The 56,414-nt window shown below is 63.4% G+C and carries 55 protein-coding genes, 1 tRNA gene and 1 pseudogene (1 of these 57 running past the window's edge); 38 read left to right on the top strand and 19 right to left on the bottom strand.

Annotated features, from left to right (window positions below):
• The 5 genes from hisA to N7422_RS23830 all read right to left on the bottom strand — a co-directional run.
• Window positions 1-600, bottom strand: partial view of a 1-(5-phosphoribosyl)-5-[(5-phosphoribosylamino)methylideneamino]imidazole-4-carboxamide isomerase gene (hisA, locus tag N7422_RS23850; protein ID WP_062572543.1) — the 5' portion only. It extends 138 nt beyond the left edge of the window; 600 of the gene's 738 nt are visible here — the first part of the coding sequence; it begins with the start codon at window positions 598-600; the stop codon falls past the left edge of the window.
• Between the two features lie 27 nt (window positions 601-627).
• Entirely contained in the window at window positions 628-888 is a 261-nt protein-coding gene (locus tag N7422_RS23845) for a DUF2164 domain-containing protein (RefSeq protein WP_279808820.1), read from the bottom strand.
• A complete protein-coding gene (gene hisH / locus N7422_RS23840) occupies window positions 889-1,527 on the bottom strand; it encodes an imidazole glycerol phosphate synthase subunit HisH (RefSeq protein WP_279808819.1) in 639 nt (212 codons plus the stop codon).
• Window positions 1,528-2,121 (bottom strand): imidazoleglycerol-phosphate dehydratase HisB, encoded by a 594-nt coding sequence (gene hisB, locus N7422_RS23835; RefSeq protein WP_279808817.1) that lies wholly within the window; start codon window positions 2,119-2,121, stop codon window positions 1,528-1,530.
• 269 nt (window positions 2,122-2,390) lie between these two features.
• Window positions 2,391-4,049 carry an OFA family MFS transporter gene (locus N7422_RS23830; protein WP_279808816.1) on the bottom strand — a complete coding sequence of 553 codons (1,659 nt, stop codon included), beginning with the start codon at window positions 4,047-4,049 and terminating at the stop codon, window positions 2,391-2,393.
• Window positions 4,050-4,472: 423 nt separating this feature from the next.
• Between N7422_RS23830 and N7422_RS23825 the strand changes: the two genes are divergently transcribed.
• The 7 genes from N7422_RS23825 (at window position 4,473) to radC (ending at window position 11,588) form a co-directional block, all read left to right on the top strand.
• A complete protein-coding gene (locus N7422_RS23825) occupies window positions 4,473-6,722 on the top strand; it encodes an AsmA family protein (RefSeq protein ID WP_279808815.1) in 2,250 nt (749 codons plus the stop codon).
• Window positions 6,719-7,786: an A/G-specific adenine glycosylase gene (gene mutY / locus N7422_RS23820; protein WP_279808814.1), complete on the top strand. Its 1,068-nt coding sequence runs from the start codon at window positions 6,719-6,721 to the stop codon at window positions 7,784-7,786. The genes N7422_RS23825 and mutY overlap by 4 nt, the downstream gene beginning before the upstream one ends.
• Window positions 7,783-8,055 (top strand): oxidative damage protection protein, encoded by a 273-nt coding sequence (locus N7422_RS23815; protein ID WP_279808812.1) that lies wholly within the window; start codon window positions 7,783-7,785, stop codon window positions 8,053-8,055. The genes mutY and N7422_RS23815 overlap by 4 nt, the downstream gene beginning before the upstream one ends.
• A gap of 90 nt (window positions 8,056-8,145) precedes the next feature.
• A tRNA-Phe gene (locus N7422_RS23810) sits at window positions 8,146-8,221 on the top strand.
• A gap of 245 nt (window positions 8,222-8,466) precedes the next feature.
• On the top strand, window positions 8,467-9,666 hold the full coding sequence (locus N7422_RS23805) for a site-specific integrase (RefSeq protein WP_001062689.1): 1,200 nt from the start codon (window positions 8,467-8,469) through the stop codon (window positions 9,664-9,666).
• Window positions 9,663-10,727, top strand: a complete 1,065-nt coding sequence (locus N7422_RS23800; RefSeq protein ID WP_003092331.1) for a PDDEXK nuclease domain-containing protein — start codon at window positions 9,663-9,665, stop codon at window positions 10,725-10,727. The genes N7422_RS23805 and N7422_RS23800 overlap by 4 nt, the downstream gene beginning before the upstream one ends.
• Before the next feature lie 351 nt (window positions 10,728-11,078).
• Window positions 11,079-11,588 (top strand): DNA repair protein RadC, encoded by a 510-nt coding sequence (radC, locus tag N7422_RS23795; RefSeq protein ID WP_003092330.1) that lies wholly within the window; start codon window positions 11,079-11,081, stop codon window positions 11,586-11,588.
• Between the two features lie 66 nt (window positions 11,589-11,654).
• Here radC and N7422_RS23790 read toward each other — a convergent pair whose 3' ends face one another.
• Window positions 11,655-13,958, bottom strand: coding sequence for an AAA family ATPase (locus tag N7422_RS23790; RefSeq protein ID WP_006379607.1), 2,304 nt, complete (start codon window positions 13,956-13,958; stop codon window positions 11,655-11,657).
• A gap of 545 nt (window positions 13,959-14,503) precedes the next feature.
• On the opposite strand from N7422_RS23790, the gene N7422_RS23785 reads away from it, so the two are divergent.
• The 4 genes from N7422_RS23785 (at window position 14,504) to N7422_RS23770 (ending at window position 18,842) form a co-directional block, all read left to right on the top strand.
• Window positions 14,504-15,331, top strand: a complete 828-nt coding sequence (locus tag N7422_RS23785) for a DUF932 domain-containing protein (RefSeq protein ID WP_003092327.1) — start codon at window positions 14,504-14,506, stop codon at window positions 15,329-15,331.
• 80 nt (window positions 15,332-15,411) lie between these two features.
• A complete protein-coding gene (locus N7422_RS23780; RefSeq protein WP_000994919.1) occupies window positions 15,412-17,481 on the top strand; it encodes a ParB/RepB/Spo0J family partition protein in 2,070 nt (689 codons plus the stop codon).
• A gap of 61 nt (window positions 17,482-17,542) precedes the next feature.
• The gene (locus N7422_RS23775; protein WP_022580212.1) at window positions 17,543-17,752 is read left to right on the top strand and encodes a hypothetical protein; all 210 of its coding nucleotides are present in this window, start codon (window positions 17,543-17,545) and stop codon (window positions 17,750-17,752) included.
• A gap of 775 nt (window positions 17,753-18,527) precedes the next feature.
• Window positions 18,528-18,842, top strand: a complete 315-nt coding sequence (locus N7422_RS23770; protein ID WP_001273857.1) for a DUF736 domain-containing protein — start codon at window positions 18,528-18,530, stop codon at window positions 18,840-18,842.
• Window positions 18,843-19,154: 312 nt separating this feature from the next.
• On the opposite strand, the gene N7422_RS23765 is transcribed toward N7422_RS23770, so the two are convergent.
• The gene (locus tag N7422_RS23765) at window positions 19,155-19,448 is read right to left on the bottom strand and encodes a helix-turn-helix transcriptional regulator (RefSeq protein ID WP_006379425.1); all 294 of its coding nucleotides are present in this window, start codon (window positions 19,446-19,448) and stop codon (window positions 19,155-19,157) included.
• A 287-nt stretch (window positions 19,449-19,735) separates the two neighbouring features.
• Here N7422_RS23765 and N7422_RS23760 point away from each other — a divergent pair, with 287 nt between their 5' ends.
• From N7422_RS23760 to N7422_RS23720, 9 genes are all read left to right on the top strand, one after another.
• Entirely contained in the window at window positions 19,736-20,083 is a 348-nt protein-coding gene (locus N7422_RS23760) for a DUF2958 domain-containing protein (RefSeq protein ID WP_016487838.1), read from the top strand.
• Window positions 20,084-20,425: 342 nt separating this feature from the next.
• Entirely contained in the window at window positions 20,426-21,196 is a 771-nt protein-coding gene (locus N7422_RS23755) for a DUF2285 domain-containing protein (RefSeq protein ID WP_003092318.1), read from the top strand.
• Between the two features lie 111 nt (window positions 21,197-21,307).
• A complete protein-coding gene (locus N7422_RS23750; protein WP_001247107.1) occupies window positions 21,308-21,592 on the top strand; it encodes a helix-turn-helix domain-containing protein in 285 nt (94 codons plus the stop codon).
• A 26-nt stretch (window positions 21,593-21,618) separates the two neighbouring features.
• Window positions 21,619-22,464, top strand: coding sequence for a replication initiator protein A (locus tag N7422_RS23745; RefSeq protein WP_022652188.1), 846 nt, complete (start codon window positions 21,619-21,621; stop codon window positions 22,462-22,464).
• Window positions 22,465-22,705: 241 nt separating this feature from the next.
• Window positions 22,706-23,344, top strand: a complete 639-nt coding sequence (parA, locus tag N7422_RS23740) for a ParA family partition ATPase (protein ID WP_003092312.1) — start codon at window positions 22,706-22,708, stop codon at window positions 23,342-23,344.
• A complete protein-coding gene (locus tag N7422_RS23735) occupies window positions 23,341-23,604 on the top strand; it encodes a hypothetical protein (protein ID WP_000147048.1) in 264 nt (87 codons plus the stop codon). The genes parA and N7422_RS23735 overlap by 4 nt, the downstream gene beginning before the upstream one ends.
• Entirely contained in the window at window positions 23,601-24,158 is a 558-nt protein-coding gene (locus N7422_RS23730; protein ID WP_023093372.1) for a DUF2840 domain-containing protein, read from the top strand. The genes N7422_RS23735 and N7422_RS23730 overlap by 4 nt, the downstream gene beginning before the upstream one ends.
• Window positions 24,155-24,742, top strand: coding sequence for a S26 family signal peptidase (locus N7422_RS23725; protein WP_003092304.1), 588 nt, complete (start codon window positions 24,155-24,157; stop codon window positions 24,740-24,742). Before N7422_RS23730 ends, N7422_RS23725 begins: the two co-directional genes overlap by 4 nt.
• A gap of 448 nt (window positions 24,743-25,190) precedes the next feature.
• Entirely contained in the window at window positions 25,191-27,194 is a 2,004-nt protein-coding gene (locus N7422_RS23720; RefSeq protein WP_000132148.1) for a relaxase/mobilization nuclease and DUF3363 domain-containing protein, read from the top strand.
• A gap of 66 nt (window positions 27,195-27,260) precedes the next feature.
• On the opposite strand, the gene N7422_RS23715 is transcribed toward N7422_RS23720, so the two are convergent.
• The 9 genes from N7422_RS23715 to N7422_RS23675 all read right to left on the bottom strand — a co-directional run bounded on the left by N7422_RS23715 (window position 27,261) and on the right by N7422_RS23675 (window position 36,943).
• The gene (locus tag N7422_RS23715) at window positions 27,261-27,860 is read right to left on the bottom strand and encodes an ABC-type transport auxiliary lipoprotein family protein (protein WP_003124411.1); all 600 of its coding nucleotides are present in this window, start codon (window positions 27,858-27,860) and stop codon (window positions 27,261-27,263) included.
• A 92-nt stretch (window positions 27,861-27,952) separates the two neighbouring features.
• The gene (locus N7422_RS23710; RefSeq protein ID WP_000433686.1) at window positions 27,953-28,882 is read right to left on the bottom strand and encodes an MlaD family protein; all 930 of its coding nucleotides are present in this window, start codon (window positions 28,880-28,882) and stop codon (window positions 27,953-27,955) included.
• Window positions 28,883-28,973: 91 nt separating this feature from the next.
• Window positions 28,974-29,795 (bottom strand): ATP-binding cassette domain-containing protein, encoded by an 822-nt coding sequence (locus N7422_RS23705; RefSeq protein ID WP_023093371.1) that lies wholly within the window; start codon window positions 29,793-29,795, stop codon window positions 28,974-28,976.
• On the bottom strand, window positions 29,792-30,949 hold the full coding sequence (locus N7422_RS23700; RefSeq protein ID WP_000063629.1) for an ABC transporter permease: 1,158 nt from the start codon (window positions 30,947-30,949) through the stop codon (window positions 29,792-29,794). Before N7422_RS23700 ends, N7422_RS23705 begins: the two co-directional genes overlap by 4 nt.
• Complete coding sequence (locus N7422_RS23695) at window positions 30,946-31,566, bottom strand: DUF3313 family protein (protein WP_000837791.1); 621 nt, start codon at window positions 31,564-31,566, stop codon at window positions 30,946-30,948. The genes N7422_RS23700 and N7422_RS23695 overlap by 4 nt, the downstream gene beginning before the upstream one ends.
• A gap of 15 nt (window positions 31,567-31,581) precedes the next feature.
• Window positions 31,582-31,929 carry an SMR family transporter gene (locus tag N7422_RS23690; RefSeq protein WP_038421338.1) on the bottom strand — a complete coding sequence of 116 codons (348 nt, stop codon included), beginning with the start codon at window positions 31,927-31,929 and terminating at the stop codon, window positions 31,582-31,584.
• An 80-nt stretch (window positions 31,930-32,009) separates the two neighbouring features.
• The gene (locus N7422_RS23685; protein WP_003092293.1) at window positions 32,010-35,114 is read right to left on the bottom strand and encodes an efflux RND transporter permease subunit; all 3,105 of its coding nucleotides are present in this window, start codon (window positions 35,112-35,114) and stop codon (window positions 32,010-32,012) included.
• A 24-nt stretch (window positions 35,115-35,138) separates the two neighbouring features.
• On the bottom strand, window positions 35,139-36,281 hold the full coding sequence (locus N7422_RS23680) for an efflux RND transporter periplasmic adaptor subunit (RefSeq protein WP_223294861.1): 1,143 nt from the start codon (window positions 36,279-36,281) through the stop codon (window positions 35,139-35,141).
• A 20-nt stretch (window positions 36,282-36,301) separates the two neighbouring features.
• Complete coding sequence (locus N7422_RS23675) at window positions 36,302-36,943, bottom strand: TetR/AcrR family transcriptional regulator (protein WP_023093369.1); 642 nt, start codon at window positions 36,941-36,943, stop codon at window positions 36,302-36,304.
• Between the two features lie 100 nt (window positions 36,944-37,043).
• On the opposite strand from N7422_RS23675, the gene N7422_RS23670 reads away from it, so the two are divergent.
• The 4 genes from N7422_RS23670 (at window position 37,044) to N7422_RS23655 (ending at window position 40,118) form a co-directional block, all read left to right on the top strand.
• Window positions 37,044-38,447: a TolC family protein gene (locus N7422_RS23670; protein ID WP_000078291.1), complete on the top strand. Its 1,404-nt coding sequence runs from the start codon at window positions 37,044-37,046 to the stop codon at window positions 38,445-38,447.
• Between the two features lie 93 nt (window positions 38,448-38,540).
• A complete protein-coding gene (locus tag N7422_RS23665; RefSeq protein ID WP_000405670.1) occupies window positions 38,541-39,446 on the top strand; it encodes a LysR family transcriptional regulator in 906 nt (301 codons plus the stop codon).
• Window positions 39,447-39,478: 32 nt separating this feature from the next.
• Window positions 39,479-39,742 carry an EexN family lipoprotein gene (locus tag N7422_RS23660; protein WP_000717310.1) on the top strand — a complete coding sequence of 88 codons (264 nt, stop codon included), beginning with the start codon at window positions 39,479-39,481 and terminating at the stop codon, window positions 39,740-39,742.
• Between the two features lie 58 nt (window positions 39,743-39,800).
• On the top strand, window positions 39,801-40,118 hold the full coding sequence (locus tag N7422_RS23655; protein WP_000539741.1) for a multidrug efflux SMR transporter: 318 nt from the start codon (window positions 39,801-39,803) through the stop codon (window positions 40,116-40,118).
• Between the two features lie 228 nt (window positions 40,119-40,346).
• Here the strand turns inward: N7422_RS23655 and N7422_RS23650 are convergent.
• The 3 genes and pseudogenes from N7422_RS23650 to N7422_RS23640 form a co-directional block, all read right to left on the bottom strand.
• A pseudogene (locus N7422_RS23650) lies at window positions 40,347-40,532 on the bottom strand (integrase core domain-containing protein); the annotation flags it as partial.
• 95 nt (window positions 40,533-40,627) lie between these two features.
• A complete protein-coding gene (locus N7422_RS23645) occupies window positions 40,628-41,158 on the bottom strand; it encodes a hypothetical protein (protein WP_000043569.1) in 531 nt (176 codons plus the stop codon).
• Between the two features lie 281 nt (window positions 41,159-41,439).
• Window positions 41,440-42,345: a LysR family transcriptional regulator gene (locus N7422_RS23640; RefSeq protein ID WP_023093368.1), complete on the bottom strand. Its 906-nt coding sequence runs from the start codon at window positions 42,343-42,345 to the stop codon at window positions 41,440-41,442.
• 305 nt (window positions 42,346-42,650) lie between these two features.
• On the opposite strand from N7422_RS23640, the gene N7422_RS23635 reads away from it, so the two are divergent.
• The 14 genes from N7422_RS23635 to ppk2 all read left to right on the top strand — a co-directional run bounded on the left by N7422_RS23635 (window position 42,651) and on the right by ppk2 (window position 56,401).
• A complete protein-coding gene (locus N7422_RS23635; RefSeq protein WP_001163195.1) occupies window positions 42,651-44,648 on the top strand; it encodes an IncP-type conjugal transfer protein TraG in 1,998 nt (665 codons plus the stop codon).
• A complete protein-coding gene (locus tag N7422_RS23630) occupies window positions 44,645-45,121 on the top strand; it encodes a CopG family transcriptional regulator (RefSeq protein ID WP_279808809.1) in 477 nt (158 codons plus the stop codon). The genes N7422_RS23635 and N7422_RS23630 overlap by 4 nt, the downstream gene beginning before the upstream one ends.
• Window positions 45,118-46,188, top strand: a complete 1,071-nt coding sequence (gene trbB / locus N7422_RS23625; protein WP_023093367.1) for a P-type conjugative transfer ATPase TrbB — start codon at window positions 45,118-45,120, stop codon at window positions 46,186-46,188. Before N7422_RS23630 ends, trbB begins: the two co-directional genes overlap by 4 nt.
• Window positions 46,185-46,571, top strand: a complete 387-nt coding sequence (locus N7422_RS23620; RefSeq protein ID WP_000150010.1) for a TrbC/VirB2 family protein — start codon at window positions 46,185-46,187, stop codon at window positions 46,569-46,571. Before trbB ends, N7422_RS23620 begins: the two co-directional genes overlap by 4 nt.
• Window positions 46,568-46,837: a VirB3 family type IV secretion system protein gene (locus tag N7422_RS23615; protein WP_003092280.1), complete on the top strand. Its 270-nt coding sequence runs from the start codon at window positions 46,568-46,570 to the stop codon at window positions 46,835-46,837. Before N7422_RS23620 ends, N7422_RS23615 begins: the two co-directional genes overlap by 4 nt.
• A 12-nt stretch (window positions 46,838-46,849) precedes the next feature.
• Window positions 46,850-49,300, top strand: coding sequence for a conjugal transfer protein TrbE (gene trbE / locus N7422_RS23610; protein WP_000933135.1), 2,451 nt, complete (start codon window positions 46,850-46,852; stop codon window positions 49,298-49,300).
• Window positions 49,297-50,040, top strand: a complete 744-nt coding sequence (gene trbJ / locus N7422_RS23605; protein WP_003092277.1) for a P-type conjugative transfer protein TrbJ — start codon at window positions 49,297-49,299, stop codon at window positions 50,038-50,040. Before trbE ends, trbJ begins: the two co-directional genes overlap by 4 nt.
• A 12-nt stretch (window positions 50,041-50,052) precedes the next feature.
• A complete protein-coding gene (locus N7422_RS23600; protein WP_014603538.1) occupies window positions 50,053-50,379 on the top strand; it encodes a hypothetical protein in 327 nt (108 codons plus the stop codon).
• Window positions 50,376-51,743, top strand: coding sequence for a P-type conjugative transfer protein TrbL (gene trbL / locus N7422_RS23595; RefSeq protein ID WP_001000746.1), 1,368 nt, complete (start codon window positions 50,376-50,378; stop codon window positions 51,741-51,743). The genes N7422_RS23600 and trbL overlap by 4 nt, the downstream gene beginning before the upstream one ends.
• An 18-nt stretch (window positions 51,744-51,761) precedes the next feature.
• Window positions 51,762-52,466 (top strand): conjugal transfer protein TrbF, encoded by a 705-nt coding sequence (trbF, locus tag N7422_RS23590; protein ID WP_001211312.1) that lies wholly within the window; start codon window positions 51,762-51,764, stop codon window positions 52,464-52,466.
• A complete protein-coding gene (gene trbG, locus N7422_RS23585) occupies window positions 52,463-53,455 on the top strand; it encodes a P-type conjugative transfer protein TrbG (RefSeq protein ID WP_000776560.1) in 993 nt (330 codons plus the stop codon). The genes trbF and trbG overlap by 4 nt, the downstream gene beginning before the upstream one ends.
• A gap of 2 nt (window positions 53,456-53,457) precedes the next feature.
• Window positions 53,458-54,738: a TrbI/VirB10 family protein gene (locus N7422_RS23580; RefSeq protein WP_003092274.1), complete on the top strand. Its 1,281-nt coding sequence runs from the start codon at window positions 53,458-53,460 to the stop codon at window positions 54,736-54,738.
• On the top strand, window positions 54,735-54,980 hold the full coding sequence (locus N7422_RS23575) for a DUF2274 domain-containing protein (protein ID WP_000108283.1): 246 nt from the start codon (window positions 54,735-54,737) through the stop codon (window positions 54,978-54,980). The genes N7422_RS23580 and N7422_RS23575 overlap by 4 nt, the downstream gene beginning before the upstream one ends.
• A gap of 413 nt (window positions 54,981-55,393) precedes the next feature.
• A complete protein-coding gene (ppk2, locus tag N7422_RS23570) occupies window positions 55,394-56,401 on the top strand; it encodes a polyphosphate kinase 2 (protein ID WP_279808807.1) in 1,008 nt (335 codons plus the stop codon).
• Window positions 56,402-56,414 lie beyond the last annotated feature (13 nt).

Raw genomic sequence — 56,414 nt, 5'->3', positions numbered from 1 at the left:
GATGCCGCCCGAGGCGATCACCGGGATCGAGGTGGCTTCTGCCAGCGCCTTGGTGAACGGCACGTTGCAGCCCTGCATCATGCCGTCCTTGGCGATGTCGGTGTAGACGATCGCCGAGACGCCATCGGCCTCGAAGCGCTTGGCCAGGTCGATGACCTGCACCGAACTGACTTCAGCCCAGCCGTCGGTGGCGACGAAGCCGTCTTTCGCATCAAGACCGACGATGACCTTGCCCGGGAAGGCCTTGCACGCTTCGGCGACGAACTCGGGCTGCTTGACCGCCTTGGTGCCGATGATCACGTGGCTGACGCCGGCCTTGACGTAGTGCTCGATGGTTTCCAGCGAGCGGATGCCGCCGCCGATCTGGATCGGCAGGTTCGGGTAGCGCCTGGCGATGGCGGTAACCACTTCACCGTTGACCGGCTGGCCTTCGAAGGCGCCGTTGAGGTCGACCAGGTGCAGACGGCGGCAGCCACCCTCGACCCACTTGGCGGCCATGCTCACCGGGTCGTCGGAGAATACCGTGGAGTCTTCCATGCGGCCTTGGCGCAGGCGTACGCAGGCACCGTCCTTGAGATCGATAGCGGGGATAATCAGCATCTTGGCAACCTGTCTTGTTCGTTGGTTTCAGGGCTTCTCGAGCGCCCACAGGTCGCTTTCGATGCTCTCGAACCGCTCCTTGAGGTGCAGCTGAACATCGGCAATCGCCCTGTTGTAGTAAAGGGGTGCAATTTCCTTGCTGAACAGCTCGAGTACCTCGGCCACCTCGAACGACCCCAGCTCCAGCTCGAAGCGGTCTTCGAGGAAGCGCTTGAGCGTGTCGAGCGCTGCGCGCTCCTGCTCCGGGGTCAGGGTGAGGACGGGGGCCTTGGTCCGCGATCTGCTCATTTACCAGCGCCCGTCCCAGGCGACGAAGTTCTGCAGCAGCTGCAGGCCATGGGTGTGGCTCTTCTCCGGGTGGAACTGCACGGCGAAGCGCGAGCCGTCGGCCAGCGCGGCGGCGAAGTCGACGCCATAGTGGCCGCGACCGACCACCTGGCCCGGCTTGCCGGCATTGATGTAGTAGCTGTGCACGAAGTAGAAGCGCGCACGGTCGGGGATGTCGTGCCACAGCGGGTGGTCGAGGGTCTGGCTGACTTCGTTCCAGCCCATGTGCGGCACCTTCAGGTGCTCGCCATCTTCCTTCAGGTCCTTGCCGAAGAAGCGCACCTGGCCGGGGAACAGGCCGATGCAGTCGACGCCGTCGTTCTCTTCACTGTGGTCGAGCAGGGCTTGCATGCCGACACAGATGCCGAGGAACGGGCGATCCTGGCTGACCTCGCGCACCAGGCTGTCGAAGCCCAGGCGACGGATCTCAGCCATGCAGTCGCGGATCGCACCGACGCCGGGGAACACCACGCGGTCGGCTTCACGGATGACGGCGGCATCGCTGGTCACCAGCACCTTGCCGGCGCCCACGTGTTCGAGGGCCTTGGCCACCGAGTGCAGGTTGCCCATGCCATAGTCGATTACGGCTACCGTCTGCATTTACAGGCATCCCTTGGTCGAAGGCATCTGCCCGGCCATGCGCTCGTCCTGCTCGATGGCCATGCGCAGCGCGCGGCCGAAGGCCTTGAACACGGTCTCGATCTGGTGGTGGGTGTTGTGGCCGCGCAGGTTGTCGATGTGCAGGGTCACCAGGGCGTGGTTGACGAAGCCCTGGAAGAACTCCTGGAACAGGTCGACATCGAAACCGCCGACCGTGGCGCGGGTGTAGGGCACGTGCATCTGCAGGCCCGGACGGCCGGAGAAGTCGATGACCACGCGCGACAGCGCTTCATCCAGCGGCACATAGGCATGGCCGTAGCGGAAGATGCCCTTCTTGTCACCGATGGCCTGGGCGAAGGCCTGACCGAGGGTGATGCCGACGTCCTCGACGGTATGGTGATCGTCGATATGCAGGTCGCCCTTGCACTCGATGTCCAGATCGATCAGCCCATGCCGGGCGATCTGGTCGAGCATGTGTTCAAGGAAAGGCACACCGATTTCGAATCGGGCCTTGCCGCTGCCATCGAGGTTGATCGAGCACTTGACCTGGGTTTCCAGGGTGTTGCGCTCGACGGAAGCCTTACGTTCGACCATCACCAGCTCCGCAAAATCATTGGGCGAAAAGGGCTCCATTATAGGCCCAGATCGCGCCGGCTTGAAACGCGGATGACATATGGCAGGGCTAGTAATTACGGGGGCGGGACAGGTCTACAGGTCTATACAAGCACCTTTAGGGGCTGCTTCGCAGCCCATCGCGACACAAGGCCGCTCCCACAGGAACCTCGTAACCCTGAAGTACGCAACGCCTGTGGGAGCGGCCTTGTGTCGCGAAAGGGGCGCAAAGCGCCCCCAATGCCTCTACCTCAATGGAACAGCACCGCCGTCTTCTGCAAGGTGATCCACACCCCCCAGGCCAGCGGAATCACCACCACGGCCCAGGCCAGCAATACCAATGGCAGACTGCCCGGCGCCGCATGCCACTCCAGCGAGCGCGCCGAATCCGCGCCCTTGTCATGGCTCAGCGCCCGCTCGGCCGCCAGTTCGGCATCGGTCATGAAGTACTTGTCCGCCACCGGCCGCACCAGCATGTTGCAGATAAACCCCAGCACCAGCAGGCCCGCCAGGATGTACAGGGTCATGTCATAGGCCGCCGCCCGCTCCACGCCCGCCGCCAGCTGCGCCTCGCGCAGGTAGGTGATCAGCACAGGGCCGAGCACGCCTGCCGCCGCCCAGGCGGTCAGCAGGCGACCGTGGATCGCGCCGACCATCTGTGTGCCGAACAGGTCGGCCAGGTACGCCGGCACGGTGGCGAAGCCGCCGCCGTACATCGACAGGATGATGCAGAACGCGGCCACGAACAGCGCCACGTTGCCGATGTGCCCCATGTTGGGCACCAGGCTGTAGAGCCCCACGCCCAGGGCGAAGAAGGCGAAGTAGGTGTTCTTGCGCCCGATGTAGTCGGAGAACGACGCCCAGAAGAAACGCCCGCCGATGTTGAACAGGCTGAGCAGCCCGGTGAAGCCGGCGGCGATGGCGGCGATCTGCGCCAGCTGCGCGGCGTTCAGCTCGCCGAAGGTCAGTTCGTTGCCCAGCAGCTTGCCGGCGAACACTTCCTGCAGCAGCGGCGAGGCCATGCCGAGGATGCCGATACCGGCCGACACGTTCAGGCACAGCACCAGCCACACCAGGGCGAACTGCGGGGTCTTCCAGGCCACGCTGACGTGTACATGACGGTCGGTGACCATGGCATTTGCCTTCTTCGCCGGCGGCGTCCAGCCTTCAGGCTTCCAGCCGGTCGGCGGCACGCGGTAGGCCAGTGCACCGGCGGTCATGAACACGAAGTAGATCGCGGCCATGGCGACGAAGCTCTGCCATACGCCCACCTCGGTCGGGCTGGAGAAATGCCCCATCAGCGCGGTGGCCAGCGGCGCGCCCACCATGGCCCCGCCACCGAAGCCCATGATCGCCATGCCGGTGGCCATGCCGCGCTTGTCCGGGAACCACTTGATCAGCGTCGACACCGGCGAAATGTAGCCCAGGCCCAGGCCGATCCCGCCGATTACCCCCGAACCCAGCCACATCAGCCACAGCTGGTGGGTCTTCACGCCGATCGCCGAGATCAGCAGGCCGCCGCACCAGCACAGCGCCGACACCAGGCCGGCCTTGCGCGGGCCGGCGTGCTCCAGCCAGCCGCCGAGCACCGCGGCCGAACAGCCGAGGAACACGAAGAACAGGGTGTAGATCCAGCTGAGCATGGAGATCGGCCAGTCACACTCGGCGCTGAACAGGCGGGCGACGAAGCCCATGTCCGCGGCGCAGGCGACCGGCGCGCTGACGCCCAGGGCTTGGGACAGCGGCAGCCAGAACACCGAGAAGCCATAGGCCATGCCGATGCACAGGTGGATGGCCAGGGCCGCCGGGGGCACCAGCCAGCGGTTGAAGCCCGGACGGGCGATGATGCGCTCCTTCGACAGGAAGCCTGGCGCGCTCGCCACCGCCCCCGCCGTGATACTGCTGTTCATGGATTGATCCTTCTTGTAGGTGGGCGATGCTCGCGGAGGGCTCTGTATGGCTGCACGCAAGGCAGCCCGGCCGCTTCGGGCGACACCCCGCGACAATGGGTCGCGGAGGCTCCACGGGCGGCGCAAGATTACCAGCAGCCGATGACATGAAAGCAATCTGATATCGTGTTTTTTTCGTCAACTGAAACGATCAATCCGGTATCGGTGGCGCCTGCATCGCCGGCAAGCCGGCTCCCACAAGGACAGCGCAAGTCTTGAGGCCAGCGCGGTCGATGTGGGAGCCGGCTTGCCGGCGATGAGGCCCGGACAGGCAATAAATGAACTGTCGTCATTGCCACTGTCGAAATGTCGGATACGCAGAGCCAGGTGCCGCGGCGTTATACTCGCCGCTGAATTTCACAATCGGACTACAAGGACTCGCCCATGAAAGCGTTCGGCAAAATCCTGGGGCTGGGGCTTCTCGGGTTGTTGCTGATCATCGTGGCGCTGGGCTTCGCCCTGACCCACCTCTTCGATCCCAACGACTACAAAGACGAAATCCGCCAGCTGGCCCGCGACAAGGCCCACGTCGAGCTGACCCTCAACGGCGACATCGGCTGGAGCCTGTTCCCCTGGCTGGGCCTGGAGCTGCACGAGGCGAGCATCGCCACCCTGAACAACCCCAAGGTGCCCTTCGCCGACCTGCAGATGCTCGGCCTGTCGGTGCGCGTGCTGCCGCTGCTGCGCCGCGAGGTGCAGATGAGCGACGTGCGGGTCGAGGGCCTGAACCTCACGCTGACCCGTGACGCCAACGGCCACGGCAACTGGGAAGACATCGGCAAGCCACTGCCGGATCCGGCCGTCGCCACCGCGCCCGCCGCCACACCGGCGCAAACGCCCGCTGGCGAGCCGGCCAAGCCGCAAGGCAACGAGCGTTCGGTCAAGCTGGACATCGACAGCCTGACCGTGAACAACGCCCGCGTGCTGTACACCGACGAGCAAGTCGGCAAGACCTACAGCGCCGAAAGCATCCAGCTGAGCACCGGCCCCGTGCACGAAGGCGCGAACATCCCGCTCAAGGCCAGCGCGTTCCTCAGCGCCAGCCAGCCGAACATGAAGGCGCGCACCGAGCTCACCGGCGAGCTGCGCTTGGACCGCAAGCTCAAGCGCTACAACCTCGAAGACATGCGCCTGTCCGGCGAGACTTCGGGCGAGCCACTGGCCGGCAAGACCATGACCTTCGCCGCTCAGGGCCAGGTGCTGGTCGACCTGGCCGCCAACGTCGCCTCCTGGAGCGGCCTGAAAGTCTCCGCCAACCAGTTGCGCGCCCTGGGCGAACTGAACGTGCGTGACCTGGACAAGGCTGCGCAGGTCAGTGGCGCCCTGTCCATCGCCCAGTTCGACCTGCGTACCTTCCTCGACGGTGTCGGCCATCCGCTGCCAACCACCGCCGACCCGGCCGCGTTCAAGAAGCTGGAGCTGGTCACCCGACTGCAGGGCACACAGAACAGCCTGGCGCTGGAAGACCTGGCCGTGAAACTGGACGACAGCACCTTCAGTGGCCGCGTGGCCGTCGAAGACTTCGCCAAGCAAGCCCTGCGCGTGCGCCTCAAAGGCGACACGTTCGACGCCGATCGCTACTTCCCGGCCAAGAGCGAGCAAGCCAAGGGCGCCACGGCGGCGCGCCAGGCCGAGGTCAAGCAGCAAGAGGCCGCCGCCGTCGCCGGCGCGGGCTCCACGCCGCTGCCCAACGCGCCGACCCAGGTGGCCTGGAGCAACGACAAGCTGCTGCCGGTGGATCGCCTGCGCGCCCTCGACCTGCAGGCCGACCTGTCGTTCGGCGCCCTGACGCTGGACAAGCTGCCCATCAGCGACGCCCAGCTCACCGCGACCGGCCAGGGTGGCCTGATCACCCTGCAGACTCTGCGCGGCGGCCTGTACAACGGCACCTTCGAAGCCAAGGGCACCGTCGACGTGCGTCCCGCCGTGCCGCAGATCGGCGTGAACACCAAGATCAATCGCGTGCCGGTGGAGCATTTCATCAAGCGCGAAAGCCCGGATCAGGCGCCGCCCGTGAAGGGCCTGCTGACCCTGAACAGCGACCTCACCGCCACCGGCAACAGCCAGAAGGCCCTGGTCGATACGCTCAACGGCAACGCCAGCTTCACCATCAGCGACGGTGTGCTGGTCAACGCCAACCTCGAGCAGCAGCTGTGCCAGGCCATCGCCACCCTCAACCGCAAGCAGCTCAGCGGCGAGCCACGAGGCAAGGACACACCCTTCCAGGAACTGCGCGGCAGCCTGGTGTTGCGTAACGGCGTGGCCAGCAACCCCGACCTCAAGGCGCGTATCCCCGGCCTGACCGTCAACGGCCATGGCGACCTCGACCTGCGCGTGCTGGGCATGGACTACAACGTCGGCGTGATCGTCGAAGGCGACCAGCGCGCCATGCCCGACCCGGCCTGCCAGGTCAACGAGCGCTATGTCGGCGTCGAAGTGCCGCTGCGCTGCCGTGGCCCGCTGGAACTGGGCGCCAAGGCCTGCCGCCTGGACCAGGACGGCCTGGGCAAGGTCGCGGCCAAGCTGGCCGGCAACCGCTTGAAGGACAAGATCGATGAAAAGCTCGAAGAAAAACTCGGAGACAAGGTGAGCCCGGAACTCAAGGATGCGCTCAAGGGGCTGTTCAAGCGATGACCCCTCAGCAGTTCTCCTGCGCCGTGCTGGAGTGGTACGACCAGCACGGCCGGCATGACCTGCCCTGGCAACAGGGCATCACCCCGTATCGGGTGTGGGTCTCCGAAATCATGCTGCAGCAGACCCAGGTGAGCACCGTGCTCAACTATTTCGACCGCTTCATGCAGGCGCTGCCGACCGTGCAGGCCCTGGCCGAGGCGCCGGAAGACGAAGTGCTGCACCTGTGGACGGGCCTGGGCTACTACACCCGCGCCCGCAACCTGCAGAAAGCCGCGAAGATCGTCGTCGAGCAGCATGGCGGCGAGTTTCCGCGCAGCGTCGAGCAGCTCACCGAACTGCCCGGCATCGGCCGCTCCACCGCCGGTGCCATCGCCAGCATCAGCATGGGCATCCGCGCGCCGATCCTCGACGGCAACGTCAAACGCGTGCTGGCCCGCTTCAGCGCCCAGGCCGGCTACCCCGGCGAGCCGAAAGTGGCCAACCAGCTCTGGGCCACCGCCGAACGCTTCATGCCGATGACCCGGGTCAACCACTACACCCAGGCAATGATGGACATGGGCGCCACGCTGTGTACCCGCAGCAAGCCCAGCTGCCTGATCTGCCCGCTGCAGCGCGGCTGCGAAGCGCACCTGCACGGCGAAGAGACCCGTTACCCCGAGCCCAAGCCGCGCAAGGCGCTGCCTCAGCGCAAGACCCTGATGCCGTTGCTGACCAACCACGAAGGCGCGATCCTGCTCTATCGGCGCCCCTCCACCGGCCTGTGGGGCGGGCTGTGGAGCCTGCCGGAGCTGGACAGCCTCGAGCAGCTCGAAGACCTCGCCTACCAGCATGGCCTGCGCCTGACCGGCCGCCAGGCCCTGGAGGGGCTGACCCACACCTTCAGCCATTTCCAGCTGGCCATCGAGCCCTGGCTGGTGCGTGTCGAACCCGTCGGCTCGCACGTGGCCGAGCCCGACTGGCTCTGGTATAACCTCGCCACCCCGCCGCGCCTGGGCCTCGCCGCCCCGGTCAAGAAGCTGCTGCAACGCGCGGCCGACGAACTGATTGCAGGAGAATCCCGATGACCCGCACCGTGAAGTGCCGCAAGTACAACGAAGAACTCCCCGGCCTCGACCGCCCGCCCTACCCCGGCGCCAAGGGCCAGGACATCTTCGAGCACATCTCGCAGAAGGCCTGGAAGGAGTGGCAGGACCACCAGACCATGCTGATCAACGAGAAGCGCCTGAACATGATGAATGCCGAGGACCGCAAGTTCATCCAGGCCGAGATGGACAAGTTCTTCGCCGGCCAAGACTACGCCCAGGCCGAAGGCTACGTTCCACCCTCGCAGTGAGCCGAAAAACGTAAGCGACGGAATTAATTTAGAAAATTTTCAAAAAAGTCGTTGACGGAAGGTCTGAAAACCTTTTTAATTCGCCCCGTCGCCCAGATAGCTCAGTCGGTAGAGCAGAGGATTGAAAATCCTCGTGTCGGCGGTTCGACTCCGTCTCTGGGCACCACCTTCAGCTTCTGGTGGTTGCAAAGTTACCCGAAGCGACACAAGAAACCCGCCTAGTGCGGGTTTTTTGTTTCACGATGACTCCAGCCCGGTAGTTCGCTGGACTGCGACGTAGCCCGATACAGCAGGTTTATCAATAGCTTACGCGCTTCCATCATATGCCGGTGCTTTCTGAAACTTGACCCGGTTCTCCCTCGCGCCGCTCCTATCTGGCTCCTGGAATCCGGGTCGTTCCAAGGAGTCATCATGGCAAAGATCAAGCTCACCAAGACCGCCGTAGAGTCGGCGCAACCCCAGGCGAAGGACATCGAACTACGGGATACCGTCGTGCCCGGCTTCCTTTGCAAGATTACCTCGACGGGACGCCGGGTGTTCATGCTCCAGTACCGCACGAACTCTGGCCAGCCCCGCAAGCCCTCGCTGGGACTCTACGGGGAGCTAACCGTCGAACAGGCGCGGGTCAAAGCGCAGGACTGGCTGGCCGAGGTTCGCCGGGGTGGTGATCCCGGCGGTGCCAAGGCCGAGGCGCGCAAGGCGCCCACGATGGCCGAGTTGTGCAAAAAGTTCATGGAGGACTACTCCAAGAAGCGCAACAAGGTCAGCACGCAGGACGGCTACCAGGGCGTCATCGACCGCAACATCATCCCGCTGCTGGGCCGCAAGAAGGTGCATGACGTGAAGCGGCCCGACATTGCGGGGCTCATGGAAAAGCTGGCCTACAAGCCGACCGAGGCCAACAAGACCTTCGGCGTGCTGCGCAAGATGTTCAACTTGGCCGAAGTCTGGGGCTTCCGCCCGGACGGCACGAATCCGTGCCGCCACGTCCCGATGTACCCGCCGGGCAAGGAAACCCGGCTCATCGTGGACGAGGAAATGGTGCGGATCTTCCGCCAGTTGGAGAAACTGGAGGCGGAGGGGCTGGAGAACTACGTCATCCCGTTGGCGATCCGGCTGCAATTCGAGTTTGCGGCGCGGCGCTCCGAAATCTGCCCGCTCGAATGGAGCTGGCTGGACTTCGAGAACCGGCGCGTGGTGTGGCCCGACAGCAAGGTTGGCGGCATTTCCAAGCCCATGAGCGAGGAAGCCTATCGGCTGCTTTCGACGGCGCCGCGTCTGGAAGGCTGCCCTTACGTCCTGCCGTCGCCGAACGACCCGGCCAAGCACCTGACCTTTGGCGAGCACTATGGCGGCTGGTGCCGGACGCTCAAGGCCGCCAGCGTGCCGCACGTAGGCACGCACGGCATCCGTCATCGCTCGACCACCGACATTGCCAATTCCGGTGTGCCGACCAAAGTGGGAATGAAGCTGACGGGCCACAAGACCGTGGCGATGTTCATGCACTACGTCCACACCGAGGACAAGCCGGTGCGCGAGGCGGCCGAGCTGGTGGCCAGCCGCCGCCAAGCCATCACGGGCGCGCGGCAGCTTGCGGAGGCGGTGGCATGAACGGGCGCCGGCCATCAGCAGCATCGCTCGCAGCGCCCGCGGCGCTGCTGGGCGACATTCGGGCACTGATCGAGGCGGCGCGCTTGCGCGCCGCCTCGACGGTGAATAGCGAGCTTACGATGCTCTACTGGCGCATCGGCCAACGCATCCACACGCAGGTCTTGGACAGGCGCCGGGGCGCCTACGGCAAGGAAGTTCTGCCCACCTTGGCTGCGCAGTTGGTGGAGGAGTACGGCAGCAGCTTTGCAGAGCAGAACTTGCGCCGCATGGTGCAGTTCGCCGCCACCTTCCCCGACGAGCGAATTCTCGTATCACTGATACGAGAATTGAGCTGGACGCACTTCATCGCCCTGATGCCGCTGAAAGACCCGCTCCAGCGGGACTACTACGCACAGATGGCCAGCACCCAACGCTGGAGCGTGCGGACGCTGCGCGAGCGTATCGACTCGATGCTGTACGAGCGCACGGCGCTTTCCCAAAAGCCGGAAGAAACCATAGCGCAGGAGTTGGCGACCCTGCGCGATGCGCAGCGCATGTCGCCGGCCCTGGTCATGCGCGACCCGTACATCCTCGACTTCCTGGGCCTGCGGGACACTTGGCAGGAAGGCGACTTGGAAGCGGCGATCATCCGTGAAATGGAGTCCTTCCTGCTGGAGCTGGGCGCGGGCTTCTCATTCGTCGCCCGGCAGAAGCGCATTCCGATCGACGACGAGGATTTCCACCTTGACCTTCTGTTCTACAACCGCAAGCTGCGGCGGCTGGTTGCGGTGGAGTTGAAGGTAGGTGACTTCAAGGCGGCCTACAAAGGGCAGATGGAGCTTTACCTTCGGTGGCTAGACAAGCACGAACGGGAGCCGGAGGAAGCCTCGCCGCTCGGGATCATCCTTTGCACCGGCAAGAAGCGCGAGCAGATCGAATTGCTGGAGCTGGACAAGTCCGGCATCCACGTTGCCGAGTATCTGACCGCCTTGCCGCCGAGGGGCGTGCTGGTGGAGCGGCTGCAACAGGCAACGCAACGGGCGCAGTTGCAAATCGAGCAGCGCAAGACGGACAACGAGTAGTCCTGTCCCAAGCAGTCGGGCGTCCCGGCGTGCCGCCGTCGCGCTGTCGTGCTGCGCATCGAGCTTCGCTGCGCGAGTCTCGCCCCTGTCGGGCTTCCATCACTGACGCCTCCGTCCCGGCTCGTTGATCCGGGCCTGCGCGCTCCGCTTGCCAAAAATCGACTCTGTGCAGTGGGCGGGTGTGGGCGGTCTTGCTGTTCCCTTCACCGTATCACGGCGTTCTCGCCGTCAAGGGCGGCGCGCGCCATGCGCGCTTGCGTCCTGGCGGCCGTCTGCGACCCCTGACTGCTTGCGCTGCGCCGTGCTGCCGCCGGTTCCGGGCAATTCCGCCCGAGCAACCGGAGCACGATCATGTCGCAACTGTCCTTTCCCTCGTTCGATTCCTGTCTGCTGGTGCGCGACGCGCACGGGCGCTATCTACCGGCATCGGCCGACGACATTCTGGAAGCTGCGCGCCAGGTCATTGACCGGAAAATGCGGCGCGGAGCAGAGTTCACTTCGCCGGCGGCGGTCAAGGAATACTTGCGTACAAAGTTGGCCAGCTTCGAGCATGAGGTGTTCGTAGTGCTGTTCATGGATACGCGCCATCGTCTGATCGAATACAGGGAGATGTTCCACGGCACTATTGACGGTGCGTCGGTGTATCCGCGCGAAGTGGTCAAGGAGGCGCTGCGGCTCAATGCGGCGGCGGTCGTCGTTTCGCACAACCATCCGAGCGGAAACCCCGAGCCGAGCGCGGCTGACCGGGCGCTGACCCAGCGGCTCAAGGAAGCGTTGGGTCTGGTGGACGTGCGCGTGCTCGATCACATCATCGTTGCGGGCAACGAAACGGCATCGTTCGCCGAGCATGGGCTGATCTAGCCCAAGGGGCTTCGGCCCCTTTTTGCTGCGCCTGGTGGCATAGCTATGGCCCTCGCGGCCTGATGCTCAGGCCGTCGCAACCTGAATCATCTCGTCGTAATGTTTCTTGTCCACCTCTTCCAGCCACTGGAAGATGTTCCCGATGACGCTGTGGCTTTCGCCTGCCAAGTTTTCTGCGGATTCCTCTGTTATCTCAATAACGTCGCTATGTGAATACTTATTGATAAAGCGGTAGATTTTTTCTTTAAGCTCTGGTGTCGTGATGGTGCAATCTTTTAGGCCAGCCTCCATCAATTGACTAATGTCGCTTCGACGCCTTGGATATTTGAAGGTGAAAAACGATTCAACAAGCTTTCGGGCGAGGTTGGCGGTCAAGAACGCCTCATCTCGATTGAGTGTTGTGTGCGCCCTATATTCGTAGAGCTTCTTGAAGATATAGTGGTACTCGGAACCGTAGTTCTTGAGTGAGTCGTCGGCATCCACAAGTAGGGAGTGACGAGGGGAGCCAGGTGGCGCATCCAGGCGATAAAAGAAGCAATTCTCGGCGTTGCCTTTTTTGACTCGATTCCTATTGGTGCCAGTGAACCAGTCTCTCACTAGCTTAAAGTAAGTGAAGTTGTGAGTCAGCACAAAAAGTTGCTTGGCTTCAGTGCATTGCGTTCTCAAAAACGAGTAGGCGTGAAACAAGTGATTAGAATCAAAGCTTGAGACCGGATCGTCAACGACGACGATCGTATCCTTGATGTTATTTCCATTTTCTTTGAGCTTCGTGATGAAATAGACAAATGCAATCGCAGTTTTCTCACCTTCGCTCAAATTCCCATCGTGCTCACCAACCCCGTTTCTGATGATCTCATAGCCTTTCTTCTTCTGATTGAAGTTCAGGCAAAGCTCAGAGCGGCCAATGAAGCGATGCAGGATGTCATTGAACTCCTTTGCCCCGACCGTTTCATTCGAGAGCGCCGCTTCTATGGCTCCGACCTCTAGACTAATTTTTTCAATTTCCTTATGGTCGTTCTTTGCTTCTGACTCAAGGTCATTGCACTTCTTCTCACTTCCAGCATAGTCAAACTCTTGCACCTCAGCCGCAGCAAAGTGAAGCTCCAGTGCCACCTTGCTTTTTGAGGTCTCAGATTTGAAATTTGAAGTCTTATTGTTGTGCTTTCCAACGAGAGCAACAATCGATTTCAGGATGTCATTGAAATTGGTGACATCGTCTTCAACCACATCCGAGATCTGAATGTCTGTCTTCCCAGGGTCTGTGATCTTGGCCTTCAGGGCTTCCCGCCAGGCGTCGATTTGCTGGTCGATCTTTTCAGCAGCAGTTGCGTAGTCCTTTTGAAGCTTCTCTGCCTCGGCCGATAGTTCTTTATAAAACTCGGTCGATGCGGGAAACTGATTAGCTGGAGCGCCTTGAGATTCAATCCATGTCGCCGCGTTCTGAAGTCGGCTCTGAAACTCCGTGAACTCCTTGCTGAAGTGGGCAGCAAGCGCCTCGGCACGAAGCTGGGCGAACGGAGAGCCGCAGAACTCGCAGGATTGCGAGTCGTGGTTTTTATGGATTTCCAAGCCTGCTTGAACCCATTCGCGGATTTCCGGGTTATCGGTCAGCCGCTGGATTGCTTGATTGACCGCCGTAGTCCCAATCAAATCTCTGATGCGGCCCGCCGCTTTCTTAAAGTAGTCCGGCTCAATGGCCGTTGAGGCGAAAGCAATGCTTGGAAGCTGATCTGGCTTGGCGGCATTCGTAAGGTCGATAACCCTCTCATCTGGAAGAACCGACTCCGCCTTGATAATTGTCTCGCCGTTATTCTGTATGAAGTTGAAGAGCTTGCGGCGGTCGTAATTCAAGTAATAACTGTCGCTCGTATCAATCGCCTGAAGTCCAAGCTTCATTTTCTTGGCAGCATTGGTCAGGAACTTCTCTAATGCCTCACGCTGCTTCTTGATATCGCTTTGCTTGTCGTCGTGAGCCTTCTTTTTCGACTGAAGCTCGCTCTTCAGCTTCTCCAGCTTCTGCAAGTCATCAATCTTCTCTTTCGCAATAAGAAGGATGCTCTTTACGGATTTGTCCCAATCAATGTTCTCATGCACGAAGCGTTGATTGAAAACATGAATATTCAATTGGGATGAGTGGAGTGTGGATTCCGTGATCGTTGAGCCATCCTCCAGAACTACTGAAAATTGGCCCGTGCTGAAGCGGGGAACCATCGAGCGAAGCTCAAAGCAAGAGAATAGATTCGATAACGTTGACTTGCCTGTTCCATTCCAACCATAGACCAGGTTGTACCGGCCGAACTTTTGGATCTTCGTTCCATTGAAGTCGCTGAAGATTCCGAACTGTTTGAGGCGGTTGATGCAGACAATCATCTCTATATCTCCGTGTTCTTGCTTTCCCATCATTTGCTTGCGAAACAAATGGTAAACGAAGAGTCCTCTTGCGTCTCCGCTTCGCGGATCGCGCTGCTCCAGGTTCGCTAGTCGCTCATCCCTGGCGGGACTGGCTTCGCCAGCCTTCCGCATCGCTGACGCCTACGGCCCGGCTTCCAGCTTCGGGCCTGCGCGCTTCGCTTGCGTGCGGTCAGCACAAAGGGATGGCCGTTGCCTTGTCCAGCCGTCTCCCCTGACTTCATCACCTTACCCGCGACCGTAGCCCGCGACCGTGTGCCGTCAAGGCGCGCAGGGCCGTGTCCTCGGCTGCGCCTGCGGGCCGCACCAACCCTGCGCTTGGCTCCTTGACGGCCCCCGTCCGCGCGCTCCTTTGGGCGCGGGCGATGAACTCAGGAAAGACGGTGGCAACAGGGCCAACCGGGTTCCTCGTGCCGACCGCACCAAACAGCCGAAAGGCTGGGCTCCGAATCTAGAAATCCGGTGTGCGGTGTGAACAGCAAACCTCTTTTGTCAGGAGAAAGACCATGCAACTCGCATCCCGTTTCGCTTTCCGCTCCCCCTCGCTGCGCAGCGATTACCCGCTGTCCGACGACCAGATTCACCGCGTGGCCCCGTCCATCTTCGCGGATGCCCCGCACGAGAGCCGTTCGCAGCGGTACGCCTATATCCCCACCGCCGCCGTGCTGACCGAGCTTCGCAAAGAAGGCTTCCAGCCTTTCATGGTGACGCAAACCCGCGTGCGCGACGAAGGCAAGCGCGAGCACACCAAACACATGATTCGCTTGCGCCATGCCAGCCAGATCAACGGCGCGGAGGCCAACGAAATCGTGCTGCTGAACTCGCACGACGGCACCAGCAGCTATCAGATGCTGGCCGGAATGTTCCGGTTCGTGTGCAGCAATGGCCTTGTCTGCGGCAACACCGTGGCCGATGTGCGAGTGCCCCATAAAGGCGACGTGGCCGGTCTGGTCATTGAGGGGGCTTACGAAGTCTTGAGCGGTTTCGATCGGGTGAAGGAATCGCGCGATGCCATGCGCGGCATCACCTTGGACGATGGCGAATCCGAAGTGTTCGCCCGCGCCGCGCTCGCCCTCAAGTACGACGACCCCGACAAGCCCGCGCCCATCACGGAATCGCAAATCCTGATGCCGCGCCGCTTCGACGACCGCCGCCCCGACCTGTGGAGCGTGTTCAACCGCACCCAAGAAAACCTGACCCAAGGCGGGCTGCGTGGCCGCAGCGCCAACGGGCGCCGACAGCAAACCCGCCCGGTGCAGGGCATCGACCAAAACATCCGACTAAATCGCGCCCTCTGGCTGCTGGCCGATGGCATGCGCCAGTTGAAAGCCTGAATCCCCACGCGGCAGGGGCAGGCAGCAGCCCTTGTCGCTTTCTTCGCTGCTGCATCCCTGAACCGATAGGAGTTATCACCATGAACGCCGTTACCCAAACCGAAGCCCGCGCCATCAACACCGCCGCCGCTATCCCGCTGGAAGCCGCTGATCCGACCAAGAACCTGATTCTGGTTCCGCTGTCGCGGCTGGTGTCGCGTCCCACTGGCCGCAACGTGCGCAAGACCCCGCGCATGTCCATTCCCGAACTCGCCGCCAGCATCCAGCGTGTCGGCCTGCTGCAAAACCTCATCGTGATTGCCGCCGCCGATGGCGAGCATTACGAGGTCGTGGCCGGTGACCGTCGCCTCGCAGCGTTGAAGCTGCTGGCGAAAAAGCACCGCATTAGCAAGGAATGGGAGGTGCCTTGCCTGCTGGTGGCCGATGGCACCGCCCGCACGGCCAGCCTCACCGAGAACGTGCAGCGCGAAGCCATGCACCCCGCCGACCAGTTCGAGGCGTTCGCCGCGCTCGTGGCCGAAGGCCGCAGCATCGAGGACATTGCAGCGGATTTCAGCGTCACGCCGCTGGTGGTGCAGCGCCGTCTGAAACTCGCCAACGTGTCGCCGCGCCTGCTGGCCGACTACCGGGCCGAGGCCGTGAGCCTTGACCAGTTGATGGCCCTCGCCATCACCGACGACCATGCTGCGCAGGAAGCCGCGTTCTACGATGCGCCCACATGGCAGCGCGGCCCGCACAACCTGCGCGACCGCCTGACCGAACGCGAAATCGACGCCTACCGGCATCCGCTGGTGCGCTTTGTCGGGCTGGACGGCTACGAGCAGGAAGGCGGTGGCATCCGCCGCGACCTGTTCGCGGAGGGCGACAAAGGCGTGTATCTGACCGATGCCGCACTGCTGGAACGGCTGGCGCAGGACAAGCTGGCAGGTATCGCCGCCAAGGTGCAGGCCGAGGGCTGGGCGTGGGTGGATGCCACGCCGGGCATGACCCATGCCGATCTGCAAGCCTTCCAGCGTGCGCCAAGGGAACGCCGCAGTCCGAACAAGCGCGACGCGCAGCGCATCGAGAAGCTGCAAACCAAGCTGCACGAACTGGCCGAGGCGGTGGATGCCGCGCTGGACGACGAGGACGAGGAAAAGGCCGATGCCTTGCAGGAAGAAGGCGAACGCCTGGGCGAGCAGTTGCAGGCGCTGGAAGATGGCTTGCTGGACTATGCGGCCAACGTGAAGGCCGCAGCCGGTGCCATTGTCACCATCGACCGCGACGGGCAGGCCGCGATTCATCGCGGGCTGCTGCGCGAAGCGGAGGCCAAGGCACTGCGCACGCTGGAGCGGCTGCGGCAGGGTTTCGGCAGCGAAGGCGAAGCCGCGAACGAGGACGCAGGCGAGGACGACGAGCAGCCCAAGACCGCCGCCATGTCTGACCGACTGGCGCAGCGGTTGAGCGCGCACCGTACCGCTGCGCTGCAAATCGAAGTTGCACGGCATCCGCAAGCAGCGCTGGCCGCCGTGGTGCATGGCATGGTGCAGACCGTCTTGCAGGAAAGGCACTACGGGCACGACCTGCCGCTGGGTGTGCGCCTCACGGTGCAAGACCGGCTGGAAGGCATGGCCCCGGACTGGCCGGAATCACCCGCCGCCGTGGCGCTGCGCGAACTGCAACAGGTGGCAGGCGAAACCTTGCCGGAGGACAGCGCCGAACTGTTCGCCGCGCTGCTGGCGAAATCACAGGATGAACTGGTGCGGCTGTTGGCCGTGTGCTTAGCTTCCACGGTGGACGTGGTGACGCCTCGCGCCACGCCGCACCAGCCCGGCGCGGAACTGGCGCAGGCCGTGGGGCTGGATATGGCCGCGTGGTGGCAGCCCACCAATGAGGGTTACTTCCGGCATGTGCCGAAGGCCGCGATTCTGGAAGCCGTTGGCGGGTTCGCGCCCTCGCACGTCACCCGACTGGCGAAGTTGAAGAAGGGCGACATTGCCAGCGAAGCCGAACGGCTGGCCGCTGGCACCGGCTGGATGCCCGCCATCTTCCGCTCCGAAGGCCCGCAGCAGACCGGGCAGGACGCGCCGGCGGATGGCGAAGCCGAAGCACAGGAAGAAGTGGCCGCCGTGGCGGATGACCAGCCGCAGGCCGAGGCTTTGGCCGCGTGACTTCGCACCGTAGATAGCGCCCCGGTTCCGGCCGGGGCGCTTCATGTTGAGGATGCCTGCCATGACCCACCAACCCGCAAACCGCCCCCGCATAGCTGCGACCTATGCCTCCGGCACGGTGCGCGCCCGCCGCTGGCACGGCGACGGCGACGTGCGCGGCTACCGTCCGCCGCGTGGCTGGACGGCCCGCGCCGACCTGACCGATCTGCATCCCCTCACGGGCCGCGCCTTGCCGCGCGCCGTGTGGTGGATCATCGAAACCAAGGAATAACGAGCCGCACCGGCCCCAAGCCGTGCCGCCTTGGGGCCGGTGGTCGAAAACTCCGGGCGCGGCGGTGGCCGCGCCCGGTTTCACTGCTCAAAGCCAAAACGCCCCATCGCCGCCTTCGGACAGGCGGCGATGGGGCCACGCACAAGGGCGCTCGTGCGCGAAATCCACGAAGCCAGCAAGTGTGGCGGCGCATCGCGCCGCCAACGATTCGACCGAGCCCCGCCGCAATGGGCGGGGCTGGTGTGGCTACGCCCCGGCTTGCTGCGGCAGGTTGCACGAAAGCGTGCCGTCCCCGACGCTGGCGGTTCGTTGTCTGTACGTCACGAAAGACGGTTCACCGACACGCCGCCCAGCCTCGCTTCTATGGAGCTTCCACACCACGCCTCAGTATGTGGCCGTGAGCTGCGGCAGGGGCGCTCTGGCCTTGTCGTCGGGGCATTGACCTGGCCCGCGTCAGGGCGCAAGCCGGTGCAGCCGTCACGCGGGGATGCCGAGTTGGCCACGTCTCCATTCGGGAGCGGGCGGCCTGTGCGTCCTTGTCTTGTTGTGAATCCTGGCGGTGGCGCGGCTGCGCCTTGTGCTTGATGGCCGCAACCTTGCAGCGAAAACAATTTCCCCTGCGCTGCGCGCATTCCTCGCGGGACAAATTCTTTTCGCTTCCAGGTTCTCCACGTTGTTGCGACCGCTGTGCGGTGCGACCAGCCCATCCCCCGCCGGCCGGATCACAACAAGGACGCACTGGCGCGACCTTGTTCAACCCGAAAGGAGAAACATCATGGCTAACATCGGCACCTTCACCGCAGAGAAAGACGGCTTCACCGGCACGCTTCGCACCCTGACGCTCAACGTCAAGGTCAAGCTGGTTCCCAACGACAAGGGCGACACCGAGAACGCCCCCGACTTCCACCTGCAAGCGGCTGGCCACGAAGTCGGCGCAGCGTGGAAGAAGACCAGCGAGGCCGGGCGGGAATACCTGTCCGTATCCATCGACGACCCTTCGTTCCCGGCGACGGTCTATGCCCGCCTGATCGAGAACGAGGACGGCACGCACGACCTGATCTGGTCGCGCAACAAGCCGAAGGCGGCCTGACAGCCGCTTACCGCGTCCCGCCCACTGCGGCGGGGCGCGATGCTGCTGATCGCAGCACCGCACGCGCAGGATTTCTGCTGCTGCCGCGTGCTGGATACGCCCGTCACGGCGGGCCTGCATGCGTGCCTTGTGGCTCGCAATCCGTGTCAACGAGCGGTGTGTGGCGTGTCGGCGCTGTAAGCGCCGCCGGGCTTTCGGGCTTCGCCCCGTGCCGGCAAGCCGTCACGGCCATCCGGCTTCAATCCCTCACGCCTTCGCGCCTGCGGCGCTGCGCGCTCCGCTTGCTGCAATTCAGTACCACACGCCAACGCGCTAAGGCGTGTCGGGCTCTTCCAATATCGCCCTGAGTTCCTGGCGCACCTGTGCCAGCAATTCATCAGCTTCGCGGGTGCTGTCACCGGCATAAGCCAATGTGAGCAGCGTGAGCGGATGCACTTCCATGACCTCGCACAGATCGGCCAGCTTCTGGATGGTTGGGCTTTTCAGGTCGCGCTCCAGCGTGCTCATGTAGGTGCGACTGGACACGTTGGAGAACGCTTCCTGGCTCAAACCACGCGCCTTCCTTACCGTCCGAATCGCCGCTGCCAATGAGTTCTTCGCTGCCACCTATGGTTTCCCCAAAAAACCAAGATGACAGCCCATTGCGCCCTATAGGACTACAATCTATAGTGTTCATTTGGTGGTGATGTTTTCCTTTTCCGTGCTTTTACGGAGATCCGCATCTGCGGATTTCCTCAGACCCAGGGAACCGCATCCGTGTCTTTCCTGACTTCCACCAATACGCCTTCGTGCCTCTCCGCTTTTGCGGCTTCGTGCGCTTGCGCATACGTGCATCCGTCCGCAGGCACAGATGCGCCTCGGCGATTGCGTGTGTTCGTGGAAGGGGCGCGGCCTTGACCACGCTTGTCACCGAGGAAGACCGGGTGCACCTACTGGCCCACGGCCTCACCCGCGCCGCAGGCCAGGAATGTGACCCGCTGCCCGTGGTGCGCCTGTTCACACCGGACGCACATGCGACCTGGCTATTGGCCGCGCTCGATCCGACCGATGGCGATACGGCCTACGGCCTGATCGACCTCGGGATCGGGATGCCTGCCCTGGCGACGGTGAAGCTGTCCGATCTGGCGTCCATCGTCGGGCCGCTCAAGCAGCCCGTGATACGAGATCGGTATTTCCAGCCGACGCGGCCGCTGTCGGAATACGTTCGACTGGCTCAGGAAAACGGTTCGATCACCGATTGACGCATTCCAGCGCGACCAGGCAAAAAGTATCGCATTGTGACTATTTCGGTCTTAGCCAAGACCTGGCAAGTCTTGATCCGCATGCTTGCACCAGGGTGGTGCGCTCCTGACCAAAACAGTCATGATGCCAGGCGCGAGATTCGGCACGGTGTTCAATGCTGCACCCCATTTCCGGGCGGTGCAGTCGTCGCATTTAGACGATTTCGGCAATGCACTGGAGCGAATCTGTCTTGACACCAGCAGTTAAAGCGTAACCCGAGTTTGATGACCACTTGATGGCGATTCGATAGCTCCCGCACAGCGGAATTGTGGCGACGTTCCCAGAAACAGGGAGGTTTCGCCATGACTGACCGCAGCAGCCAACACTGGTATCCCACGGCCGCGTATCTCTACACGCTGCACCTCGATGGCCCAGCGCTGGCTTGGGAGTATTTGCGCAGGAATCCAAGCTACCGGCGCGACTGGCTACGCCGGCGTCGCAAGCCTGATGCGGCGCAGGCCTGGGGCCTGCGCCTGCTGGAAGATCCCGGCCTGGATGCGCGCGACGCACATCCTGCTTGGTTCCCCGATCACGATGCCGTGGTGCAGCTATACCCCGACGCCGACCCACCACCCGATGCGCATACCTTCGAGTTCTGGCGCATTCCTGGGCGCAAGCAACTGACCCACGACGGCAAGCGCCTGGTGCTCGTATCGCATTGGCCAGGCTGCTGCGTTCGGCTGGCACTCGCACCCGACCTGGAAGATGGTTCGGCCTATCTCTACGCCACACGCGCCTGCGCCACGCCCTGTGCGCGCTACCGCACGCTCGCTGCGAAGCTGGATGCGCTATCTGCCGCAACCGTGGCCACGCCTGTGGCAACAGCCCGCTCCCGCCCCACGCCCGCCGCGCTGCTGGAACTGCATACCTTGCAAGCGCTCGACGCGACCCTCGCGGGAGCCTCCTTGCGCGAGGTGGGCGAAGGTCTGTTCGGCGCGGATGCCGTCGCGGCCGACTGGCACAAAGACAGTGCATTGCGTGCCCGCGTACGGCGGCTGGTACGCCGCGGCGATGAGCTGATGCACGGCGGCTACCGCCGACTAGCGCAGCTTCCAATGTTCCCGTCGCATTAGGGGGGACGTTTCTCGACCCGTGCGAATCGTCCCTTAGCAAGAAGCCTTGCTTTCTTGAGAGTGCCTCTATCCGGCCGCGTGGTGTGGCCGGGCTTGATGGAGGTACATCCCATGCGACCTGCTCCCTCGCGGCCTGCCGCCGCTGCCGTCACTGCGACCTCGCAGCCTCAACGCTACCTGACAAACGACGAAGCCGCCGACTACCTGCGGCTGTCGCCGCGCACGCTGGAGAAGCAGCGGGTGATCGGCGGCGGCCCCAAGTTCCGCAAGTTCGGCCGCCGCGTCATGTACGCGGTGTCCGACCTCGATGCCTGGGCCGACCAGCGCAGCTACGAGGCCACGTCCGATCCCGAATACGCCGAGCGCCACGCGGGCGACTACCGTGATGGCCGCTGATCGTCGGCGCGTGGGTGGCCTTCGCCATGTCCAGCCCGCCAGGGCAAGCCTTGCCGCAGCGCGAACAGCTCGATCTGTTCCGCGCGCTGCCGGGCGACATGGCGCCACGCGATTCCCAGGACTTGATGGCCTTTCCGTTCTTCTCGCTTGCCAAGTCGCGGCGCACGGCGCCGATCGACTTCCGCAGCGGGAACGTCACCATTCGCGTGGAAGGCACGCAGGAGCACGGCATCGCAACGATATGGGATGCCGACGTGCTGATATGGGCCGCCTCGCAGATCGTGGAGGCGCGCGACGCGGGCCTGCGCCCGTCGCGCTGGATACGCGCCACGCCTTACGAGATTTTGCGCTTCATCGGGCGCGGCACGTCCCTCAACGACTACCAGCGCCTGAAGGCCGCCCTCGACCGGCTGCAATCGACCACGGTGGCCACGTCCATCCGCGAAACCACGGGAAGGCGCTTGCATCGCTTCTCGTGGATCAACGAGTGGAAGGAACTCGCCGACGCCAGCGGCACCCCGCTGGGCATCGAGCTGATCTTGCCGGACTGGTTCTATGCCGGCGTGCTCGACGCCGCCCTGGTGCTGACCATCGACCCGGCCTATTTCCGCTTGAAGGGCGGTATCGAACGCTGGCTGTACCGCCTGGTGCGCAAGCATGGCGGGCGGCAGGAGCACGGCTGGCAATTCGACTTCCGACACCTGTACCGCAAATCCGGCAGCGCGGCCCGCTTCTCGGACTTCGCCTACGACGTGCGCGCCCTGGTGGCGCGGCAGTCGTTGCCCGGCTACGTCCTCGGCATCGAGCGGATGCCGGACGACAACACCGAGCTGCTGACCTTCCGGCCCGTGCCGCACGCGGCACGGGGATAACTGCGGGAGAACCTGTGGACGGCCTCGTGCTATCAGGAGTACCGGGTATCGTGCTATCAGGAGTACGACCCTCGTGCTATCAGGAGTACGAAAACGCCGGAAAGCCAACAACGGCGCGGGTTTGCGTTCCCTCTAACTTACCTAACAAGAAATACATAACTTTTAGTAGAAGCGCGCCGTTTCGGTGGACAACCACGAAACGGCACGGCCAGGCCGGCTTTCCAGCTCGGAGGGCCGCGCCATGATCTTCGCGTTTCTCAACCAGAAAGGCGGCGTCGGCAAGACCACGCTCGCCACGCACATCGCCGGCGAACTGGCGATGCGCGGCCTGCATGTCATCCTGCTGGATGCCGACCCGCAGGGGTCATCGCTCGACTGGACGCAGCGGCGTAGCCAGCAGGGCCTGCCCCGTCTGTTCAGCGCCGTGGGCCTTGCCCGCGAAACGCTGCATCAGGAAGCGCCAGAACTCGCCAGGCGGGCCGATCACATCATCATCGACGGCCCGCCGCGCATCGCCGCCCTCGCGCGTTCCGCGCTGCTGGCGGCCGAGCGCGTGCTGATCCCCGTGCAGCCCAGCCCCTACGACGTATGGGCTTCTGCCGAGATGGTCGCACTGATCCGCGAAGCACAGGTGTTCCGGCCAGCGCTGCGCGCGGCCTTCGTCATCAACCGGCGCGTCAGCACCACCATCATCGGCAGGGAGGCACGGCAATCGCTGGCCGAACAGCCGCTGCCCGCGCTGCGCTCGGAGATCCACCAGCGCATCGTCTTTGCCGACAGCGTAGCCGCTGGCCGGCTCGCCCGCGAAACCGCGCCCGACAGCGCCGCTGCCCGCGAGATCGCCGCGCTCACCGACGAACTGCTGCGGTGGCCGACATGACTGGGAAGCCACCACCACGCAGCAAGCGCGTCGGCATCGGTGCGCGTCCCCCAGCGAATCCGCACGCCGAAGCGTGGATTCGCCAGGGCGACGCAGATGCCGTGCAGAAAGGCGACCTCTACACCGCTCGACTGACGCTCGACATCACGCCCGCCATGCGGGCGCGCATCAAGGTGTCGGCCTTCACGCGAGGCGTGACCGTAGCCGAACTGCTGCGCGACCTGCTGGAGCGGGAGTTTCCCCCGGAGGGCACGCCGTGAACGCATCCGCTTCGACCGCCCACACCCCCAAAGCAAGTGCGCCCACGGCTGCGCCGCCGCCGGCGCCTTCGACACTCGCCGGCCAGGCCGGCAACGTGCCGCTGACGCGCGTGGCGCTGGCCTACATCGAACCGCGCTTCAAGCTCTACCTGCGCTTCGGCGAACCGGCGCGCACGCTCCAGCTCGACCGCTGGCGGCGCTGCGCCGTGTTCCTGCCGAACGCGGTTCTGTGCCGCATCCGTTGGCAGGCCAACGACTACGGCACGATCCGCTGGCAGCTCATGGTGATGCAGACCGCCACGCCGCTGGACGCCGTGCAGCGCATCCCCGGCGTGCAGCCGGGCGCGCGTCTGCTGCTGCACGCCGAAGGCGATGCCAACGTGCGCGCCGTGCTGGAACGCATCGACGGCATCGAGGCGCTGGGCATCGCAGCCGCAGACACATCGCCCGCGTACTGGCGCACGCTCGCGAACCGGCTCGCAGCGCGCTCGGCGCTACCCACATACACCGCAGAACGGCACGCCGCCTGGCTGGCCGGGAGGGCATTGCCATGACCACGATTTCCACGACCGGCCCCGTGCCGCATCCTCGCTCGCGCCTGCGCGCTCGCCTCGTGCTGGCAGGCTTCGCCACCGTCGGCCTCGCTGCGCTGGCCTGGGCGGCGTTCGTGCAGCCCCTGCCGCGAATGGCCTACAACCCGTCCGACAGCGTGGCGGTCGGTTGGTATCGCATCGAACCGTTCGACCCGCGCACCGCCTCGCGGCCACGTCCGCTGTCCGTGGACAGCATCGTGCTGATGCCGCTGCCCGACAGGGCCGCCATGCTGGCTGCGCAGCGCGGCTACCTGCCGACCCGCGTTCCGCTGCTCAAACGTGTGGGCGCAGTCGCGCCACAACACGTTTGCATCGTCGCCGGCCAGGTTCGCATCGACGGCGTGCCGGTGGCCGCCGCCCTGCCTGCCGACCGGCTGGGCCGGCCGCTGCCATCCTTGCAGCTTTGCCGCCGTCTCCAACCGGGCGAACTGTTCCTGTTGAGCGCGACCAACCCGGCGTCGTTCGACAGCCGCTATTTCGGGCCGGTCAGCGCGTTCGCCGTGATCGGCGTTGCGCATCCGATCTGGCTGGAGACACGTCCATGATGGCCGCCGATTCGCTGCACTTTGCCGCGCCTCTCATCGTGCCATCGGGCATGTCGTTCTACTGTTCGTCGCCGTGTCGTCGCGCGTGCAGTGCGGGTGCATTCGCACCGCACTTCGCGCTGCCTTCGGCGCAGCCGCCCAACGTGCAGGCGTCTTGCCTCGAACGCGCCTGGCCTGCGGCCATTGGCGTGTTCGCCGGCGGGCTGGCTGCTCGTGCAGCAGCGCCGCCGGGCCGCCGATGCCCGGAGCGGGAGCGAGGGGCAAAGGCGGAAGGCAAGACAAAAGGGTTCGGCACTCTGCCGCCCGCAAAGCCAGTCTGCACGTGGGGGTGGCGCGGCACGGCGCGGCTTCGCCGCCGTGCCGCGTGGGGCGCGAGGCACGCGCCGATGCAGGCATGTCCGCGTGCTTCGCACGCTCGGACACGCCGGAGCTTGCAGGGAGCACAGCCATGACCGACCGCGGCGACCATGATTTCTGGGTGCGCCCTGGCGCGCCGAAGAACCGAGGCAAAGGCCAGGGCCAGAGCTTCGTTTCCAAGGTGCTCAAGCAGGCTGGCAAGGCCAGCGGCGGCAAGTCGGCGGTGCGCCGTCCTACCGCTGGCGGGAGCGGCCAGCACGCCGGCCAGCGGCCCGGCTCACGGCTTGGACGCGGCCATACGGCGGCGCGCTTCGCAGGCGCAAAGCTGACCCCTATGTCACGGCGCGTGACCATCAAGACGCTGCTGGTCAACCAGCGCAACGCCAGTCCGCAGTCGCTCGCCAAGCACCTGCGCTACATCGAGCGCGACGGTGCCGGCCGGAACGGCGAGCCGGGCCGTGCCTACGGGCCGCAGACCGACGAAGCCGACCTCGATGCCTTCAAGGAACGCTGCCAGGACGACCGACATCATTTCCGCTTCATCGTCTCACCTGAAGACAGTGCGGAGCTGGACGACCTGCGCACCTACACCCGGCACCTGATGAACCGGATGGAGGCCGACCTGGGGACGCGGCTGGATTGGGTGGCGGTCGATCACTGGAACACCGACAACCCGCACACGCACCTGATCGTGCGCGGACGCGACGATACCGGCAAAGACCTCATCATCGCGGGCGACTACATCGCCCACGGCTTCCGCCATCGCGCCGCCGAGCTGGCGACGGAATGGCTGGGGCCGCGCACCGAACTGGAGATCCAGCAGACCTTGCAGCGCGAGGTGGAGCAAGAGCGGTGGACGAGCCTCGACCGCACGTTGCAGCGCGAGGCCGGCGAGGATGGCCGGGTGCAGATCGAACGCTTCAACGAACCCCGGCTGCAACGCCAGCGCCTGCTGCTGATCGGCCGCCTGCAACACTTGCAGCGCCTGGGCCTGGCCGACGAGGTGCAGCCCGGCACCTGGGCCGTCCATGCGGACGCGGAGAAGACCTTGCGTGCCCTGGGCGAGCGTGGCGACATCATCCGAACGATGCAGCGGGCCATGAGCGGCAAGCCTCGCGAGCTGGCGGTGTTCGAGCCGGGCGACGACGGCCGCACTATCGTCGGTCGCGTGGCTGCTAAGGGTCTGGCCGACGAGCTGCACGACCGCGGCTATCTGGTCATCGACGGGTTGGACGGCAAAGCCCACTACGTCGCGTTGGACGCCCGCGACGAGCTGGCGAACTATCCCATCGGCGCGGTGGTGGAGGTACGCGGTTCCGCCGAGGTGCGGGCGGCCGACAAGAACATCGCCACGCTGGCGAGCAATGGCCTGTACCGCACCGATCACCACCTGGCGATCGAGCAAGGCCGAGCCAAGCCCGGCCGCGACCCGCAAGAGGCTGTGGCGGCCCATATCCGCCGGCTGGAAGCCCTACGGCGGGCCGGCATCGTGGAGCGCGTGGCCGAGGGGTTATGGAAGGTGCCGGACGACTTGGCCGAGCGTGGCCGCCAGTACGACGCGCAGCGGCTGGGCGGCGTGGCGGTCGAACTGAAATCGCATCTGCCGATTGAACGGCAGGCCCGCGTCATCGGCGCGACCTGGCTGGATCAGCAGTTGATCGGCGGCGGCAAGGGACTGGGCGACCTGGGCTTTGGCGGCGATGCTAGGCAAGCCTTGCAGCAGCGCGCCGACTTCCTCGAAGAACAGGGGCTGGCCCAGCGGCGCGGGCAGCGGCTGATTCTCTCCCGGAATCTGCTGGAAACGCTGCGCAATCGGGAGCTGGCGCAGGCCGCCCAGCACATTGCCGCCGATAGCGGATTGGAGCATCGGCACGTCACAGACGGGCAGCGCGTAGCCGGCATCTACCGGCGCTCGGTCATGCTCGCCAGCGGTCGCTATGCGCTGCTCGATGACGGCATGGGATTCAGTCTGGTGCCTTGGCGGCCGATAATCGAGCCACGACTGGGGCAGCAGATCGCCGCGACTGTACGCGGCGGCGGTGTGTCATGGGAGGTTGGACGGCAAAGAGGTCCTGGGATTGGATCGGGGCCGTAGGCTGTCGTACCGAGTTAAGGTGTCGAGCAGCGTTTTGGCCCTAGCTTCTGTGCTCCGTTAAGACGACTAGTCTGTGCTTATCGACGACGCTGTGGGTGCATGGTTGCTTGCCAATTCCGGTGCAACTCGCAAACGCGCTGCCCCGACCTGAACTGCCCATTCAACGATCTGCCCGGCCAATATATCCGTGGCGACACCGAACGCGCTCACCACATCGGCCTCTCGCTTGCTGCCTGTGGCTTGGATTGCTTCGAAGCGTCTACTGGCAATAGCAGTCCGTTTGGCCGGATCGACCAGTTGCACATCGAGCCGAACCGCGGCGATCGCTTCAGTGCCGCGGTATTCGAGCTGGAACGCCCGCAGCGTACTGCGCAACTCCATATCGGCGCTCATTGGGGTGCTATCGGTAATCACGGAAGTCGACCGCCCATCGCGCATGAAGGCTTCGACGATTCGGTCACGCAGCAGCACCGGTGCGGGGTCGGCCCAACGCACTCCTTGCCAAGCCGACAAGCGACCATCGGGCTGCGCAATGAACAGCCGCTCCGAATCCAGGACGCGACTACTCTCAGGGGCGTAGACGCGCAGCGCCCCGGGTCCCGGAACGGCGCGCGGCGTACTCTCCGCCTGGGCGATGTGATAGTCGGGCAATTTGTAGGTGACCATTGGAGCTGCTTTGGGAAGCACACTGCACGCGGACAAGCCGAGTACTAGCGTCATAGTCACGGCAGCGACGGGAATCATCCTGGCGGAAGTGTTCACGGCTTGGTTTCCTCAATGTTCTCTCCACCGAGCAGGTATTGCGCCGGATTGCGATCCAGTCGGCGCAGCACGGTGTTTAGATTGGCCAGCGCCTGCTGGAGTTCGTGCATGGCAGGACCTGTGGCGGCCAAGCCCTGGTTCAGCGATTCCTGATTGTTTTGCAGTAGCGTCTCAACCCTGAAAGCGGCGCGTTCGAGGGATGCCGTTGCATCACGCGTGTTCACCATGATTTGCTTACCATCGTTATTTAGTAGCAGGTTGGCATCGCGAAGAGTGCTATTTGCTTGGCGCACGGCAGCTGTCGATTCTCTGCTTGCTTCGGTCAGATTGCTGATTAACGTCGCGATCTCGGCCCTCTGGTCAGCGACCGCGCCCGTGGTCTGTTCAAGATTCACCAGACTGCGGTGCACAAGAGCCAAATTCTCCTTCGACAGTAACTCCTGCGTGCGCAGCAAGATGCCGTTGAGTGTCGTCATGCTGTTCCCCTCACCGGAGACCAGGGATGCCATCGCCGAACGTGGTGCGAGGATCAACGGTTCCTCGTCCTCTCTCCGATCCAGCAATGGCACGTTTGGCCCACCGTCGCTCAACTCGATCACCGCGTTGCCGGTAATTCCCGTGATGACCAATTCAGCGCGGGTATCCTGCCGGACCGGGATGGTGGCATTGATGCGTACGCGCGCTATCGCCCGCCTTGGGTCTCGCGGTGAAAGAGAAAGTGCAACGACTTCGCCAATCGTGATTCCGCTGTACTGAACCTGGCTGCCGGGCGTAAGCCCGGTCACTGGCTCATCGAACATAATCCGGTAATACTGGTAATCGTGGTCGGAACGTGTGTCGCTGAGCCAAAGCGCGAAGCCAATACCAATCGCACCGAGCAGCACGACGAACAGACCAATGAATACATGATGGGCACGTGGTTCCATGATCAGACCACCTCGTTCTCAGAGTTTAAATATTGCGTGCGCCCAGCCCAATGCGTGCGCGACGGAAGAATGATGCAGATGCGGAGGGGTTTCATGGCTGCGTCTCTTGGCTGGAAGCACCAGTGGCCTGTGCGGCCGCACGGCCACGGGGGCCGTGAAAGTATTCCTGTATCCACGGGTGCTTGAAGCGCTCGACTGCCTCGATGCCGTCGTTGATGAGTACCTTCTGGTTCGCCAGGACCGCGACACGGTCGCATATGGTGTACAGCGTATCGAGGTCGTGGGTTACCAGAAACACCGTGAGGCCCAGTGCATTGCGCAGGGTCAGAATCAATTGGTCGAAAGATGCAGCCCCGATTGGATCCAGTCCTGCGGTGGGTTCGTCAAGAAACAGGATGTTCGCATCAAGCGCCAAGGCTCTCGCCAGTGCTGCTCGTTTCACCATGCCTCCGGACAACGAGGCCGGATACTTGTCTCCCGCTCCGGCAGGCAACCCCACCAAGCCCAGCTTGCTTCTTGCCAAACGCTCGGCAAGAGGCCGCGCCAGACCGACATGCTCGATCAAAGGAAGAGCGACGTTCTCCAAGACGGTCAGCGATGAATACAACGCGCCCTTCTGGAACAGAATGCCGAACCTTCGCTCCATACGCGCGCGCGCAAGCCATTGGGCTCGCAGTAGGTCGCGCCCCCCGATACGGACCACGCCCGAATGCGGCTTCTGCAGCCCGACGACGCTACGCAAGAGCACGGATTTCCCGGTGCCTGACCCTCCCACCACGCCAAGGATTTCCCCGCGCCGCACGTCCAGGTCTAGGTCCTGATGGACCTGCTGGGTTCCAAACCTGTTGTCCAGGCCGCGCACTTCAATAGCGTGTCGCACACCGTTGTCGGTGTCTTGCTTCACCGCGCTCACCAGCCCATCTCCATGAAGAACAGTGCAGCGATGGCGTCTATCAGGATCACCATGAAGATTGATTGCACGACACTAGACGTCGTGTGGTCGCCTACCGACTCAGCGCTACCGGCGACCTTGAACCCTTCATGGCAGCCGATAGCGGCGATCATCACCGCGAAGAGCGGGGACTTGCTCATTCCGACAAGAAAATGGCGCACCTCGATTTTTTCCTGCACGATGGCAAGGAACTGTGCGGGAGGAATTTCCAAGCTCAGTGCGCATACGGTGGCGCCGCCCGCAATGCCAGCCAAGATGCCTACTAAGGTGAGCAGTGGCAAGGACACAAGAAGCGCCAGCACGCGTGGCAGCACCAGTAACTCGATGGGGTCGAGCGCGTTGGAGCGAAGCGCATCGATCTCTTCATTTGCCTTCATCGAACCGATTTGGGCGGTGTACGCGCTTGCGGTACGGCCTGCAATCAATATGGCCGGGAGCAGCACTCCGAACTCGCGCATGAACGAGAAGGCGACCAGATGCACCGAGAAGATGCTCGCACCGAAGTTGGCCAGCACCGTTGCTCCCAGGAACGCCACCACCATTCCTACCATGAAGCTCAGTAGCGCCACGATGGGAATGGCGTCCACCGCTGATCGCTGGATTTGAGCGATCACCGAGGTCGCGCGCCAGCGACGCGGGTGACGAACGGTACGGCTCCATGTTTCGATGATCTGGCCCACGAACCCGGCCAGACCAAGACACGCACGACAGCCCTGTTCCAAGGTCAGGCCTATGCGTCCCAGACCGCGGAGCAGAGGATTCCCGCTCACCGCTGCTTTCTCCGTCTTCTGCTGATCGGTAGCAGCGGCGGCCAGCGCTCTCATTAGGGCGAGGCGATCCGAGGACAGATTTGGAGCTGCCTCCGGCCGGTCGAGTATCGAGTCTGGCCCGAGAATTTCCACCAGCAGAGCCGCGCCGGCGGTGTCCAGTCTCTGGACTTGCGTCCAGTCGAGTAAGGGAGTGGCGTACCCCTCGGCATGACTGATGCGGGCGGCGGACACGGATTTTGCCAGACTGGCGTAGTGCTCTATCGTCCAGTCGCCACCCGCCAGCCATTTGTGATCACCGCCGACCATGGCATCCTGCCGGAGCCAAGCCTGTGAAGCGTTGCTCATGGCTGCGTGTCCCGCCAAGCGCTGTCGATGCGCTCGATGCAGTTCGTGATCGCCGCTTTGGCATGACCCAGCAATGTGTACGAACCGGCGAACTCTTTAATGACGTTGCCGCGCTCGAAGCAACTGGCGGCAGCAACCCGGCGTCCCGTCCTTAAATCGACTGCTTCGAACTCTAGGCTGGCACCACCCGTCGTCACGGGTCCAACCAGCAGGGTCGTCATTGCATTGACTGCCCGATTCGGTGTCTGCAGTTCGGTGACCGCTACACGCACCCGAACCTGTCCCGCGCCACCTGGGGGGGCGGGACTTTTGCCTTCCTGGCGTTTCAGTTCGCTCGTCACATGGTCTAGCACTTCGCGCTGCTGCGCGTCATCGAGCCCATCGATGCGACCCGAGGCGGTCTTGATCTGCGCTTCTTCCACCACGACAGCGGCATAACGCTTGGGCTCGAATCCCGCTGCGCGGTACATCAGTACGTTCTCGTATCGTGTCGGCGATAACTTCTCGTAGTCGCCGAGAAATCCGGAGCGCGTCATGCTGTTGGTCGCGCATCCAGAGAGCGCGCCTGCTACGCAAAAAAAGATGCCGCCGCGGATCAATGCAGTTTTGCTCTTCATAATGGGTCTCCTTGATCAAACGAAACTAAGACAGGCAATGCCTGCTGCGATGAGGGCGGTGCCAGACCAGCGCGTTACCGATGCGACATCGCCTAGTAGGAGGGCGCCGACGCCCAAGTTTCCAAGTAGCCCGATTCCTGCCCAGGCTGCAGAGGCCGCGCTGATCGGAATCCGCTTGAGCGCGAACCACAAAAGTGCGCCGCTGGCCGCCATGCACGTCACTGCCACACAGAGGCCGACCCAGCGCATCGGACCGCCCGCCGTGATGGCCCGCAGGCCCAGTGGATAGCCCGCTCCTAGAACCCCTGCGGCAATGACAATCGACCAGGATTTCCAGATCAGCGGATGGGTGCTGAATCGCATAAGCCTAGCGAGACATACGCATGAAGCGTGGGTGCATACGAATTCTGAGAATGCGCAGCACGCGGCGGCTCGCAAGAGACTCATGAGCGATCTCCATGCGCGGTGGCGACACTCAGGTTCCACGGCCCAATTCGCTTGATTCCAAACAGGACTTCGTAAAGCAGCGGAATCAAGCCCAACGTCACCAGCGTTCCGAGTGCCAGCCCACCGATCATCGCGATCGCCATCCCTTTCCATAATGGTCCGGAGAAGAGCATGAGTGGCACCAGTCCCGAAATGCAGGTGACCTTGGTCATCACGATTGGACGAAGCCGTTGTATCGCGGCCCCAACCAAGGCTTCATGGCGTGGCAGGCCTTCCGCTAGCCCCTGGTCGATGCGTTCCAGCAAGAGCACGGCGTTGTTGACAATGATCCCGAACAGGGCCAGTACGCCGAAGGTCGCCATGAAGCTGAAAGGTGTGCCGGTCAGCTTCAGAGCCAATACCACGCCGATAAGCGTGAAAGGGATCGTCGCGAGGATCACACCGAGCTTGCGGAAAGAATTGAACTGCCATACGAACAGCATCAGCATCGCCAGAAATGCGAGGGGCATGTAGGTCGACAGCGCGGCGTTCGATTCGGCGGCTTCCTCGATCTCGCCGCCAAGTTCAACCGAGTAGCCCGCGGGCAGGTCCAGGGCAGCGACGCTAGGCGCCAGGCGGTTGATGATCTCCTGGGCGGTGTAAGAGGTGTTCTGTCCTTGCACGGTGATCGTGCGGATGAGATTGCGCCGTTGGATGACCGAGGGCTCGCTCGCGAGCGATACGTCTGCGACCTGAGCCAGCGTCACCGCTGGACCGCCGTTGGTGGGATAGATGAGCGTCGCGCCTACGTCTGCCGTGCTGCGACGCTCGCTTACGATACTGCGCAGGACGATCGGGACGGAGGTGTCACCGTCGCGAATAACCGAGATCGATCTGCCGCTGTAGCGGACATCCAGCCCGCCAGCGATGTCTTCAGTCGTCACGCCCGCCCGACGCGCGCGGTCCTGGTCGACCCGTACGTCGATGCGGCCAACGCGCGTATCCCAATCGTTCTTGACGTTGATGGTGCCGGGCAGCTTGCGCAGCGCTGCTTCGATTTTGGACGCGGCCCCCAACAATACCTCCTCATCCGGACCGCTGACGCGATAAATGGCAGTCCCTGACTCGGTCGCACCGAGCGAGAAACGCTTGGGCTCGGCGCGCACGTCGCCATGTGCTTGCGCAAAGTAGCTGCGGGTGCGGGCGAGGACGGCGTCGATGTCGCTCTTCGGCTTCAATGTGACAACGAAGTACGCGATGTTCGATGCCGGCAGTGGTGGATTCAGGCTAAGGATGAAGCGCGGGCCACCATCGGCGACGTAGCCGATGTGATCGGAGACTTCTGGATTGATGTTCGTGTCGCCCAGCCAACCACTGATCTGCTTCACGCGGGCGAGCGTTTCGCGCGAGTCGGTACCGGGGGCGAGCTGCACCGGAATCTGGAACTGAAGCCGGTCGGACTTGGGCATGAAATCGTACGGCAGGGTGGTGAAGCCATACAGCGCAATGGCAAGCGCCGCGATCATCGACGCTACATAGACCGCCTTATGGTGGAGCACCCACTCCAGTACGCGCCGGTAGCCACGGTAGAAGCGGGTGTCATAGGCGTCGCCCTGCTCCTGCTTGTGATGGGGTTTGGCGAAGTGGTAGCACAATAGGGGCGTGACAGTCAGGCACAGCAGCCACGAAGCGAACAACGTCAGTGCCAGCACGACCACGAGATTGTGCAGATACTCGCTCGTGGCGTTCTGGCCAAAAAAGAACGGCGAGAACACGATCACGATCACGAGCGAGGACGTGAGCAGCGGAATGGCGAGCGTGCGGCCCGCCTCGAGGCAGGCATGCTTACGATCTTCGCCACCGGCCAGGCGGCGTTCGATGTCTTCGGCAATCACAATGCCGTTGTCCACCAACAAGCCGAGCGCAATGATGATGGCGCCCATCGAGACGTTCTGAAGCTCGATGTTCATCGCGCGCATGACGATGAGTGCACTGAGGATCGTCAACGGCACGATCATGCCCACGATGATCCCGGTGCGCCAACCGAGAAATAGCACGACGACACCGAGGACGACGATGATCGTCTCCATCATGACGTGGTTCATTTTGCCCATCTCGTGCTTGACGACATCGGCCTGGAAAGTGACGTATGACAGATCGAAACCCGCCGGCAGCAGCTTCTCCTGGTCTGCAACCCGTGCTTTGAGCGCTTTTCCGAACTGCTCCACGTTCTGACCGGAGGCCATCGAAACCGCCATGACGACAGCGGGCTGGCCTTTGTAGATGGCAGCAGATTCCGGCGGATCGGCTGGCCGCACACTCACCTGCGCCAGTTCACCCAATGCGATCGTCGGCACGGGCGCCGTACTACTTTGCGGTCGTGGCAGCGCGATCGGCATTGCTCGCAGGGAGGGAGCGTCACGCACTTCGCCACTGACCGCCAAGGTTGCATTGATGCCGCCGACAACAATTTGTCCACCCGAAGCGACGACGTTCTGTTTGACGAGTTGGTCGATCACCCCCTGTGGTGTCAGCTCCAATCGCGCGAGCCTAGGCCGATCGAATTCGAGATAGACGCGCTCTTCCTGCAGGCCGTAGAAAGTGATGCGCTCAATACCAGGCACGGTGTACAGGCGGTCGCGCATCTGCTTGAGCGCGACGCGCATCTCGCTCATGGAGTAACCTGGTGCAGTGACCGCAATCGAGGCAACCGCGACGCGGCCGAAGTCTTCGTCGACGAAAGGCCCCATCGTGCTCTGTGGTAAGGCATCCTTCGAATCGGCGACCTTGGCCCGGACGCGCTGCCAGATCGGTGCCAAGTCGGTGTAGCGGTCCCAGATCGTGACCTGGATCATGGCGCTGCCTGCGCGCACGGTGCTCGTCACGCGCTTGACCTCTGCCAGTTCGCGCAAGCGCTCCTCGATCGGCCGGGCAATGAGTTGCTCAACGCGTTCGGCGGGCAGCCCCGGGTTCAACGCCGTGACCATCGCATCGCGGACCGTGACAGTCGGCTCCTCCTGAGAAGGAAAATTCAGGAAGGTCGCGATGCCGGCGACGAAAATGATGAGCGCTACAAAGTAGGTAAGTCGACTGGCGCGCAGCGCCATCTCGGTGATCTTCATGATGAAGTAACCTGGTGGATCGCGTTAGCGCTTGGTCAATTGAGTGGTGGCTTCCAGTGGTGTCACTGGCTGTCCATCGGTGAGCCATCCTCCTCCGGCGGCAACCACCGTCTCGCCGGGCTTGAGTCCAGCGAGGACGCGCGCGCTGTCTCCTTCCTGTACCGGCGTGAAGCGCACCGCGCGACGGTGCACCTTCTTATCTTCAGGGGTGTAGACGAAGACGGAAGCCTCGCCCGGCTTCGTGCCGAGCACCAGCGAGGCATAAGGTATGGATACAGTCTCGGGCCGAGAGGTCTTGGAGGTTGCCGCAGGTGCGTCGAGCACGACCTGTACGGGAATACCTGGCCGAAGTGCGCGCGCTTGCGCGTTATCTTCAGGCACTAGCACCACGGGTAGGAGCGAGCCATTTTCGGCGCGCAGACCGACACGACGTACCACCGCTCGGATTGGTTGTTCGGCTCCGCTCCAGCTCAGTTCTGCGCGTTGGCCGACATCTATGTGAGGTGCCTGTGTAGTAGACGCGTTCGCGATGATCTCAGTGCCACTGCGCACGCCGTCGACCTGAAATACCGGCGCACCAGCAGCAATGTCGGTGAACGCCAAAGCCAGCTTTTCCGCCACGACACCATCGAAAGGAGCGACGATCATCGTGCCACGTTGTGCTCGTTCGGCCAGGCCAAGCGCCGCCTTGGCAGTGCGCGCTTGACCCTCTGCGACCGCTAGCTGCGCCTTCGCGCTCTCGAACGCAGCAGGGGAGATGACTTCGCTTTCGAGCAACCGGCGCTGTTGATCTGTCTGTACACGTCGATCCATCAGGCCGGCTTCGGCGGCCGCCAGGGATGCTTGCGCTTGTGTCACGCGAAGCCGGTCAGGTTGCGCATCAAGTTCTGCCAGGACTTGGCCGCGGGAGAACCGTTCACCCACGTCGACGTTCAACTTGGCGATCCGTCCTCCTGTTTCAAATCCTAGGATGCTGCGCTCGGTTGCTCGCGCCGAGCCAGTCAATTCGATGCGAGAGCTATGCGGGAGATCCGACTGCGCGGCGGCGAGCTTCACTGCGCGCGGAGGCTCGGATACGGTGGATTGCGAGTTTCCGCACCCTGAGAGCAGAGTCGAAATGGATAGTGTGCAAGCAACCGCCAAGGAGCGCGGTGCGCACGCGGTCATGACACCGCTACGGACGCGACTCATGTGCGTCCTTTTGCCGGGACAAGTTCGAGATGGCCCGAGGCGAGATCCTGGAGCGCCCGAAAGAAATGCCGCCGCTCTGCGGGTGCGAGTATTGGCAAACCCAGAAGATCGGCGAACAGGGCGCCATCCAATGCCAGCATGATGAGTGCCGCGGTCTCGGTGCCACGCGGGGATCGACGCACGCGTTCGTACTGCACGCGGTACCACTCGCGCAGTGGGTCGAGAAGTGTTGGATCTTCCGCAGCTGCCGCGAGCAGCGCTGCGCCCATCTTCTGCATCTCGTCGTCGGGCATCGCTTCCACCTGGCTCGACAGCCAGGGGTCCGGATCTCCGGCAAACCTGCGCTCGTGATTGGCTTGTACCGCGTCGAACGCCCGGATCATCTCGTCGATCAGTGTCACGAACAAATCGCGTTTGGTCTTGAAGTGATAGAGAAACGCCCCTTTGCTCAACCCGGCCCGCACAACGACGGCGTCCAGTGTCAAGCGACTGGCACCTTCCTCCAGCACCAGTTCGCGGGCGGCCTGCAGGATGCGGTCGCGAGTTCGCTGGGCTCCTTGCTGGAGGCCGGGCTGCGCATCGGCGCTGCTATGGGCAGTGGACGGGGGGGGCAACTTTGTTTTCGCGCGGGGCGGCATGGTCGTGCTCCAAAAAAGCTTGAGTCATATACAGTCCAGACGGTATAGTAGAAGCCATACAACAGTCCGTCAAGACTTTTTCGGAACGCAAGGAGCTGCCATGTCTCAAATTCTTGAACGCTATCGCCTCATTGCCATGATTTCTCCGCTACTGCTTCTTGCGGCCTGCAGCCATGCCCCGCACTCTGCCGATCCACCTCGCCTGGATGTACCGGCCCATTTCTCAAATGAAGAGGGAGGTGAAGGCATCTTGGACAAATCGTCCCGCCGTACTCTTCCCGTCGATTGGTGGACGGCCTACGGCGATCCGCACCTCAATGCCTTGGTCCGGGCGGCGCTGGAGCGCAATACCGAACTGACGATTGCGCGAGCGCGCGTGGACGAGGCATCGGCCGCCACGCGGCGAGCACGGGCCTCCCTGCTCCCCTCGTTGTCCGCGGGCACGCAGGCAACTCGAGGACGCGACTATTCAGAGAACGTTGCAATCGGCAATGATGGCCGCGCCACGTTGTCCGCATCGTGGGAGGCAGACCTGTCGGGACGGCTTTCGCAGGCAGCAGAAGGTGCGCGCCTGGATGCGGTGGCAGCCGAACAAGCGTGGGTTGCCACGCGGTGGCAGGTCGCGTTTGAAACAGTGTCGGCGGCTGTGCAGCAGCGCCAAGCCAGTGAGCTCGAAGCGCTAGCCGCGGCGCGGCTGGCATCCGCAGAACGACTCGTCTTGCTGATGCAACGGAAGTTCGAGGCCGGACAAGCTACCGGCTTCGACATCGAGCGTACCCGCGCCGGCGTCGTCGCACTGCGCGTGGAGCAAGAGCAACTGCGGCGTGCGCGCGGCGAGGCGACGCATGCACTCGATGTACTAGTGGGACAAACGCCCGGAGCGCCTGCAGCTTCCCCAACTCTTGCGTCGCTCGCCGTCCCGGACTGGACACCGACACGCATACCTGCGGACCTGCTGAGTGAGCGGCCCGACGTGCGCGCCGCCGAAGCGAAGTTCGCCGCCGAAACCGCGCGCTGGAACGCAGCCGAAGGCGAACGCTTCCCCAGGCTGGTGTTGGACCTGAGCGGCGGACGGCAGCGCGTAGAGAGTGTGGGAACCCGCATCACTGGAAACATTTTTTCACTTGGGGCCGGGGTGTCGTTGCCGATCTTCGATGGTGGCGCGATCCGTGCCGGCATCGAGACCGGAGAGGCGCGCAGCCGAGCTGCCCGTGCGGAGTTCGAGCGCACTTTGTTGAGTGCTTTGCAGGACGTAGAGAACGCATATCTCGGTTGGCATACGCAGCACGCAGCACTGGAGCATCAGGCCGAGGGTGTCGCAGTCGCGGAGCGTCAGCTCGATCGCAGCCGACGTCTGTTCGAGGCGGGACAAGTGGACGCCACGGTGGTGGCCGAGGCTGAGGCCGGGGTGCTGTCAGCGCAGGCTTCGCTGATCCGCACGCGGGCCGAGACAGCCATGCAATGGGGCGTCCTGGCAAAAGCATTATCCGGCTCTCCTGTTTGATCGCAGAAACATGCTGGAGCAGCTTGCGAAGGCTAGCTAAATAGCGTGACGCAAGGCGAAGGTGGTGAGGCCTGAGTGATGAGGAATGCGAACATGGAAATTCGACACCTGCGCTACTTTCTGGCGGTGGCAGAGGAGCTGCACTTTGCCCGAGCCGCAGAGCGCCTCCACATAGAGACATCGCCGCTGTCGCGCGCCATCAAGGAACTTGAGGAAGAGTTGGGCGTAGCGCTATTTGCGAGAACCACTCGGAGCACCCGCTTGACTCGTGCGGGCAGGCTCTTCTTTGAGAGCGTGCCGCGTGTCTTCGCAGCTTTGCAGCAGGCGCGCGACAGTGTGAACGCCGCAGCCAATGGCTTTCATTGCCAGCTCCGTATTGCATTGTCTGATGGAATCACGCCATCGCGCCTGCCTGCGTTGTTGGCGCTCTGCCGGCAGGAAGAGCCGGAAGTGGAAGTTCGCTTCTTCGAGGTGCCTTTGGCACAGCAAATCAAGGGATTGTGTGGCGAACTGTACGATCTCGGCTTCGCTCAATCGGATGAAGTCGGCGAAGGCATCATCGCCGTGCCGGTGTGGAGTGACCCTCTGATGGTAGCTGTGCCCGCACGGCACCCCTTGCTATCCCACAAACAGATTCCCCTAGAAGAGCTGTTGCGGTATCCGCTGGTGCTCTGCGACGCGGTGGCGTGTGAGGGCCATGCTCGGCAAGTTGAACGGGTGCTACGTCGCGTGGACATAGAGCCACTGATTGCCGAACGCGTGACTTCCAGCGATCTAATGATGGTCCTGGTTTCGGCGGGACTTGCACTAGGCCTCACAGGAGGCGCGCATATCACAGCCAGCAGGGAACAGGGGGTGGTCGCACGGCCGCTGACTGGACGTTCGCCAATGCTCACGACCTATCTACTACGGCCGGCCAGCGAGCCGTCAGAAATGCTGACTCGCTTCATGGAACGCGTTCATTCGATCAAATCTCCAGATGCCAAAGGTCGGCGGTAAACCATCACACAATCTCCCAAAGAAAATTAACCATGAAGAAGATTGCTCTCATATTGCTTTCCTCGACATTGGCAGCCTGCAGCCCATCTGGGAAACCAGATAAAGCCAACCTTCCGACAGTCGATGAATTAGCGCTCAATCCTGAGCGTCTGAAAGAGTTGCGCAAGCAATGCAAGTTGGATCGACCAATGCTGGGCGACCAACTATGTAACCGGGTTGCCGAGGCTACGCGAAAGCGCTTTTACGAAGATGGCGATGTGCCCCACACCACGCCTAAAGAGCCGCCGAAGTTCTAAGCTGGTGGTCATGCCGGAGTATGTATGCCGGATATGAAAAATTTGAAGGAGAATCGCAATGGGTTGGATCTATCTTGTTTTGGCTGGATTGTTTGAAATCGGATGGCCGGTCGGGCTGAAAATGGCGCAAGAGCCAACATCGCGTTGGAGTGGGGTCGCAGTAGCCGTCTCTTTCATGACAATTAGCGGCGCCTTCCTATGGCTTGCTCAGCGTCAGATACCGATTGGGACTGCTTATGCGGTGTGGACGGGTATCGGAGCGGCGGGAACTTTCTTAGTCGGAATTCATTTCTATGGCGACCCAACCTCCCTGATGCGATACCTTGGCGTGGCGTTGATCATCCTGGGCGTTATCACGCTCAAGTTATCGAGTTGATCGCTAGCTCCATTGGTAGCGTAGTCGCTAGGCGACCCAGCTCCCAGAGTGGATCGGGCGCTGGGAACTCGTACGGTCACCTCCTCTCTCTAGTCGCTATGTGACGAGCTTGCCGGCGCCTCGGGAGAGTTCGAGCCAGTGCGCGTAAGGCGGTGGGAGCACCCATTCCGGGTGGCTCCACCTTCAGTGCCTGCGCCAAGGTGACCTGAGTACGAACTTTGTAGCCAGTCAGGCAGTGAGTTCGGAGGGGATGCTATCGGATTGGATCCAGTTGCGCCGGATCGTCGCCGGCGGTTTGTAAGCATGCGCGCTATGCGGCCGCTGCTCGTTGTAGAACTGTCGCCAACGTTCGATCAGCACCTTCGCTTCGGTCCGACTGCGGAACCATTCGCGGTTGAGCAGTTCGTCGCCCATCGTTGCCTGCGAAGTCAGGACCAGCAGAATCCTGAGGGGAGTTCTCATCATGGTTTTCTCCGTTCAGACGCTTGGGATCAAGCGGCCGGAGACCACTACGCCTGCTTGGCTTTGCGCGCTGCCTCGACCAAGCTGTCGAGCCAGTCCTGATGGCCGTTGATCATCGGGTTGGGTTTGGCGTTGTGCAGCTCCTCGGCCGGTTTGCCCTTCTGAGTTTCCTGCGTGAGGATGCGCACGCGCCTGCCGTCCAGGTTCTCAACCAGCCAGGCGTGATGCACATCCAGGCGCGTATCTGTGCCTTCCTCGCCGGACCAGCCGTGCCAGGCCACGCGGCCGGGTTGCCCATCCGCAGGTGGCACGTATTCGTTGCACTGCCCCTCTACCGGGAAGCCGAAGGTCTCGAAGTAAAACCGATCGCCGTCGGCCAGTACCGGGCCTTTGCCGTCATGAAAGCACACGTTAGCCGAGTTGGCGTAGTAGCTTGGCCACAGCGATGGTGTGACGAGTAGAGGCCATACGTCGGCCGCGCTCAAGCCGGCGGCGATGATCTCATTGGAGGCGAAATTCTCAGTAAAGCCCGGCGTGTAGCCTTCGGGCCAGAGGATGGCGTTCTGTTGCTTGCTCATATCGAAGCTCCTTCACAAAATGTCGATGACGCAACAGGGGTGGCTGCGTCATTCAAGTGGTCATGGAGCAAATCATGAGCCTCCATCTGCAATAAGTGAAATCCTAAGTTTCTATTTTTGATATCATAAAATATGATATCAAGGCCTAGGTTCTGCCATCCACCGACTAGGCTATCTCGCAGCGGCGCTACGAAAGGGCGCGTCTCCAATTGAGCCGACTGATTGCTTATTTGTAGTGCGAGGTAGAGTTGTGCTGAGCATGACGATAGGAGCGATCTTGCCTACTTGTTGTTAGCACAGGAAGTGAACAGCAGTGCTCGTATCCAGCGATGTGCTGGATCGTGATGGGTGCGTTCGTGCCAAGCAGCCGTCTTGGTGAACCCCGGTATCTTCACCGGCGGCAGGGAGATAGCCAGCTTGTCCATACCGGCGACCAAGCGGCTCGGCAAGATCGCAACCATGTCACTGGCACGCAGGATGTCTGGCAAGATCAGAAAGCTCTTGACCGACAGTGTGACGCTGCGTCGTTTGCCCAACTGTTCTAGCGCATCGTCGGTGACGCCGCGGAAACCTCCACCATCGTAGGAAACAAGCGCATGGTCGAGAGCACAGAACTGTTTAACGGTCAGCTTGCGCCCCATAGCCGCAGGATGGTCTTCCCGCAGGACACACACATAGTGTTCCTTGAACAGCTCTCGGGCATGCAGATTTGGCGGAGTGATCTCTGGCGTCAGGAGGGCTAAATCGATCTGACCGCGCTCAAGCTGGTTCTGTAGCTGCCCGCTCTCGACTGGCACTAATGAGACTCGTACACGCGGTGCGTGCCGTTTAAGTGCCGATAGAAATGGGACAGCAACGGCACGCAGCGCATAGTCCGTCGCGGCGATGGAGAAGGTCAGTTGTGCGGTGGCCGGATTGAAGGAAGGTGGCTGGAGCAGCGCGTCGATTTCGGCGAGCACCTGCTTGACAGGCATCCCTAGATCCAGCGCCCGCTGCGTTGGAACGATACCCCGCTGCGAGCGCGCGAAAAGCGGGTCACCGAAGCTCTCGCGCAACCGCGTCAGCATGCCACTCAAGGCCGGCTGGGTTAGTCCCAGACGGGCCGCCGCCCGTGTCACATTGCGTTCGTCTAACAATGCGTCCAGCGCCTTGAGCAAGTTGAGATCCATACTCTTGATATTTTTCATTTTTATTCCAATCTTAAATATCATCGTTTTTCATGATATCTAAATATTGCCTATGAGTGGAAGCAAGGCCCATTGACGGCTTTTTTTGGGTAACTTGCTTGGAACTCTGTATGCGCCGCAGTGCGCTTTCGCTTGCGGCGCTTTTCTTTGACTCGCCACCGCGCTCATTCTTTCTTTTCCCTCGACCATTGTGCTGCGAACGGTCTTTGACCGGCACTAGCCCAGAACCGATCCTGACGCCTGCGACACCCCCTGTGCAACGCTTTCAATGAGACACCAGCGCAGGAGAAATCGGAGGACAGGTCATGCAAGGGACGAACGTTCTGTTCGGCCAGATCGCTGTGGTAATCGGCATCGTGATCGCCGGCGTCTGGGGCGCCACACAATGGACAGCAGCGACCCTTGGCTATCAAGTACGCCTCGGATCGCCCTGGTTCGATCTTCTAGGTGTACCGGTTTATCACCCGTGGCGCTTGTTCGAATGGTGGTTCTTCTTTGATGCCTACGCGCCGCACGTCTTCGACACAGGCGGTGCGATTGCGGGTGGTAGCGGTTTGTTCGCTTTACTCGTCGCCATCGCCATGTCGGTATGGCGTTCTCGGCAGTCGCGGCTGGTTACGACTTATGGTTCGGCACGCTGGGCCGATGCCGTCGACATCCGCAAAGCTGGACTGACCCTCCCGGCGGGCGTCTTCCTCGGCCAACACGACGACCAATACCTCCGACATGAGGGGCCGGAACATGTCCTGAGCTTCGCACCCACGCGCTCGGGCAAGGGCGTGGGCTTGGTGGTGCCTACGTTGCTTTCGTGGCCGGCGTCCGCCGTCATTCACGACATTAAGGGAGAGAACTGGAAGATCACGGCGGGCTGGCGTTCGCGCTTTTCGCACTGCCTGCTTTTCAACCCCACCGATAGGCAGTCGGCCGCCTACAACCCGCTGCTTGAAGTCCGGCGCGGCGCACATGAAGTGCGCGACGTGCAGAACATCGCCGACATTCTGGTTGACCCTGAAGGTGCGTTAGAGAAGCGCAATCATTGGGAGAAGACCAGCCACGCGCTACTGGTCGGTGCAATCTTGCATGTTCTGTACGCAGGCGAGGACAAGACGCTGCGCGGCGTCGCCAACTTCCTCAGCGACCCGGCGTGTCCGTTCGAGCTGACGCTGCACCGGATGATGACGACGAAGCACCTGGGCGATGCGCCTCACCCGGTTGTCGCATCCGCTGCCCGCGAAGTGCTCAACAAGTCGGACAACGAGCGATCGGGCGTGCTCTCCACCGCCATGTCGTTTCTCGGCCTGTACCGCGACCCGACCGTGGCCGAAGTCACATCGCGCTGCGATTGGCGCATCGCCGACCTGATTTCCGCCGAGCACCCGGTATCGCTCTATCTGGTGGTGCCGCCCTCCGACATAAGCCGCACCAAGCCGCTGATCCGGCTCATCTTGAACCAGATCGGGCGGCGGCTGACCGAATCGCTCGACGGCAGCGATGGCATCGCGCGCCGGCACAAGCTGCTGCTGATGCTGGACGAGTTTCCGGCGCTGGGTCGCCTCGATTTTTTCGAGTCCGCGCTTGCCTTCATGGCCGGCTACGGCATCCGCAGCTTTCTCATCGCTCAAAGCCTGAACCAGATCGACAAGGCGTATGGGCAGAACCATTCCATCCTCGACAACTGCCATGTCCGGGTGACTTTCGCCACCAACGACGAAAGGACGGCGAAAAGGATTTCCGAAACCCTCGGCACCGCCACCGAGCTTCGCGCGCAGCGCAACTACGCGGGCCACCGCCTCGCTCCGTGGCTGGGGCACCTGATGGTGTCGCGTCAGGAAACTGCACGTCCGCTGCTGACGCCCGGCGAGGTGATGCAGCTTCCACCTGAGGACGCCGTAGTCATGGTGTCCAGCGTTGCCCCGATCCGCGCGAAGAAGCTGCGTTACTACGTCGACGCCAATTTCAAGGATCGCGTCCTGCCACCGCCCGTGCTCGCAGTCGGGAGGTACGCCGACGCGCCGCCAGCCCGCCCCGACGACTGGAGCGGCTTGGCGATCCCGGCCGTACCTACGGCGCCGACCTCGGTATCCGCCGATGGTCCGGGCGGCACCGATGACGGCGGCCCGCGCCGCCAGCTCGAACTCTCCGAAACCGTCGCCTACGAGCCCGAGTTGGACGCGTGTGCGAACGACCTGGAGCTGCTCGATGACGACGACCTGGCGCTCCCGCTTCCCGGCCAGCTCGACCCGGCCATGCAGCGCACGGCCCGGCTGGCTTCTCTCGACCCCAACGACGGAATCGACCTATGAGCCAATACCGCCTCAATCTTTTCATCCAGCCCGAGCACGCCAAGCGCCTGGATGAACTTGCCGCCAAGAAAGGCGTGTCCAAGTCCTCCATCGTCGCAGCGGCCTTGGCGTCCTGGCTGTCACCCGATGCGGGCGACCAGCGTGAGGCCGCCATTGCCAAGCGGCTGGATCGACTGTCGCGGCAGACCGAACGCATGGAGCGCGACCAGAACATCCAGATCGAAACGCTGGCGCTGTTCATCCGCTATTTCTTGACCATCAGCACGCCGGTGCCAGAAGCCCACAAGGACGCGGCCCGCGCCCAGGGCAAAGCGCGCTTCGAGCAGTTCGTCGAGCAGTTGGGTCGCCACCTGCTGCGTGGCCGCAGTCTGGTGCGCGACGTGGTGGAGGAACTGCCCCCCGATCCGATGCGGATGGATGACGCAGCAGCGATGGCGTCCGCCGATGAGCGAGCTGCAGAGCGTGCGTCATGAGTGCCGTTCCGCAGATTCCGCCTGAATCTCGCTCATCCGCCGCGGCGTCCCAGGATCGCCGCATCCAGATGCTGCGCACGGCGATGGGGCCGCTGATCGCCGCTGCGCTCGAAGATCCGGATGTTGTGGAAATCATGCTCAACCCCGATCGCACCCTGTGGGTGGATCGGCTGTCGTCGGGTCGCTCGCCGCTGGGCGTGGAGATGCCCGAGGCCGATGGTGAACGCATCATCCGCCTGGTCGCCGCGCATGTCGGCGCGGAGGTGCATCGCGGCCAGCCGCTCTTGACCGCCGAGTTGCCGGAAACCGGCGAGCGTTTCGAGGGCATCCTGCCTCCGGCCGCCCCGGGGCCAGCCTTCGCGCTACGCAAGCGGGCCGTGAGCATCATCGGCCTGGATCGCTACGTGGCCGACGGCATCCTGACCGCCGGGCAGGCCGAGTTCCTGCGCCGCGCCGTGCGCGAGCGGCAGAACATCCTGATCGCCGGCGGCACCAGCACCGGCAAGACCACGCTGGCGAACGCGCTGCTGGCCGAGATCGCCGCCACAGGCGACCGCGTGCTGGTGCTCGAAGACACCATCGAGCTGCAATGCGCGGCCCGCGACCATGTGCCGCTGCGCACCCGCGCCGGCGTCGTCACAATGACCGAGCTGGTGCGGGCCACGATGCGCCTGCGGCCTGACCGCGTGATCGTCGGCGAAGTGCGTGGCGGCGAAGCCCTGGACTTGGTGAAGGTCTGGGGCACCGGCCACCCCGGCGGCATTGCCACCATCCATGCCGGCTCCGCCTTGGGCGCACTGCTGCGTCTGGAGCAACTGATCCTCGAAGTGGCAGTGAATCCGCCCCGCGCCCTGATCGCCGAGGCGGTCAACGTGGTGATTCACATCGCAGGCCGTGGCCGCAAACGTCACGTCGAAACCATCTCCCGTGTCGTCGGCTTCGACGGTGCGGGCTATCGCCTGACAGATGCGCTGGAAACGCCGTTTCCCGAGCTGCCGCCGGTTCCTCTTGCAGCCGCTGCCGCTGCGCCTTCCTCGACCCCTGACCAACCTGGAGAACTGCCATGACGCACGTTGATGCTTTCCGTCTTTCCGTAAATCCTATTTCTCGCCTGTCCAGCATGGCGCGGCTGCGCCACCTGGCCCGTCCCGCAGGGCAAGGGCTGCTGCTGGCCGCGCTGATGCTGTTGCTGGCGGGCACGGCGCAGGCCGCCGGTTCCTCGATGCCGTGGGAAGGGCCGCTGACCTCCATCCTCGAATCCATCCAAGGGCCAGTCGCCCGGATCGTGGCGGTGATCATCATCATCTCGACGGGGCTTGCGCTGGCGTTCGGTGATACCAGCGGCGGCTTTCGCAAGCTGATCCAGATCGTGTTCGGCCTGTCCATCGCGTTCGCCGCGTCCTCGTTCTTCCTGTCGTTCTTCAGCTTCTCCGGAGGGGCCGTCGTATGAGTAAGGCCACCGATCTTCCGGGCTTTGAAGTGCCGCTGCATCGCTCGCTGACCGAGCCGATCCTGCTGGGCGGTGCGCCGCGCACCGTGGCGATTGCCAACGGCACGCTAGCCGCCGCCGTCGGGCTGGGCCTGCAACTGTGGATTCCCGGCGTGGTGCTCTGGATCGTCGGCCACTCGCTGGCCGTATGGGGTGCGCGCGTCGATCCGCAGTTCATGCAGGTCTTCGCGCGGCATATCAAACACCGCCCGCTTCTGGACGTGTGAGGGGAGGACGCCATGCTGAACCTTGCCGAATATCGTCAGCGCCCGGCCTTGCTTGCCGACTGGCTGCCCTGGGCCGGGCTGGTCGCGCCGGGCGTTGTGCTGAACAAAGATGGTTCGTTTCAACGCACGTTCCAGTTTCGCGGCCCCGACTTGGACAGTGCGACACAGGGCGAGCTGATTGCCACGTCGGCGCGGCAGAACAACGCGCTTCGCCGTACCGGGTCTGGCTGGGCCTTCTATATCGAGGCCGAGCGGATGCGGGCATCGAGCTATCCGCAATCCTCCTTTCCCGAACCACTGTCCTGGCTGGTGGATGAGGAGCGACGCGCGGCGTTCGAGGAGTCGGATGGCCATTTCGAGAGCGTCTATCACTTCACGTTGCAACACCTACCGCCGCAAGAGTCTCGCGCCCGTGCGGCTGGGATGCTGTACGAGAACCGGCCCACTGAGGGTGTGGACTGGCGTGGTCGGCTTGATTCCTTCGTGGCAGAGACCGATCGCGTGTTCGACCTGCTCGATGGTGTGATGCCGGAGATTGCCTGGCTGGACGATAGCCAGACGCTGACCTACCTGCATGCCACAGTCTCCACGCGGCGCTATCGCGTCGGCGTGCCCGACGTGCCGTTCCATATCGACGCACTGCTGGCCGATGCCGCGCTGGTCGGCGGCCTGGCGCCCATGCTGGGCGATCAGCACCTGCGCGTGGTGTCGGTACGAGGCTTCCCGACCTCGACCTGGCCGGGGATCTTGGACGACCTCAACCGCCTGGGCTTTGCGTATCGCTGGAGTACGCGCTTCCTGTGCCTGGACAAAGCCGAGGCGGAACGGGAATTGGGGCGCTTGCGGCGCCAATGGTTCGCCAAGCGCAAGAACGTCATCGCGCTGCTGCGCGAAACGATCTTTCAGCAGGAAAGCCCGCTGGTCGATACCGATGCCAGCAACAAGGCCGCCGACGCCGATGCCGCCTTGCAGGAGCTGGGCAGCGATCAAGTCGCCTTCGGCTACCTCACCGCCACGGTGACGGTGCTCGACGCCGACCCGGCCGTGGCCGACGAGAAGCTGCGCATGGTGGAGCGCGTCATCCAGGGCCGGGGTTTCGTGACCATCCCCGAAACCCTCAACGCAGTCGATGCCTGGCTGTCGTCCGTCCCCGGCAACGCATACGCGAACGTGCGTCAGCCCATCGTTTCGACGCTGAACCTGGCGCACATGATGCCGATGTCAGCGGTATGGGCTGGGCCGGAGAAGAACGAACACCTCGATGGCCCGCCGCTGATCGTCACCCGCACCGATGGCGCGACGCCGTTCCGGCTGGTGACGCACATCGGCGACGTGGGGCACACCCTTGTCGCCGGGCCGACCGGCATGGGCAAGTCGGTGCTGCTCGCCATATTGGCCATGCAGTTCCGGCGCTACTTCGGCTCGCGGATCTTCGCCTTCGACATGGGGCGCTCGATGCGCGCCACCATCCTCGGCCTTGGCGGTGAGCACTACGACCTCGGTGCCGATGGCGGCATCGCCTTCCAGCCACTCGCGCGAATAGCCCACGAGGGCTACCGCACCTGGGCCGCCGAATGGGTGGAGGGCCGGCTGCTGCACGAAGGCGTGACGGTCGGCCCGGACGAGAAGGCTGCCATTTGGTCGGCGCTGCGAAGCCTTGCCGGTGCGCCAGTGGAGCAGCGCACCATGACCGGCTTGTCGGTGTTATTGCAGTCCAACGCGCTGCGCCAAGCGCTCGCGCCCTATGTGTTGGGCGGCGCCCACGGCAAGCTGCTGGACGCTGACCACGACCGGCTGGGCATGGCCGACGTGCAGGGCTTTGAGATGGAAGAACTGATGCACAGCCCCGCCGCCGTGCAAGCAGTGCTGCGCTACCTGTTCGCCCGCTTCGACGAACGTTTTGACGGCGCGCCCACGCTGCTGATCCTCGATGAAGCGTGGCTGTTCCTCGATGAGCCGTCCTTCGCGGCCCGCATCCGGCAATGGCTCAAGACGCTCAGAAAAAAGAACGTCAGCGTCATCTTTGCCACGCAGTCGCTGGCCGACATCAAGGACTCGACCATCGCGCCAGCCATCATCGAAAGCTGCGCGAGCAGGATCTTCTTACCTAACCCGCAGGCCACCGAGCCGCAGATTCGCACGATCTACGAAGGCTTCGGCTTGAACAGCCGCCAGATTGAGATCGTGGCGACCGCACAGCCCAAGCGCGATTACTACTACCAGTCGCGCCTCGGCAATCGCCTGTTCGACCTCGACCTGGGGCCTGTCGCGCTCGCATTCGCGGGCGCATCCACCCCTCAAGACCAACGCGATATTGACCGCGTGCTGACGCAGGCCGGCGCTCCCGGCTTCGCCGGCGCGTGGCTGCGCCATCGCGGCCTCGGCTGGGCCGCCGACCTGCTGCCGTCCGCTCCGGCGGCAGCTTCCTTTCTCGCTTCTCAACCGCTGGAGGTTTCACCATGAAGACCAAGCCCCGTTTGCTCTCTGTCTCACTCGCTGCCGTGCTGTCGGTATCGCTGCTGGCCGTGCAGCCCGCATCCGCGCTGACGGTGTTCGACCCGTCCAACTTCGTGCAGAACACGCTGACCGCCGTGCGCACGCTGGAACAGATCAACAACCAGATCAACCAGCTTCAGAACGAGGCGCAGATGTTGATGAACCAGGCCAGGAACCTGGCAAATCTCGACTTCAACATCGTCAACCGCCTGCGCTCGACGCTCGCCACCACCGAGCGCCTGATCGCCGAGGCGCGCGGCTTGGCCTACGACGTGCAGAGCATGGATGCCACGTTCGCCCGCCTGTACCCGGAACAGTACGCCGCCACCATCAGCGGCGACCGCATGGCACAGGACGCCCGCGAACGCTGGCAGAACACCTTGAACGGCTTGCACACCGCGATGCGGATGCAGGCGCAGGTGTCGCAGAACCTCGCCCAAGACGAAAGCGCGCTGGCCGATCTCGTGAGCCAGAGCCAGTCGGCCACCGGCGCGCTGCAAGCGATGCAGGCGACGAACCAGCTCCTGGCTTTGCAGGCCAAGCAGTCGATCCAGGCGCAGCAGCTCCAGATCACGCAAGACCGGGCCGCTTCACTGGAACTGGCGCGGCAAGCGGCGGCTATGGAGCGCGCCCGCGAAGTGCGGCGGCGCTTTCTGGGCACCGGCACGCCGTACACGCCGCAGTCCGTCAACTTCTATAACAACTGACCGGAGGCGGCCATGCGATGCGCTTCCGTCCTGATGGCCGTGCTGCTGACCGCGTGCGGCCAGCAGCCGGCCGAGAACCTGGCCGACGCCCTGGCCGCAGATCCGGTGCGGCTCAAGGCGTTGCGCGGGCAATGCGCGGCCGACCGGCAGGCCGTGGGCGAGGATGCCTGCCGCGCCGCCGCTGAAGCCTTCCGGCGGCGCTTCTTCGCCGGCCATACCGGGCCGGATGAATACAACTCGCTGGCTGAACTCCCGCCGATTCCGCCGAGCTTCGATACGCCCGCAGATGAATTGCCAGAGGGCGCCGTTCCGCTCACTCCGCCCGAGGATTCGCCATGAACGACGTGACCATCATCGACCGTTTCCTCGATACGTTCTCGCGCTACATCGACTCGGGCTTCGGCTTATTGCAGGGCGAAGTGGCATTTCTCACCGCCACGCTCATCGTCATCGACATGACGATCGCTGGCCTGTATTGGGCCATGAGCCACGCCACCGGCCAGGGCGACGACGTGATCGCCAAGCTGCTGCGCAAGGTGCTCTGTGTCGGCGCGTTCGCCTACATCATCGGCAACTTCAACTGGCTGGCGAGCATCGTGTTCCGCTCGTTCGCCGGCTTGGGAATTACCGCTACCGGCTCGGCCATCACGATGGAGAACTTCCTTCAGCCGGGCCGGCTGGCGAAGACCGGCATCGACGCAGCCGCGCCGATTCTGGAACAGATCGGGGACATGGCTGGGTTCCCCGAGGTGTTCGTGAACATCGACCCTATCGTGGTTCTGTTCATCGCCTGGCTGGTGGTGATCCTCTGCTTCTTCGTGCTGGCCGTACAGCTTTTCATCACGCTGATCGAGTTCAAACTGACTACGCTCGCCGGCTTCGTCTTGATCCCGTTTGCACTCTGGAACAAGACCTCGTTCCTCGCGGAAAAGGTGCTAGGCAACGTGGTGTCGTCAGGCATCAAGGTCTTGGTGCTGGCCGTCATCGTCGGCATCGGTTCAGGCCTGTTCGCCGAGTTCCAGGTGCATCCCGACGAACCATCCATCGACCACGCGCTGGTCGTGATGCTGGCCTCGCTCGCGCTGCTGGCGCTGGGCATTTTCGGCCCCGGTATCGCCACCGGCCTGGTGTCCGGTGCGCCACAGCTTGGTGCGGGCGCGATGGCTGGTGCTGCGGTCGGGGCTGTCGGCACCGGCGTTGCCATCGGCGCCGCCGTAACGGGCGTGGGCGGCGCCGTCATGGCCGGGGCACGAATGGCCCCGGCGGCCGCAAAGCTGGCCGGTGCCGGTGCGCGTGCCGCGACTTCGGCGGCCGGCAGTGCCCGATCGGCGTTCCAGGCCGGTTCCGCTGCGGCCGGCGGCGGTGCCAAGGGCGCGGCGGCTGGCCTCGGCAATGTCGCCAAGACTGGCGCACAAGCCGCAGGCCGCAGCGTCACCTCTGGTGCTTCCGCTGTTGGGCAGAAGGTGGCCGACTCCTTCCGCGCTGGCTGGAACGGCACAGAAGCCGGCAGCGACGGTGCTGGCCCCGGCCAGACCGCAGACGGCACCGCAGGCTCGCAGAAGCAAGAGCAACCGGCCTGGGCCAAGCGGATGCACCGCCGCCAGCAGGCTACCCATGCCGCGACCACTGCCGCCCACACGCTGCGCGGCGGCGACGGCGGCGGCTCCGGGCAAGGCCCGAGCCTGCGGGATTCCGATACCTAACCTTCAAGGAGAACACCCATGCGATTCAAACGACCGCAGGTGCGCTACGCCGATACGCCGCAGCCTGCCACCCCGTATCAAGCCGCCGCCCAGGTGTGGGACGACCGTATCGGCTCCGCCCGCGTGCAGGCGAAGAATTGGCGCCTGATGGCCTTCGGCTGCCTAGTGCTCGCGCTGTTGATGGCCGGCGGCCTGGTGTGGCGCTCGGCGCAGTCCATCGTGACGCCCTATGTCATCGAGGTCGATCAAGCCGGGCAGGTGCGCGCCGTGGGAGAGGCCGCCACGCCGTACCGGCCCGGCGACGCGCAGATCGCGCACCACCTGGCGCGCTTCGTGACGCTGGTTCGCTCGCTGTCCATCGACCCCATCGTGGTGCGGCAGAACTGGCTCGATGCCTACGACTACACCACCGACAAGGGCGCGGCGGTGCTCAACGACTACGCCCGCACCAATGACCCATTCGCCCGCATCGGCAAGGAATCGGTAACGGTGCAAATCACCAGCGTGGTTCGCGCGAGCGACACGTCTTTCAACGTGCGCTGGACAGAGCAGCGCTATGTCAACGGTGCGCCCGCCGGCACCGAACGCTGGAACGCCGTGCTTTCGACCGTCCTGCAAACCCCGCGTACTGAACAGCGCCTGCTCAAGAACCCATTGGGTATCTACGTCAACGGCCTGTCATGGAGCCGCGAACTGGATTCTTCCGAAGGAGCCAAACCATGAAACTTCGTTTCCGCCTTTACGTTGTTCCTTTGACGCTGCTGGCCCTCGCGGGCTGCGCCTCGCAGGGGAAGCCGCCGCCATCCATCTCGCTCGACGAGACGGTGCTGGCCCAGCCGTTGCCCGAACCGCCCAAGCCCGTCGAAGTCGTCGCCGTCCCTGAACCGCTGGCGCTGCCGGCGCAGTTGAAGCCCCTGCCGGAACTCGATGAGGCCCCCGTTGCGCCGGAGCCGGCCGACGAAAAGGTGCGCGTTTCCCGTGCCAATGCAGAAGCGCGTATCGCGCCTACCCGTGAGGGCTACGTCAACGCGATTCAGGTGTGGCCGTTCACCGATGGCGCGCTTTATCAGGTCTATGCGTCGCCGGGGCGCGTGACGGTGGTTTCGCTTCAACCGGGCGAGGAACTGGTAACGGTCGCCGCCGGCGATACCGTGCGCTGGATCGTGGGCGACACGTCCAGCGGCGGCGGGGCCGATCTGCGCGTCAATGTGCTGGTCAAGCCTATCCGCTCCGGTCTGAAAACCAATCTCGTCATCACCACCAGTCGGCGCACCTACCTGCTGGAGCTGACCTCGACCGAGAGGGCATGGATGGCGTCGGTGTCCTGGGACTATCCGAAAGACCGAATGCTCGCGTTGCAGCGCCAGGCGCAGGCAGCGCAGGCAACAACGCCTGTCGATACGGGCCTGTCGCTGGACAAGATCCGCTTCCGCTACGCGGTATCGGGCAGCAACCCGCCGTGGAAGCCTCTGCGCGCCTTCGATGATGGAGAGAAGGTCTATATCCAGTTCCCGCCGGGCATCGCCCAGGGCGAGCTGCCGCCGCTGTTTGTCATCGGCGCGCAGGGCGACGGGCAACTGGTGAACTACCGTTTTCGCTCGCCGTACTACGTCGTGGATCGCCTGTTCGGCGCGGCCGAACTGCGGCTGGGCGGCGATGGCGGCGACGTGGTGCGGATCGAGCGCACCGATGGTGTTGCACGGAGGAACTGACCATGAGCCAGGATGACACTCCCGACCTTGCCGCGCCGCAGGCGGACAAGGTGGCGCCGGAGGCAGTGGCGCTGCGCGCCCAGCCGCGTCCAGTCACACGCCTGAACCGGCGCTCGCTGGCCATCCTTGCCGGCGTCCTAGCGGTCGCCGTGCTCGGCGCGCTGATGTGGTCGCTGCAACCTCATCGACGCAGCACAGGCGAGCAGACCGAGCTTTACAACGTCGATCGCGTGTCAAAGTCGGAAGGACTGGATGCGCTGCCGACGGACTATTCCAAGCTGCCGCCGGCGTTGCTGCCTGCCGTTCCCGAACTAGGGCCACCGCTGCCGGGCGATCTTGGCCCGGCTATCGTGAAGTCGCAGCAACCGGCGACGGCTGCCTACGCGGCCCCCGGTCACGACCCGAACGATGCCCTGCGAAAAGAAGCCGAGGCGGCCGCGGCCTCGTCCGTGTTCTTCCGCTCGGGTGGGCAGAATGCGGCGCCGGTAGCGCAGACACAGGTGGCCGCTGCGCCGGGCTTCGCCGCCAATGCGGCGTTTGACCCGCTGGCGGCCGGGCCGGCCTCCACGGCGGCCCAACCTGCTGACCCGACAGCGGTGCAAAACCGGCAAGACCAGAAAGAGGCTTTCATGAAAGCTGGCCCCACTGAAACCCGTAATTCCGGCAATCTGACTCTGCCAATTTCGCCGTATCAGGTTATGGCCGGAACAGTGGTCGCAGGTGCCTTGGTGACGGGCATCAAGTCGGACTTGCCCGGCGACGTGATCGCCACGGTGACGGAGCCGGTCTATGACACAGCCACCGGGCGCTTCCTGCTGATTCCGCAGGGTTCGCGCATCCTGGGCAAATACAACAGCCAGGTCAGCTACGGGCAGAGCCGCGTTCAAGTCGTCTGGAACCGGATCATCCTGCCGGACACGTCTTCGCTCACGCTCGACAACCTGGCCGGCACCGACCCAGCCGGCTATGCCGGGCTGGAGGACGATGTGGACTACCACTGGGGCCGCATCTTTGCCGGTGCGGCACTCACCACGCTGCTGGGCGTCGGTGCCGAGCTGGCCGCGCCGGAGAACCGGCAGGATGGTGATCGCGTCATCATCGCTGGGCGCGACAGCGCGCAGGACAGCATCAATCAGGTCGGCCAGGAGATGACCCGGCGCAACCTCAACATCCAGCCGACCTTAACGCAACGGCCGGGCCTGCCGGTTCGCATCATCGTCAACCGGGATCTGGTGCTGCGGCCGTACCAGCCGCTGTTCTTCAACCGGGGGACTTCACGATGAGCACGACCAAGAAGCTGCGGCTCGGCCCGCTGCCGAAGACCGAGAGCACCAAGCTGACTTTCGTTTGCCCGACCAGCTTGAAAGTCGACCTCGACCGCTACGCCGCGCTACACGCGCAGGCGTATGGCGAGGCCGTTGATGCGGCGACGCTGATCCCGCATATGCTGGAAGCGTTCATGGCGGGGGATCGAGGATTCAGGAAGGGCACGGCGACCCGCAGCACACCACCGAAGCCGCCATGATTGCACCGCATGCTATTCAACGGCATCCATCGAACGCGCAGCCCAGGCTGCGCGTTCTTCATTCTGGATGCCGCCGAGCCTGTTGGGCTATGATGATGCGACAGGCCCGCCGTTCCTCGGCAATCCAGCACTACACAGTGCGATGCGGCTTTCTCTCCCAACGCTCCTATGTCGCTCCTAGCCGACAACGCCGCTCTTCTTCTAAGCGGCCCCGAAAGGAGCTAACCTACTGTCCCATATACGGTTTCAAGTCCTTCTTGATTTGCGCGAAAGAATTGACACCGGCACTTTTTTGTTGCCTGCGATTTTTGTCCTGGGAATCCTTCGAGCCCGGTTGATCGATATCAAAGCGCCACTTGCTTCCCGCCAATAGGATGGAAGGTGGACATTCGACCGACCCCGCAAGGACCTCCATGAGCGAAGAATCCGCCACCCTCCTCCTGCCGCCACCTTCCGATACCGACGGTGATGCCAAACCCGCCATTCGTACCCGTCGCCCACGCCAGCGCAAGCCCGCCAGCGCCGCCGCGCAGGAAGCGATCACCCAGGTGAGCCGGCAACCGGCCGCCCTGGAAGTGGCCAACGCGCGCAAGGGCAGCAACGAAGACAGCACCTCGGCGCGCCTGCCGGCCAACTACCCGTACCGCACGCGCATGCGTCGCCAGGACTACGAGAAGGCCAAGCACGCCCTGCAGATCGAGCTGTTGAAGGTGCAGAACTGGGTGAAGGAAACCGGGCAACGCATCGTGGTGCTGTTCGAGGGCCGCGACGCCGCCGGCAAGGGCGGCACCATCAAGCGCTTCATGGAGCACCTGAACCCGCGTGGCGCGCGCATCGTCGCACTGGAGAAGCCTTCCGAGCAGGAAAAGGGCCAGTGGTACTTCCAGCGCTATGTGCAGCACCTGCCCACCGCCGGTGAAATGGTGTTCTTCGACCGCTCCTGGTACAACCGCGCCGGGGTCGAGAAGGTCATGGACTTCTGCTCGCCCCTGCAGTACCTGGAATTCATGCGCCAGGCGCCGGAGCTGGAGCGCATGCTGTGCAACAGCGGCATCCTGCTGTTCAAGTTCTGGTTCTCGGTGAACCGCGAGGAGCAGCTGCGCCGCTTCATCTCGCGCCGCGACGACCCGCTCAAGCACTGGAAGCTCTCGCCCATCGACATCAAGTCGCTGGACAAGTGGGACGACTACACCACGGCCAAGGAAGCGATGTTCTTCCATACCGACACCGCCGACGCGCCGTGGACGGTGATCAAATCGGACGACAAGAAGCGGGCGCGGATCAACTGCATCCGGCACTTCCTGCATTCGCTGGATTATCCGGGCAAGGATCACAGCGTGGCGCATGCGCCGGATCCTCTGCTGGTAGGGCGGGCTTCGCGGGGTTTCGAGGAGGATGAGCCGGCGGCGCTAGTCAGTTGAATCCCCGGGGTTG

The sequence above is a fragment of the Pseudomonas sp. GD04091 genome (assembly GCF_029836165.1).
GTDB lineage: Bacteria > Pseudomonadota > Gammaproteobacteria > Pseudomonadales > Pseudomonadaceae > Aquipseudomonas.
Note: the sequence above shows the minus strand (reverse complement) of the source record. Positions and strands in the feature narration are given on the sequence as shown.

Bases quoted from the DNA above. Each gene is read 5' to 3' on its own strand.
- N7422_RS23845 (WP_279808820.1), bottom strand. From the start codon at position 888: ATGAGCAGATCGCGGACCAAGGCCCCCGTCCTCACCCTGACCCCGGAG.
- hisH (WP_279808819.1), bottom strand. From the start codon at position 1,527: ATGCAGACGGTAGCCGTAATCGACTATGGCATGGGCAACCTGCACTCG.
- hisB (WP_279808817.1), bottom strand. From the start codon at position 2,121: ATGGTCGAACGTAAGGCTTCCGTCGAGCGCAACACCCTGGAAACCCAG.
- N7422_RS23830 (WP_279808816.1), bottom strand. From the start codon at position 4,049: ATGAACAGCAGTATCACGGCGGGGGCGGTGGCGAGCGCGCCAGGCTTC.
- N7422_RS23825 (WP_279808815.1), top strand. From the start codon at position 4,473: ATGAAAGCGTTCGGCAAAATCCTGGGGCTGGGGCTTCTCGGGTTGTTG.
- mutY (WP_279808814.1), top strand. From the start codon at position 6,719: ATGACCCCTCAGCAGTTCTCCTGCGCCGTGCTGGAGTGGTACGACCAG.
- N7422_RS23815 (WP_279808812.1), top strand. From the start codon at position 7,783: ATGACCCGCACCGTGAAGTGCCGCAAGTACAACGAAGAACTCCCCGGC.
- N7422_RS23805 (WP_001062689.1), top strand. From the start codon at position 8,467: ATGGCAAAGATCAAGCTCACCAAGACCGCCGTAGAGTCGGCGCAACCC.
- N7422_RS23800 (WP_003092331.1), top strand. From the start codon at position 9,663: ATGAACGGGCGCCGGCCATCAGCAGCATCGCTCGCAGCGCCCGCGGCG.
- radC (WP_003092330.1), top strand. From the start codon at position 11,079: ATGTCGCAACTGTCCTTTCCCTCGTTCGATTCCTGTCTGCTGGTGCGC.
- N7422_RS23790 (WP_006379607.1), bottom strand. From the start codon at position 13,958: ATGATTGTCTGCATCAACCGCCTCAAACAGTTCGGAATCTTCAGCGAC.
- N7422_RS23785 (WP_003092327.1), top strand. From the start codon at position 14,504: ATGCAACTCGCATCCCGTTTCGCTTTCCGCTCCCCCTCGCTGCGCAGC.
- N7422_RS23780 (WP_000994919.1), top strand. From the start codon at position 15,412: ATGAACGCCGTTACCCAAACCGAAGCCCGCGCCATCAACACCGCCGCC.
- N7422_RS23775 (WP_022580212.1), top strand. From the start codon at position 17,543: ATGACCCACCAACCCGCAAACCGCCCCCGCATAGCTGCGACCTATGCC.
- N7422_RS23770 (WP_001273857.1), top strand. From the start codon at position 18,528: ATGGCTAACATCGGCACCTTCACCGCAGAGAAAGACGGCTTCACCGGC.
- N7422_RS23755 (WP_003092318.1), top strand. From the start codon at position 20,426: ATGACTGACCGCAGCAGCCAACACTGGTATCCCACGGCCGCGTATCTC.
- N7422_RS23750 (WP_001247107.1), top strand. From the start codon at position 21,308: ATGCGACCTGCTCCCTCGCGGCCTGCCGCCGCTGCCGTCACTGCGACC.
- N7422_RS23745 (WP_022652188.1), top strand. From the start codon at position 21,619: ATGTCCAGCCCGCCAGGGCAAGCCTTGCCGCAGCGCGAACAGCTCGAT.
- parA (WP_003092312.1), top strand. From the start codon at position 22,706: ATGATCTTCGCGTTTCTCAACCAGAAAGGCGGCGTCGGCAAGACCACG.
- N7422_RS23735 (WP_000147048.1), top strand. From the start codon at position 23,341: ATGACTGGGAAGCCACCACCACGCAGCAAGCGCGTCGGCATCGGTGCG.
- N7422_RS23725 (WP_003092304.1), top strand. From the start codon at position 24,155: ATGACCACGATTTCCACGACCGGCCCCGTGCCGCATCCTCGCTCGCGC.
- N7422_RS23720 (WP_000132148.1), top strand. From the start codon at position 25,191: ATGACCGACCGCGGCGACCATGATTTCTGGGTGCGCCCTGGCGCGCCG.
- N7422_RS23715 (WP_003124411.1), bottom strand. From the start codon at position 27,860: ATGGTCACCTACAAATTGCCCGACTATCACATCGCCCAGGCGGAGAGT.
- N7422_RS23710 (WP_000433686.1), bottom strand. From the start codon at position 28,882: ATGGAACCACGTGCCCATCATGTATTCATTGGTCTGTTCGTCGTGCTG.
- N7422_RS23700 (WP_000063629.1), bottom strand. From the start codon at position 30,949: ATGAGCAACGCTTCACAGGCTTGGCTCCGGCAGGATGCCATGGTCGGC.
- N7422_RS23695 (WP_000837791.1), bottom strand. From the start codon at position 31,566: ATGAAGAGCAAAACTGCATTGATCCGCGGCGGCATCTTTTTTTGCGTA.
- N7422_RS23690 (WP_038421338.1), bottom strand. From the start codon at position 31,929: ATGCGATTCAGCACCCATCCGCTGATCTGGAAATCCTGGTCGATTGTC.
- N7422_RS23685 (WP_003092293.1), bottom strand. From the start codon at position 35,114: ATGAAGATCACCGAGATGGCGCTGCGCGCCAGTCGACTTACCTACTTT.
- N7422_RS23680 (WP_223294861.1), bottom strand. From the start codon at position 36,281: ATGACCGCGTGCGCACCGCGCTCCTTGGCGGTTGCTTGCACACTATCC.
- N7422_RS23675 (WP_023093369.1), bottom strand. From the start codon at position 36,943: ATGCCGCCCCGCGCGAAAACAAAGTTGCCCCCCCCGTCCACTGCCCAT.
- N7422_RS23670 (WP_000078291.1), top strand. From the start codon at position 37,044: ATGTCTCAAATTCTTGAACGCTATCGCCTCATTGCCATGATTTCTCCG.
- N7422_RS23665 (WP_000405670.1), top strand. From the start codon at position 38,541: ATGGAAATTCGACACCTGCGCTACTTTCTGGCGGTGGCAGAGGAGCTG.
- N7422_RS23660 (WP_000717310.1), top strand. From the start codon at position 39,479: ATGAAGAAGATTGCTCTCATATTGCTTTCCTCGACATTGGCAGCCTGC.
- N7422_RS23655 (WP_000539741.1), top strand. From the start codon at position 39,801: ATGGGTTGGATCTATCTTGTTTTGGCTGGATTGTTTGAAATCGGATGG.
- N7422_RS23645 (WP_000043569.1), bottom strand. From the start codon at position 41,158: ATGAGCAAGCAACAGAACGCCATCCTCTGGCCCGAAGGCTACACGCCG.
- N7422_RS23640 (WP_023093368.1), bottom strand. From the start codon at position 42,345: ATGAAAAATATCAAGAGTATGGATCTCAACTTGCTCAAGGCGCTGGAC.
- N7422_RS23635 (WP_001163195.1), top strand. From the start codon at position 42,651: ATGCAAGGGACGAACGTTCTGTTCGGCCAGATCGCTGTGGTAATCGGC.
- N7422_RS23630 (WP_279808809.1), top strand. From the start codon at position 44,645: ATGAGCCAATACCGCCTCAATCTTTTCATCCAGCCCGAGCACGCCAAG.
- trbB (WP_023093367.1), top strand. From the start codon at position 45,118: ATGAGTGCCGTTCCGCAGATTCCGCCTGAATCTCGCTCATCCGCCGCG.
- N7422_RS23620 (WP_000150010.1), top strand. From the start codon at position 46,185: ATGACGCACGTTGATGCTTTCCGTCTTTCCGTAAATCCTATTTCTCGC.
- N7422_RS23615 (WP_003092280.1), top strand. From the start codon at position 46,568: ATGAGTAAGGCCACCGATCTTCCGGGCTTTGAAGTGCCGCTGCATCGC.
- trbE (WP_000933135.1), top strand. From the start codon at position 46,850: ATGCTGAACCTTGCCGAATATCGTCAGCGCCCGGCCTTGCTTGCCGAC.
- trbJ (WP_003092277.1), top strand. From the start codon at position 49,297: ATGAAGACCAAGCCCCGTTTGCTCTCTGTCTCACTCGCTGCCGTGCTG.
- N7422_RS23600 (WP_014603538.1), top strand. From the start codon at position 50,053: ATGCGATGCGCTTCCGTCCTGATGGCCGTGCTGCTGACCGCGTGCGGC.
- trbL (WP_001000746.1), top strand. From the start codon at position 50,376: ATGAACGACGTGACCATCATCGACCGTTTCCTCGATACGTTCTCGCGC.
- trbF (WP_001211312.1), top strand. From the start codon at position 51,762: ATGCGATTCAAACGACCGCAGGTGCGCTACGCCGATACGCCGCAGCCT.
- trbG (WP_000776560.1), top strand. From the start codon at position 52,463: ATGAAACTTCGTTTCCGCCTTTACGTTGTTCCTTTGACGCTGCTGGCC.
- N7422_RS23580 (WP_003092274.1), top strand. From the start codon at position 53,458: ATGAGCCAGGATGACACTCCCGACCTTGCCGCGCCGCAGGCGGACAAG.
- N7422_RS23575 (WP_000108283.1), top strand. From the start codon at position 54,735: ATGAGCACGACCAAGAAGCTGCGGCTCGGCCCGCTGCCGAAGACCGAG.
- ppk2 (WP_279808807.1), top strand. From the start codon at position 55,394: ATGAGCGAAGAATCCGCCACCCTCCTCCTGCCGCCACCTTCCGATACC.